Consider the following 47,346-nt stretch of genomic DNA (forward strand, 5'->3'; position numbering starts at 1 on the left):
GCCTGTCGCCCCTGGGCAAGGCGCTTCCGCTTTTCTGATTTATCTCAGTTGGAGCGCTCCACAAGGAAGGCTTCGGCAGCATAAGCATCGCACGAAGAAAAAGCGTTAGCTTTTTCGAGGAGGCCATACGCCGCTGAACAGGGCGCTTCCGCTTTTCTAATCATAATGGACAAATAAATGTACATAAAATGATAGTGCATAATTAGGATTGATTTGAATTAAGGAGGAGCTGAATGACAAAACTTAACTCGTCCACACGTTTGAAGGTCAAAAGGGATTCATTTTATCTGCCAGATTCAAAGGGTGGTGTGTATTTTAGAAATAACTTAAGTTCATTCCGAATGGAAGGAAATACGATTTACCAATGGATTGAAAAATTAGTACCGATGTTTAACGGGGAGCAATCATTGGGAGATTTAACCGAGGGATTAACGGCGCCGTATCGCAACAGGGTATATGAGATTGGAGAAACGTTGTACAAGAATGGCTTTGTTCGAGATGTTAGCCAAGATAGGACACATGATTTAAACCCAAAAGTCCTAGAAAAGTATGCTTCACAAATTGAATTTATCGAGAATTTTGTAGATTCTGGTGCGTACCGTTTTCAAGAATACCGTCAAGCTAAAGTTCTGGCTATCGGCTCTGGATCCTTTATGGTTTCATTGGCTGCCGCATTAATTGAATCGGGACTTCCCAAATTCCATTTCATGTTGACCGATTCAGTAGCTACAAATCAATTGCGGATAAATGAGTTAGTACGCAATGCCTACAATGCTGACTCTGAAGTGGAGGTTGAGCAGGTACCATTTGAAAAAAGAGATGGAAGGAGTTTTTGGCAAGAAGCTTTGCATCCATATGATTGGATTCTATATGTCTCTCAGGATGGAAATGTAAAAGAACTTAGGGATCTAAATATGATTTGCAAAGAGCAGAGGAAGGTATTTCTACCCGCTATATGTTTAGACCAAGTGGGGCTTGCTGGTCCATTGGTTCATCCGGAATCAGAGGGATGCTGGGAGTCAGCATGGCGCCGAACCCATCAATCTTCATTGCAATTAGATCGGCTGCCGCAATCTTTCTCTACAACTGCCGGAGCCATTCTCGCTAATGTCACCGTATTCGAATTTTTCAAAAAGGCTACAGGAATTGCAGGGTTAAATCAGAGTAACCAAATTTACAAATTTGATCTTGAAACGTTGGAAGGAGACTGGATTTCATTCATCACACATCCATTGGTTACAAATAAAAGTGTCTCTTCTGGACTGGTGGAAGATCTTGATGTAAGGATAAAGCAAGAAAAGAGTAAAAACGAACCTTCGAATAATCTTTTGGAATATTTCAGTCTATTAACTTCGGAAGAAACAGGGATATTCCATACCTGGGAGGAGCGAAACTTGAAACAGCTTCCTCTTTCGCAGTGCTATGTTCAAGCGGTTAATCCAGTGTCAGAGGGACCAGCAGACCTCCTGTCAGAGGTTGTCTGTTCGGGTTTTACACATGAGGAGGCAAAGAGGGAAGCGGGACTGACTGGTATTGAAATGTATGTTTCACAAATGATTAAGGGATGTAGTGACCAAAAAGATAAAGCTGGTGAAAACATACCAGGGGGTTTGATCGGCATTGGTGCAGGGGAAACAATTGAAGAGGCAGTTTGTCGCGGCTTGCAAGCCTATTTAGAGAAAGAATTGAGAAATAAAAAGGACGATCTACTGAATCCTATTTTTCGCGTCCAACTGGAAGAAATTGAAGATCAACGCTGCAGCTTTTATTTAAATGCCCTGACTACCTTAAATGGTGCACCGACCATCGGTTTAGAAAATGAAATACTAGGCTTCCCCGTAATATGGGTAAAGTCGCAGGGGCGTCGGTACACTAGTACAGGTTTAAATATAACGTTGGCTTTACGGAGTGCATTACAACAAGCGCTTTTGGATAAACAAAATCAGGTGCATGCAACCGAAAGGATATCGGAGTCAGCTGTTTTTTTGAAGGAAAAGGAATTTAAACTCGGAATCCCTTCTTGTGAAGAAATAACACAATTGGATCTATTACAATCTTCCATTCAGGTCTTGAACCAAAACAGCAAACGATTATTCGTTTATGATCTTGCGTTTGAACCTTTTTTAAAAGAGGAATTGGCAGGGGTGTATGGTGTGCAGGTTCGAGAGGAGGAATCCTAATGGCCTCCCATATTCTCATTGACGGAGAGGGTTTATTAGCGGATTATGTCTTTGATCAATTATCCGGCAATTATCTCGTAAGGCGTCAAAGCCTATTAGAAGAGGTTCACGAAGAAACAGAATTAGCTCTGGTGTTGCACGATGCCTGGCATCCAGTCATTCATCAAAAAGCGGAAGAAAAATACAGGAACACTGGTATCCCGTGGCTTCGAGGTTTCGTTTCATTTGGGGAGGGAATCATTGGTCCTTTAGTTCGCCCGGATACACCGGGATGTTCTTGCTGCGCTGACATACGGCGCCTGATAGCTGGATCCGATCGGAAAGAAATGTGGCAGCTACAGCTAAGGATGGCAGCAGGAGAAGGTGTCATGCAGGATGCATGGGCATCACGAACGGGACTATCTCAAATGGCAGCATTGATATGTAACGAAGTTCAAAGAGTTCTTCAAGGAGAACCCAGCAATTTAGAAGAAAGAGTGTTCATTATGAACCTAAGAACGTTAACCAATTCTAGTCACCTTTTCTTACCTAATCCCTTGTGCCCGATTTGCAGTCCATTACCTGATGATACTCCAGAATTAGCTCAAATTAGGTTAGAATCTAGTCCTAAATTCAATGGAAGTGGTTATCGCAGCCGTTCGATGGATGAATTTAAAACAGTACTAGTCAAAGACTATCTGGATTATCATACTGGTGTCATGAATGGAAAAGTGCAAGATTTCACGCTACCATTTGCTGATGTTATAGTGAACATGCCGTTATTTGAAGCAGACGAGGGAGTCGCTGGCCGGTCTAATTCTTATGAAATGAGTGAGTTGACTGCCATTTTAGAAGGGTTGGAACGATATTGCGGGGTCGAGCCTCGAGGCAAAAGGACGGTAGTTCGTGATAGTTATCATAATGTAAAGCAAAATGCACTAAATCCTGCAAGAGTAGGGTTGCATGAAAAGGAACAATATACAAAGCCGCATTTTCCGTTTAAACCGTTTCATCCTGATGACCCAATGAATTGGGTCTGGGGCTATTCGTTTTTACAAGAACGTCCAATACTTGTTCCGGAGTTACTCGCCTATTACAGTTTGGGGTATGGGGAGGGCTTTGTTTATGAAACCTCCAATGGATGTGCCTTAGGGGGGAGTTTAGAAGAAGCTATTTTCCATGCCATTATGGAGGTTGTCGAGCGAGATTCATTCTTGCTAACTTGGTATGCAAAACTCCCCCTTCCGCGTCTTGACCTTAGTTCGGCAAACGATAAAGAATTACAGCTGATGGTCGACCGTATGCGTGAGGTGGCGGGATATGACCTTCATTTTTTCAATTCGACGATGGAACATACGATTCCAAGCGTGTGGGCAGTGGCAAAAAACAGAAGATCCAAGGGTCTAAATCTCATTTGTGCAGCGGGAGCTAACCCGGATCCTGTAAGGGCAGTAAAAAGTGCAATTTACGAGCTTGCGGGAATGATAGTTAGGCATGACGAAATATTAGAAGCTAACCAGCAGAAATATCAACATATGTTGCAGAATCCGTTCGCAGTCCGTACCATGGAGGATCATGGTTTGCTCTACGGGCTGCGAGAAGCAGAGGAACGGCTGACTTTTTTATTGGATGATCAACGTCCATTACGTACGTTTGCAGAAGAATTCCAGGAGGCCCCTGAAAATACTGATTTGAAGGAAGATCTTCAGGATATTCTTCAGAAGTTCCGCGAGTTAGATCTGGAGGCCATTGTGGTGGACCAAACGACACCGATAACCAAACGGAATGGATTATTCTGTGTGAAAGTATTGATCCCTGGTATGTTACCGATGACATTCGGACATCACCTGACCCGTGTGAAAGGGCTAGAGAGGGTCCTTAGTGTGCCAATGAAACTTGGATTTATGAAACAGCCATTATCGTATGAACAGCTTAATCCCTATCCTCACCCATTCCCATAATTGAAAAGTAGGAGGTTTAAGATTGGAGCTAGAAACATTTGTACATCATCTTCACTTTGATACGGAAAAAGTTGCTCCGCCAGATTGGCAAGTGGACTGGGAGGATGCACCACTTCCCTATAAACTGTACCGCGGCTTACCAGAAATTCCACTGAGTGCAGATGTACCGTTAACACTAAAGCGGCGGGAAGCTAAGGCAGAACCTAGTCTGCAGGAGCTAGGTCATTTCTTATGGTATGTATACGGCCTTACTCAATACGCTCAATCCGCTTTAATCGAGGACAACAAGGAAAAGGCTGCTGTGAGGTATGCCCAGTTATTACGCAGATTTGTACCCTCTGGAGGGGCGTTATATCCCAATGAAATATATGTGTATGTAAAGTTGGAGGACGCACCAATGGGAATTTACCATTATGATGCGGCTCACCATCGCCTCCTCTTGCTAAGAGAAGGAAATTACGATTCCTACTTATCAAGAAGTCTTGGGAATAGCTGTGATCTTTCTGACTGTTTCTGTACTGTTTTTGTCTCGACACTTTTTTGGAAAAATTTTTATAAATACAATAATTTTTCCTACAGGCTCCAAGGGCTAGATGCAGGTGTGTTAATTGGGCAATCTTTAGAAGTGGCCAATACGATGGGGGTTTCATCTCGAGTATGCTACCAATTTCTTGATAGGTCTATTAATCATTTGCTTGGGCTTTCTAGTCAGGATGAAAGTGTATATGCGGTTATTCCATTATCGGTTAATCCATCTAACATTAGTGTTGACGACGATTATAATAGAGGGGAAATTGTTTCTGACACTGAATTGTGTCGGGAAGTGCCACTATTGGAGCATGCTTCCTATAACCGTTCAAAGAGGGTTATTGATTATCCGATGCTGAGGAAATTTAATGAAGCATCAATGTTTGAAACAACAGAGTCGTTTGTGAAGATAAAGAAAGATAGTAGTGTGAAACTTTCCTTAGATTCGGAAATGCTCTTACTTCCCTTTGCTGAGCGTTTTTCGTACGATCTTGCATCCGTTTGCAGGGAGCGGCGTTCTCCTGATATGGATTTTATGATAGGTGAAGTCAGTCAAACGCAACTATCCACTTTGTTAAATGAGACATTTTCCTTACCGTATCAGAATGATCTTGACGACAGACATGGGAATGATGAGACTCGAGTTTCTTTATACGGCAGTTTTTATAACGTGGAGGGAGTTCCAAATGGTGCTTACGCTTATGACAAAAGCGCTCATGCACTTCGGCGAATAACACAGGGGGATTTTCGGGAGTTTTTACAATATGGATTAACAATGCCCAATGTAAATTTGTTTCAAGTTCCGCTCTGTCTGCATGTTGTTGGAGACAAGGAACACCTCAAAAAGGAATTGGGATATAGAGGATACCGCATTCAACAAATGGAAGCGGGCATACTCGTGCAACGATTGCTCTTGGTAACGTGTGCCTTAGGAATGGGAGGGCACCCACTATTAGGATTTGACGCGAATCAATGTGATGAACTTTACGGGATTGATTCGAAAGGAAAAACAAGCCTAATCCAAATCCCGGTCGGTCCATACCGTCCCCGTGCCTGGTTAAAAGGAAGGTTGCTTAGCTAGGAGAGACAAGTGTAACGTATGGTAAAAATGCCACATCCTATTTAATACAAAATTCTACTAAGCAGAGTAAAAATAAAAAACCCTAGAAGCGTTGATATAACGCAGTTTCTAGGGTTTTTGTGCTTGCTATTTAATAAGCAAATCAATTAACGTGAGTAGTACTCAACGATAAATGTTTCGTTAATTTCAGCAGCAAGTTCAGAACGCTCAGGTAAACGAGTGAATGTACCTTCTAATTTGTCAGCGTCAAAAGTAACATAATCTGGAATATAGTTAGTTACTTCGATTGCTTCTTTAATCACATCAAAGTTACGTGATTTTTCACGAACGCTGATTGTTTGACCAGGAGCTACACGGTATGATGGAATATCTACGCGAGAACCATTAACTAAAATGTGTCCGTGGTTAACTAATTGACGAGCTCCACGACGAGTGCGAGCAAGACCTAAACGGTAAACTAGGTTATCAAGACGTGATTCAAGAAGAATCATGAAGTTTTCACCGTGAACGCCGCTCATTTTGCCTGCTTTAACAAAAAGGTTGCGGAATTGACGCTCATTTACTCCGTACATATGACGAAGTTTTTGCTTTTCTTGTAATTGTAATCCGTATTCAGAAAGCTTTTTACGTTGGTTTGGACCATGTTGTCCAGGAGCGTAAGGACGCTTTTCTACTTCTTTACCTGTGCCGCTTAGAGAGATTCCAAGACGACGGGATAATTTCCAGCTTGGGCCGGTATAACGAGCCATGAATGACTCCTCCTTCGTGTTTTTATTTTGGTAAAATAAAAACCGTTATGAGACTCTTTAGTAGCCATTTTGTTTTCATGCACCTTCGCCCTAGCAGCAGAGGGTTACAAGATGCACCATCAAATTAAAGCAAGATGCTTTAATGAGGAACAAACTGAGACGATTAAAGTGTTCACATAGGCTGCAATATTTTACACAAAGAGTATTATATAATTTTTATACCTATTAAGTCAAGTATATTTAAGGTATCTATCATCGTTATCCATTTGATTAATAAATCACTTAGAAAGATTAACAAATTTTTAAAAAAACACTTCAAAAGTACTATGGTTTTATCTATAATTAGGATATGATGTATAAATTTGGAATGAATGTTAGGTGTGGATAAAATGGATGATCTTGAAGGAGATTTCCTATTGGAAGTAAATAAATATAAGAGATTATTTCATATAACAAATAAATTTCATTCTTCATTGGATGTGGATATACTAATTGGTGAATTATTTATAACTCTTCAAGAGGTATATCCTAACTTTTCCTATTATTTACTCTTGTCACAGGATACTCATAGCCATAGCGACCTGCCGATAATTGATCTTGAGTATGATGGTGAAAATATTGCAGCCATTAATGCCTATGTGCTGGGGATTGTTCAATTTGAATATTCTATTGTCGAAAAGCATGTGATTCTCTATGCCCCGTTAAAGGGAAGGCAGGGAATTTATGGAGTATTGCAGGTAATCGCACCGAATACGGCTGAATTTCCCGATACGGAAGTAGAATTTATTACTTTATTGGCGGGATGTGCAGGCAGCGCGCTGGAAAATGCTCAACTTTATCAGCAATCAAGAAGGGCAATTGCTGATTTGGAATTAATTAACGAAACCTCTCATCGGTTAAATTCCAACCTGCGTTTAGCTGAAACCATGACATTCATGTCTGAACAAATCATTTCTTCTTTTGAAGCCGAAGAGGTTGGCTTTTTCCTATTTTCCCAAGATCAAGAAAACATTAAAGTACTCCCAGGTTCTACTACATATTTTTTTACTAAACAGGCACGAATCTATATCGACTACATAAAAGAAAAAATACAAAAAGGAAACGAACCGTTATTTATTGGAGATATAACCCTCCCTTCTTTTAAAAATATTAAAAATTTCCATTCCATAATCGCCATTCCGATAATACAAAGTGAGAATTTAAAGGGCTTTTCGATTATCATGCATCAAACCCCTTATTTCTTCTCATTTGAAACATTTAAGCTGCTTCAATCGCTTTTACATCATTCATCGTTAGCATTAACTAACTCCATGCTAAGAGAGGAGTTAGAAAAATTGGTTATCACTGATCATCTAACTAAGCTCCATTCCCGCAAGTTTTTAGATGAAAAAATTCAGAACTCTATGAAAAAGGATGAGGAAGGAACGTTTATTCTCATTGATATCGATAATTTTAAAGAAATCAATGATACCTATGGGCACCAAATAGGAGATGAACTGCTTATTCAGGTTGCCAATTTAATTAAAGGGAACATCCGTGGAAATGATGTGGGCGCCCGGTGGGGCGGAGAAGAACTGGCTATTTATCTTCCATTGGTGCCTTTAGATGTTGGTACAACCATAGCTGAAAGATTAGTGGAAAAAGTATCTACAAGCTCTAGCCCGCATATTACCGTGTCATGTGGTGTTTCCTATTGGAATAAAGAACGACTAGATTCTTATAAATATTTATTTAAACGAGCAGATGAAGCGCTCTATCTCGCAAAAGGGACAGGAAAGAACAAGGTTGTTACCCAAGAAGATAATATTAAGGTAAGTTAGCCACTTGAAAAATATAAAGAAAACTCGCCAGTCGACACTTCACACTGGCGAGTTTTCTTTATAGCTGTTCTATAAGTATAGCGGCAAATTCTTCGAGCTTCTGTTGATCCAATTCATCAAAGCGGTTTGTTTCAGGTGAATCAATATCTAATACCCCGAGTAATTGGCCGTCTTTCACGAGAGGAATGACTATTTCTGACTGGGAGGCGGCGTCACAAGCGATGTGTCCAGGGAACTGATTAACATCAAGCACACGTACAGTTTCTTGTTTCAAAGCTGCTGTGCCACACACACCCTTACCAACAGGAATACGGACACAGGCAGGAAGCCCTTGAAATGGTCCAAGCACAAGTTCACCATTGGTATCGATTAAATAAAATCCAACCCAGTTGATGCGGTCAAGAAATTGATTTAACAGGGCAGCGGCATTACTTAGATTCGCAATATGGTTTTTCTCATCATGTATCAGGGCATGCAATTGTTTTTTGACTAATTCATAATTTTTTTCCCCGTTCCCAGTGTACATTTCGACGTTAAACATGTTAATACCCCTTTATTTCTTAAATTTTATATTTTATTTTATCAAAAATTGAAGAAAATGAGCATACTTTGTCGATATTTTCATAAAGGAATCAATGGTAACACAAAGAATCATTATGTAAGGGGGATTACGGGATTTATCTGAAGGGGGAGAATCAATGAAGAATAATGCAAAAGAAGCAATTGTTAAGGCCGCGATTTCATTGTTTCATGCAAATGGGTATTCGGGAACGTCTATCAGAGATATTGCCAGTTTAGCAAAAGTCAATACAGCAACCATTGCCTACCATTTTAATAATAAAACAGGTCTGTTAGAATATTGTTTTATGTATTTTTTTGAAAAGTACATCGGCAAGATGGAGGAAATTTACGCATCGATTGATCGTGGGGCAAAAGATTGCTTAAAGCGAATTGTAGCCAATTTGCTTCATTATCAATGTGAAAATAATCAGCTAACCAGTTTTGTGTATCGAGAAATGTCAGTGGACTCCCAGGTTGTTAGGGAAATCATGTCGACGTATTCTCTGAAAGAAAAATACTATTTTCAAAAAATATTTGAACGAGGCTTCGAATGGAATGAATTCCGTCCCCATTCGATTCCCTACTTAATCGTACAGCTAAAAGGTCTCTTGATGATGCCGTTTATGAATACTCATTATATGAGAGAAGTCTTGTACGTCTTCCCAAATGAGCCATTTTTCGAACAAAAATATTTAAAGGATATCCATTTTTGGATTGATAAAACACTTTGTACAGATATACCAATTAATAAGGGAGCAATAATAAAATAGCGACTAATCGCTATTTTTTTTTTGAGCTACACCACCTTATTAGGTGGATATCTTACTCATTACCTAGCTTTTTTCATGAATGGGCTAGGACTTGAAACCTATGTTTATTTTATTTTACAAAAAAATTGAAAATAATAGTCAAAAATTGTCGTTTACATGGTATCATAATAGCATTGAATGGAACTTAAGAATTTTTTTATAAATAGATGAGCGGATTGTATTAAAGGAATCAATGTTGTTGGAAATAGGGGGCTTAGATGTGATATATTTCATTGGATTTTTCATCCTTTTACTTGCGTTATTTGTAATCGGATATTTTATAAAGAAAAAATATTTTAAAGAAATGGATCGATTGGAAGCGTGGAAAATCGATTTAATGAACCGGCCAGTACTGGATGAAATGTCAAAGGTGAAGCAATTAAATATGACAGGACAAACGGAAGAGCTTTTTGAACGTTGGCGGAATCAATGGGACGAAGTTGTTACGGTACAGCTGCCTGATTTAGAAGAAATGCTTTTTGATGCAGAAGAGTACATAGATCGGTATCGATTCAAAAAAGCTAAAGGTGTCCAACAGGCAATTCAAAGTAAACTACAGGAAACAGAGGATCAGATAAAGAAGATATTGGAAGAGTTACATGAACTTGTTGGCAGTGAGGAAAAAAATAGGGTTGAAATTGAGGACCTAAAAGACCTATATCGGGAATCGAAAAAGATTTTGCTTGCACACCGTCACAGCTTTGGTAATGCCGAAAAACACTTGGAAGTGCAGCTTAATGATGTGGCACAAAAATTTCAAGATTTTGATGAAAAAACAGAGCTGGGCAACTACCTTGAAGCCCGTGAAGTGGTTTTAGTGATTCATAGTCAGCTTGGAATGATAAAAAACCATATGGATTTAATTCCCCAGCTTTTGATTGAATGCCAATCGCTTCTGCCGAATCAGCTTTCTGAGTGTTTGGATGGACACAGTGAAATGACTGAGCAGGAATATTATTTGGATCATATTAATGTCAAAAAGGAAATAATGCGCTTGGAAGAAAAGCTTGCTGAGAATTTGGTTCTGATTGAAACAACGGAAATTGATAAAGCAGAAGAAGGAATTAAAGAAGTAAAGGATAGAATGGATATCCTTTTTGATCTTATGGAGAAAGAAGTTCACGCCAAACATTTTGTTTTAAGGAATGAAAAGGAAGCGATTGAACTCCTTACTTCTGTTCAAGAAGAGAATAAGAAACTTTCTGATGAAATAATTCATGTTCAGCAAAGCTATCAGTTGTCTGAAAGTGATTTTGAAACACAACGGAATCTGGAAAAGGAACTTGCAATTGTATATAAACATTATGAAATTCTCGTTGAAAAATTAAAGCTGAATGAAACTGCCCAAACAGTCCTTAGTGAAGAATTGAGTGGAATTAAAGAACAACTGGATATCATCCATGAGGGGCAGCAAGATTTTGCTCAAAAACTTCAAGCACTTAGAAAAGATGAATTAGAGGCAAGAGAAAAGATTAAGGAGCTTACAAAAAGGGTTGGGGATATGGTTCGCCTTGTGTCTAAAAGCAATGTTCCAGGCCTGCCAGCGGATTATCAGTATTTATGTGAGGACACAAACGAAAGTATTCAAAATGTTAGATATCAGCTTGAAGAAAAGCCTTTAAATGTATCTGCTTTGAATCAGTACTTAGAAATTGCTGAATTAACTGTTGAAAAATTGGTTAATTCAACGATTGAGATGATTGAGAATGTCTCGCTTGCCGAGAAGGCAATTCAGTATGGAAATCGTTATCGAAGCCAGTATCAGTCAGTTTCAAAAGGATTATCTGAGGCGGAAATGGCTTTTAGACAATATGATTATCAAGAGGCTTTAGAACAAGTAGCAGCATCACTTGAGGCAATTGATCCAGATGCTTTGAAGAAAATTAAAGCTTCTGTTGAAACTGAATAACATTTAAAATTCATATGTCTTATTTTATGGAGAAGTAAGACAATCAATAAAGAAACCGGTTCAGCCATAAAAGGACGAATCGGTTTTTTCTTTTTCAAAAGTTTGGTTTATGATAAGATTTACTTTGCGTGGAAAAGGGGCGGAGCGCTACCAAAACGAATCAGTTTATCCAATGCAGTGAAAAACAAACAATTTTCACGCCGAATGGAGAGAAGATAAGATAAGCTCTGTTCACACCGCCTTTTGCAAGTTAGACTGAATTTTTGAAAGAAGTGTATTTCCATAATAGATGGTGGCAGGTAACGCCATTTGTGTTTTGGAGGAGAAAAAATGATTTATTTTGATAATAGTGCTACGACTAAACCCTATAAAGAAGTAATTGATTCTTTTGTAACCGTTTCTAGTGAATATTTTGGCAACCCATCCTCACTACATAGTATCGGTGGACAAGCTGAAAAACTCCTATTACAGGCAAGAGAACAAGTGGCTAAGCTTTTAACAGTCAAACCATCTGAAATTTATTTTACTTCCGGCGGCACGGAAGGTAATAATTTAGCGATTAAAGGCGCTGCTTCATTAAATGGGAATAGAGGCCGGCATTTGATTACCACAAGTGTTGAGCATCCCTCAGTTAGGGCTGCCATGGAGCAGCTTGAACAGAAAGGGTATGAAGTAACCTATTTGCCAGTTGATAAGCAGGGAAAAGTCTGTGTTGCTGATATCGAAAAAGCGATTCGAAAAGATACCATCTTCATTTCAATCATGCATGTGAACAATGAAGTGGGTACGGTTCAGCCGATTGAAGAAATCGGTCAAATGTTAAAAAAACATCCAACCATTTTATTTCATGTCGATGCAGTTCAAAGTGTAGGAAAAATCCCCCTTTCCATACACGAAAATCGAATAGATTTTTGTTCCATTTCAGGGCACAAATTTCACGGTTTAAAGGGTACGGGCGCACTCTTTATTCGGGAAGGGGCAAGACTTGCTCCGTTATTTTCCGGAGGTAGTCAAGAGCGGAAGATTCGCAGCGGTACTGAAAATGTGGCGGGTGCAGTTGCGATGGCAAAAGCGCTTAGAATGACGATGGAGAAAAGGGCAGCTGGTATCGAGAGAATGAAGAAAATTCAGAGCATGTTAAGAACAGGGCTAAATCGGATCGAAGGAATTATAGTAAATACTCCTATAGAAAATGCAGCACCACATATTCTAAATTTTTCACTCTGCGAGCTGAAATCTGAAGTGTTTATCCATGCCCTTGAGCAGCAAGGAATTTTTGTCTCGACAACTAGTGCTTGTTCTTCAAAAAGGAAATCACCAAGTAAAACGCTCATTGAAATGGGCGTTCCTGAAGACCTAGCCGAAAGTGCCGTCAGAATAAGCCTTTCGTTTAATAATACCGAAGAAGAGGCGATGACAGCTATCAGAGCAATTGAAAAAGCAGCAAACCAACTACGAAAGGTTTTGGAATAAATGAATTATGATCGAATACTAATACGCTATGGTGAAATATCAACAAAAGGTAGAAATCGGAACAAATTTGTTGAAAAGTTAAGGAAAAGTGTAAGAAGTGCTCTTGCCCCCTTTCCAAAAATAAAAGTGGAAGCAAGCCGAGACCGGATGTATGTATTATTAAATGGTGAAAATGGAATAGAAATCATCGGAAAATTAAAGAATATATTTGGGATTCAATCCTTCAGTCCGGCAATAAAGGTAGACAGAGATGTAGAAGTGTTAAAGCAGACCTCTCTTGAATTGGTTCACTCTCTATATAGGGAAGGTCAAACCTTTAAAATTACACCAAAAAGGTCTGATAAAACATTTGAGCTGAACACAGATGGGATCAATCAAACGATTGGCGGACATTTGCTAAAGAATATTCCTGGACTCAAAGTGGATGTGAGAAATCCCGATATCAATTTGCGAATTGAAGTCAGAAAAGAAGCTATTTATTTATCATGTGAAACGATTCAGGGTGCTGGCGGTCTTCCTATAGGATCAAGCGGCAAAGCAATGCTCATGCTTTCTGGCGGCATTGATAGTCCGGTGGCAGGATATTTAGCAATGAAGCGAGGCTTAGAAATTGAAGCCGTTCATTTTTTCAGCCCACCGTTTACTAGTGAAAGATCAAAGGAAAAAGTCATTGATTTATCAAAAAAGCTGGCTGAGATTTACGGGGCTATAACGTTACACATTGTACCGTTTACGGATATTCAGCAAGCGATTCGCGAACAAATACCTGAAAATTATTCGATGACAACAACGAGAAGAATGATGCTGCGAATTACCGATGAAATTAGGAAAAACCATGAAGGTCTTGCTATTGTTACCGGAGAAAGCCTCGGGCAGGTGGCAAGCCAAACGATTGAAAGTATGTTTGCGATTAATGAAGTGACGAATACGCCTGTGTTACGCCCTTTGATTACGATGGATAAAACGGATATAATTAAAATTGCCCAAGAAATTGATACACTTGAAATATCAAACAGACCTTTTGAGGATTGCTGTACCATCTTTGTGCCTTCCTCGCCAAAAACGAAACCGAAGCGAGAAAAGGTTCAGCACTATGAAAGCTTTTTTGATTTTGAACCGATGCTTCATGAAGCTGTTCAAGAGACTGAAACGATTGTCATTAAACCTGACAACGAAAAAGACTCAGATTTTAACGTGTTATTCTAAAAAAGCAAATTTTGAATTTTTTGTGAACAATTACCAGTTGTGAAATAGAATGAACCTTGTGTGTTCTACACATTCTATACTCACAAGGAGGTGATATCACATGGCAAACAACACTTCAAATCAATTACTAGTTCCTGGTGTAGAGCAAGCTCTTTCCCAAATGAAATACGAAATTGCGACTGAATTTGGTGTAAATCTTGGGGCTGACACTACTTCACGTGCTAACGGTTCTGTTGGTGGTGAAATCACAAAGCGTTTAGTTCAAATGGCTGAATCTCAATTAGGCGGCGGATTTTCTCGTTAATAAAAAATGAATAAAAATGGCTACAGAGAGCGGGAAACAATTCCTGCTCTCTTTTTGTTGTACAGAAATAATATCTAGATGAATAATAATTTCAAATTTTACAATAATTTTGTATAATGTAGTTTGTGGGATGTACGAAAAATTTACGAGGGGGGAATAGTATGAATCGGGAAGATTTAATTGCACCAGAAAAGTATAATCTTGTTTCTGAAGTAGAGCGCTTTGCAAAGAATCCGAAAAATGTTGCATTAAAATGGGAAAGTGAATCTGGAGAAACAAACCAAGTTACATATGAGAATTTATTGAGACAAGTTAACCAAGCTGGGAATGTTTTTTTGCAACATGGTTTGAAAAAAGGTGACGTCGTTCTTGTTATTGTGCCGCGATTGATTGAGGCATATGTTGTGTATTTGGCAGCCTTAAAAGCAGGAATGATTGTGATTCCGAGTTCAGAAATGTTGAGGGAAAAGGATTTGCAATACCGTATTACACACGGTGATGTGAAAGCCGTCGTAAGTTTTTATCCTTATGTTGACCAATTTAAAAATTTTACAGAAAACCAACTACTGGCAAAGTTTTCGATTGGGGGCGAAGAGGAAGGCTGGATCCATCTTGATGCTGAAATGCAAAAAGCAGCAGAAGAATTTGCGATTGCTGATACCCTTAGAGATGATATGGCGTTTTTATCGTATACATCTGGAACGACAGGAAACCCAAAAGGTGTTGTCCACACACATGGATGGGCCTTTGCCCATTTAAAAACAGCTGCCGCAAAATGGCTGTGTATTGAGGCAGGTGATACGGTTTGGGCAACGGCAAGTCCAGGCTGGCAAAAATGGATTTGGAGCCCATTCTTATCCGTTCTTGGTTCAGGGGGAACTGGACTTGTGTACAACGGAAAATTTGAACCCAAAAAGTATTTAAGTCTGCTTCAAAAATATGATGTTAACGTCCTCTGCTGTACACCTACCGAATACCGGCTAATGGCAAAGGTCGACAACTTGAGTGATTATCATTTACCCAAGCTCCATAGTGCAGTATCAGCTGGAGAACCGTTAAATCGGGAGGTTATTGATACCTTTAGGAAATATTTTTCCATTGATGTCCGTGATGGCTATGGTCAAACAGAGAATACATTACTTGTGGGTGTAACAAAAGGGATGGAATTGAAATCTGGTTCAATGGGCAAACCGACACCAGGAAATAGAGTCGAAATCATTAACGAAGAAGGAGAGGTTTGCGCAGTCGGTGAAGTGGGCGATATTGCTGTACATGTGGAAACACCTGCCTTATTCAAAAATTACTATAAAGATCCAGAAAGAACAGCGATGCAGTTCCGCGGTGATTATTATATAACCGGCGATAAAGCCAAAATGGACGAGGAAGGGTATTTCTGGTTCGAGGGCCGTGGGGATGATATTATTATCAGTTCAGGCTATACTATTGGACCTTTTGAAGTAGAGGATGCCCTTGTGAAGCATCCATTTGTTAAGGAATGTGCGGTAGTAGCAAGCCCCGATGAAATTCGTGGCTTTATTGTAAAAGCGTTTGTCGTCTTAAAAGAGGCTGTAGATTCTAATGACTCTGAATTAACGAAAAACCTGCAGGAGCATGTCAAGACACTGACGGCACCATATAAGTATCCGAGAAAAATAGAGTATTTGAGTGAACTTCCAAAAACTACCTCAGGGAAAATTCGCCGGATAGAACTTCGTCAAAAGGAAATGGAATCAGCCAAACAAGTTTAATTTTGTGGGTTATGATTAAGGCAGGCGGTGAATTACCGTCTGCTTCTTCACTTTAAGATGCCGGAGGAATGAAAAATGGGAAAATTGTGGTTTGGCGGCACCATTTATACACTTGAAAAGGAAGGGGCAATGGTTGAGGCTATTTATACTGAAGGGAATCGAATAATGAAAACAGGAGAAATAGCAGAGATAGAAGAAATTTTTAACGAAAGAATATGTGAACGGGTGGATCTGATGGGCGGAACGATGTTTCCCGGTTTTGTAGACAGCCATCTTCATTTAATTGGCCATGGTGAAACGTTAGTCCAGCTTGACCTTTCAGAGCTGAATTCAAAAGACGAGGTCCTTGCTGTTGTTCAAGAGTATGCTAAACAGCTTAACAAGGAAGAATGGATTATTGGTGAGGGTTGGAATGAAAACCGCTGGCCACGGACTGAAATGATTCACCGGAAAGAATTAGACGAAATTTCTCCTGATAATCCCGTGATGTTAAAACGGATTTGCCGCCATGCCATGATCGTAAACACAAAGGCGCTAGAATTGGCTGGAGTAACTGAAGAAACAGTTAGTCCTCCTGGAGGTGTCATGGAAAAGGATGTGGAGGGGCGTTTAACAGGCCTGATAAAAGACAAGGCTCAGGATTTTATTCTCGCTGCTATTCCCGTTGTTTCTGAAGATTATTTACAAGAAGCAATGAGAGCAGCCATAAAAGATTTATATCAGCTGGGCATCACAGGTGTCCACACTGAGGATTTAAACTATTATGCTGGCTTCGATCGTACCTTTAGGACGTTTAAAAAAGTAATTGAGGAGGAAGGGCTAAAGCTACGTGCCCATCTGCTTGTTCACCATGAGGTTGTGGAGGACATGGCACATGCTGGAGCGAGCTTTTTATCTGGTTCCGAATGGATTGAGTTTGGTGCGATGAAAATTTTTGCTGATGGTGCCCTAGGAGGCAGGACTGCGCTTCTAAGCCGTCCGTACCATGATGCTCCGGAGGCAAATGGAGTAGCTATTTTTAGTCAGAAGGAATTAAATGAACTAGTCGCCAAAGCACGGAAACACAACCTCCCTGTTGCCGTCCATGCAATCGGTGACTTAGCCTTTGAGTATGTATTAAATGCGATAGAGGAACACCCGCTGGTAGGTCCTGGGCGTGACCGGTTGATTCATGCTCAGATTTTACGACAAGACCTAATTGAGCGTGCAAAAAGGCTTCCGGTTATTCTCGATATTCAGCCAGTATTTTTAGCATCGGATTTTCCTTGGGTTATCGACCGCGTCGGCAGTGACAGAATGGAATATTGCTATGCATGGAAAACATTAATAAACGAAGGGCTTATCTGTGCCGGTGGCTCTGATGCCCCGATTGAATTACCTAACCCAATGTTTGGCATCCATGCTGCCGTAACAAGGACAAATAGAAAAGATTCAAAAAGGATTGTCTATGGTGAAGAACAGGCTTTAAGTGTTTATGAGGCGATCAATTTATTTACCAAGGGTAGTGCGTATGCTGCTTGTCATGAAGTGGATCGCGGCATGATTAAGGAAGGTTTTTTAGCTGATTTTACCGTACTAGATGAGGATATTTTTAATCTACATCCATCAAGAATTTCCACTGTTAATGCTGTGATGACGGTTATTGGCGGAGATATTGTCTATACAAAGGAGTAGGCTGGAAGTAAAAAAATCCCCAATTCACGCAGTTTCACGTTATAATAAGGATTATTTCGAAACTAGAAAGAATAGGGGCTCGAGGAAAGATGAAAAAAAGTGAAACACAACTAGGGGCTATCCATGCAGGCTTTTCCTATTTCCTATGGGGATTATTGCCAATCTATTGGAAGCTATTAAACAATGTTGAGGCAAAGGAAATTCTCGCGAACCGAATTTTTTGGTCGTTTATTTTTATGGTGATTATTCTTATTTTTACTAAAAAATGGGATTTATTTTTACGAACGATTAAAGGCTTTGCTCAAAATAAAAAACAAATGTATGCCCTGACACTTGCGGCAATCCTTATTAGCATGAATTGGTTTACCTATATTTGGGCGGTAAATAACGGACATATAATTGATACGAGTCTTGGCTATTATATTAATCCACTTGTCAGTATCTTATTAGGAATGATTGTCCTAAAGGAGAAATTATCCTTTTACCAATACGTTTCCTTCGTTTTAGCCGCTATCGGAGTATTGATAATTACTTTTTCTCATGGTAAGTTTCCTTGGATCTCCATTGTTTTGGCACTTTCCTTTGGTTTATATGGGTTGGTTAAAAAGATGATAAATGTAGATTCCGCTGTTGGCTTAACATTAGAAACACTTGTAGTGATGCCCATCGCAGCGATCTATATGCTGTTCCTATTCTTTAACAGCTCTAGCTCTTTTTTATCTGCTAGTGTAGGAACTGATTGGCTATTAATTGGCGCAGGCGTCGCGACCGCTGTGCCGCTGCTGTATTTTGCAAAAGGAGCACAAAAAATTTCGCTCTCCTTACTTGGCTTCCTGCAATATATCGCCCCAACCTTAACCTTGATTTTAGGCATATTTGTTTATCATGAACATTTTTCAAACGTGCAGTTGTTATCATTTATATTCATTTGGTCGGCACTAACGATATATTCTCTTTCAAAAACTCGGCTTTTGTCTGACAAGGGTATAAAATGGCGAAAAGAAAAACGCGCAACCTTATAATAAAAAACCTTATCCGGTGGGATAGGGTTTTTTGTTAAAAGATAAAAGCATAAAATTTTCGACTTTGAGAATTGTCCAGCTCCAGCGCCCTAGCGACTAGGGCGCTTCTGCTTTTCTTATAAAAATGTTCTCTTTACTTTATCCCAGAAGGAGTTGTCTTTTAATTTTAAGGTTTTAATTTTTTTATCTCTTATTTTTATTTGAATTTTATCCACACTACGGATACTTAATGCTTCGTTATCCATACCCATCGTTGGGTGATCATTGTTTTCCGATATGACCTTAAGTGTAAGTGTCCGTTCACTGCCGACAATAAAGGATGTTCCGAGTGTCCGGTAACGGTTCGTGTTGACGGATGCCACTTCGCTTACCTGCATGCAGGAGAGCAGTGGGTCTACAACCGAGCCATTTACCGATTTATTATAAGCAGTACTTCCAGTCGGCGTAGCAATGATAAGACCGTCGCCGCGGAATGTTTCAATATGGAGCTGGTCAATAAACACATCAATCACAAGGGTTTTAATAATGGAAGACCGAATACTGAATTCATTTAGACATGGAAAGGTGCCCTGACCATCAACAGAAACTTCAATCGTCGGATACCGTCTGACCTTTATGTGTTCATTCGATGTAATGGCTTCAATCATTTTTGAAGTATCACTGAGTCGAAAATCACAATACATGCTTAAGCTATTTTTCGTTGAAATCCCCATGTAAAGGCAATCATCTCGAAATCCAGTCATTCTAACAGCCTGGAGAAATGTGCCATCATCTCCAATACTGGCAATGATATTAGCTTTCCGGAAGTCAGAAACAAGGGTAAAACCGTAGCGTTCTGCCAATTCAAAAAGAGGAGCAGCCTTTGCCAGCATGTCCGCATCACGCTTATGATAAAAATAAATATTTCGTCTCACTTCCATATTATGTACCCCCTGTAAAATGATAAATAAAATGTCATTATTTTATCCATATCAAAAAAACTTTGATAAAATAGTGATAGTTTGAAATTAGTTTAGCATTTTTTAGAGACAATATGAAATTAAGAATGTTCAATTTAGACTTAAAAAAAGGGGGACTACATATGAATGGAAAACGTTGGGCTGCTCTTGGTATTGCAGGAGCATTATTTTTTGTTTCGATTTTAATTAATGTTTTATCGGCTGTAGCCTTTAAAGGAATTGAAACGGATTTCACCAACCTCATGAATACATCAGAGCATCCTTTTACAGAAGAAGTGGTCAAAAATGGGAGCGAATTAAAGAAAATAGTGATTCTCGATGTTGATGGTGTCATCCAGGACACTGGTGATTCAGGCTCCATTTTGAAAAACTCTGGTTATAATCATCAGGATTTCATGAAAAAACTTAACAATATTAAAGACGATGATACTGTTAAGGGTGTAATCATCAGAGTCAATTCTCCAGGAGGCGGAGTGGTTGAAAGTGCAGAAATTCATGAAAAGTTAAAGGAAATCCAAAAAGATAGTAAAAAGCCAGTCTACATCTCCATGGGCTCTATGGCTGCTTCAGGAGGATATTATATTTCAACTGCAGCGAAAAAAATCTTTGCCAGCCCTGAAACATTAACAGGGTCTCTTGGAGTCATTATGGAAGGATATAATTACAAAGGATTGGCAGATAAATATGGTGTTGACTTTGTGACGATTAAAAGTGGACCGTATAAAGACATCATGAGCCCAACGAGGAAAATGACGGATGAAGAACGACAAATACTACAAAAGATGATCGATAACTCGTATGAAGGATTTGTGAAAGTGATTTCAGAAGGCCGACACTTGAGTATGGACCAAGTGAAAAAAATAGCTGATGGCCGAGTTTATGATGGCCGGCAAGCGAAGGAAATTAAACTTATTGATGATTTTGGTTACCTAGATGATGTCATTGTAAAAATGAAACAAGACGAGAAGCTAAAGGGTGCAAAGGTGGTTCGTTATTCGGAGGATTTTGGTTTTGGCTCATTATTTAAATTGCAGACAAATAAATGGCTAGGTGAAAATGCTGAAATAGCTGGACTTATGAAAATCCTTTCCAAGCCCAATTCGCCGCGTCTGATGTATTTATATGCGGAATAAGGGGGGAATTGCAAATGGAATCGAATGATTATCAAAACGGATTGAATGAGACAAAGGAATCATCCCCCAATCTGATGCTTAATCGAGATGAGAAGAAAACTGCTGATGTTGATTCTGACAGTGAACATCAAAAGCAGGAACCTATTCTGCCGGTTTGGCCTGTTCGGTATGCTGGTTTTTGGATGCGTTTTTGGGCTTATCTTCTTGATTTAATTGTTATTGGCAGTATTGAACGGATATTAATAAAGCCGTTATTTCGAATACTCGATATTTCATTAACAGAGTTTAACATGTTTGCCCCTATTTCCATCGCGTCAGCGCTCATTTTTTATTTATATTTTGTTCTGATGACCAAATACTTTAATCAAACTCTTGGAAAAATGGTATTTGGTTTAAAAGTAGTTGATTTGAATCATGACAAACTAACATGGGGAACTTGTTTATTTCGTGAATGGATCGGCCGGTTTATTTCGGCAACGGTCATTGTCGGCTATATCATCGTCGCCTTTTTACCAAAAAAGCAGGGATTGCATGACATCTTCAGCGATACAACCGTCATCCATATAGAACGATAATCAATAACCTATCAACGATAAAAGTTGGTAGGTTTATTTTTTTCTTTAAAAAGGAATACTAGAAGGCTGAAAGGTTGTGAACATAATTGTTTTGGCTGCTACTTTCCTTGTCTATCCTCTTGTTGTTTTTCATTATCATTATTCTTACTAAACTAACGATTCTTGTAAATTATGATCATTATAACGATAACGATGACTTAAAGGTTGAGTTTCGAGTATGGGCTGGCTTAATCAAATACACAATAAATGTTCCGTTGATCAAAATTGATGATGATTCCCCGAGCATCGTTGTGAAAAGTCATACAAATATGGGGGATGCTGCCTCTGGAGATTCCAAACAAAAAGTTAACCAAATCACTAAAAATAATGTAATAACCAATTTAAATAATGCAAAGGAATTACTGACACGCGTGTTTAATTTGCATGTAATTATCAGGAAATTTTTTCAAAAGGTAACGATAAAAAAATTAGAATGGCAATCACTCATCGGAGTTGGTGATGCAGCCTATACAGGTATGGCAACAGGGGCATTCTGGGCGATTAAAGGTAGCATTGTCGGACTACTTAGCCATTATTTAAATCTTAAAGTAATGCCAGAAATTTCGATTACCCCTCACTTTCAAGCGGCAGTTATACAGACTCAGTTAAAATGTATTTTTCAGTTTCGAATCGGGCATGCTATTTTAGCAGGATTAAAACTGATTAAATTCTGGAAGAGTGGAAGTCCGCTTTTCAAAAAGGAAACAAATTTTTCTAATGAAAAAACGAAATCCATTTGAATGAGGAGGAAACTGCTATGTCTGATCACCCAATTCAAGGTTTGATGACCACCGCTATGGAAAGCTTGAAAGAGATGATTGATGTAAATACCATCATTGGAGACCCGGTTGAAACTCCAGATGGAAGTGTCATTTTGACAGTATCTAAGGTTGGATTTGGTTTTGCCGCCGGGGGAAGTGAGTTTAAACTTGATAGCTCCCAAGGACAGAGTCAAAGTCAGGGAGGGCAAGGACAAGGACAAGGACAGAGTCAAAGTCAGGGAGGACAAGGGCAAGGACAGAGTCAAAGTCAACCAAAGCTTCCATTTGGCGGAGGGAGTGGAGGCGGTGTATCTATCACTCCAATCGCTTTTTTAATTGTTAACTCTCAAGGTGTCAAAATGCTTCATTTAGATGAAAGTACTCATTTGTATGAGAAAATTCTAGAGCTTGCCCCACAAGCAGTTGATAAAATACAGCAAATGTTCTCGAAAAAAGCCGAGGGCAAACACCAGCAGTCGAAAGTTGATTTTGATATATAATTAAACTGTTAATCTTCCGCCAATTGGAGGATTAACTTTTTTCATGTAGCAATTTTGGAGTTCAAATAATTGCATAAAGCGATATGAAAAGATATATTTACACTGTACATATTTGAAGTGCAGCGGGTTCTGGACTTAGGAATGCTGTAGTTCAATACGACAAAGGAGGATGTTAGAATGGCAAATGTTACATTTAAAGGAAATGCGATTACACTACTTGGTAACGAAGTAAAGGTAGGAGACAAGGCTCCAAATTTCACTGTCCTTGCCAATGACTTATCAGAAGTAACATTGAACGATACAAAGGGACAAGTACGTTTAATCACTTCTGTCCCATCATTAGATACGGGAGTCTGTGATACGGAAACTCGCCGCTTTAATGAGGAAGCGAATTCTCTTGGAAGCGTGAAAATCTTAACTGTAAGCTGTGATCTTCCATTTGCACAAAAACGATGGTGTGCAGCAAGCGGCATTGAAAACGTGCAAACATTATCTGATCATCGTAACCTTTCATTTGGAGAAGCATATGGGGTTGCTATCCAAGAATTAAGGCTTTTAGCTCGTGCCGTATTTGTGGTTGATTCGAACGATATGGTCACATATGTGGAGTATGTTAGTGAAGCAACAAACCACCCGAACTATGAAGCTGCATTAGAAGCGGCTAGAGCTGCGAAGTAATCTTATAGCTAACCAGGCCTCGTCCAAAGGGCGGGGTCTTTTAATATCCTTATTTTCCAGCTTTTGCTTTACTTTAAGGTTGTAAAAAATATATTATCGTTTAAAATGATTAAAGAATTAAATGATGGGAGGAGAATCATGAAAATTTCTCCAGTTGAACAATTATTTACGCTATTTAATGAAACGGCGCTTATTTTACAAGAGGAAATATCCTGTAGCTATCTTGAAGCCCTTGCAGAAACAGGAGAGAATTTATTTCAAGGATCAATCCTTCAAGCAGAGTTAAGTGAGTTAACGGTAAAAAGACTGAAAAAACAATACCAAGAAATTCAGTTGGAAAAGTATTCGAATGAGGAAATTCGTAAGGCACTTCAGCTGGTCATTTTAAAAGGAATGAAGGAAAATGTTCAGCCTAATCATCAAATGACTCCGGATTCTGTCGGGATGCTTGTTGGTTATTTAGTAGAAAAATTTATGAAACAGCCATCCTTCCGCTTGCTTGATCCAGCAGTGGGAACGGGGAACCTATTAACAACGGTGTTAAATCATTTACATAAAAAGGTATCATCAATCGGAGTTGAAATTGACGACATTCTGATTAAACTTGCTTATATAAATGCAAATTTACAAGAGCATCCTGTCCAGCTATTTAACCAGGACAGTCTCGAGCCACTATTTATCGACCCAGTCGATGCAGTTATTGCTGATTTACCGGTTGGCTTTTATCCCAATGACGTTAGAGCAGCGGATTATCAATTAAAAGCCAATGTCGGACATTCCTTTGCCCATCATTTATTTATTGAACAAAGTGTCCGCCATATCTTGCCAGGAGGATACCTATTCTTCCTTGTCCCAAGCAGTTTATTTGAAAGTGAGCAAGCCTTACTGCTGCATGAATTTATCAAGGAACATGTGATAGTTCAGGGGCTACTGCAATTACCGGAAAGTATGTTTAAAAATAAAGCCTCAGCGAAGAGTATTTTTGTTTTGCAGAAAAAAGGAGATGCGATACTGCCGCCAAAGCAAGCATTGCTCGTAAATTTGCCTAATTTATCAAATGTAGTTGAGATGGATAAAATTTTATTAAAAATGGACAAGTGGTTTCAGGAAAATAAAGGGTAAAGCTGGTGAAATACTCCAGTTTTACCTTTTATTTAGTTTTATCTTAAATATCAAATATTTTAAATATAATTACATTTCCTCTGAAAGCGCTCCCGCTGTAAATATACCTTGAAATGTCGTATATACAATGATTTAATGAGAAATTGAGGGAAATAAACAAGCTCGGATTGCACAAAATAGAGTTGTACTAAACAGATTCCGAATTGATTCGATATTGTTATATAAAAGGAGCGTTAGCAAAAATGTCAAAAATTATTGCAATTAATGCGGGAAGTTCTTCCTTGAAGTTTCAATTGTTTGAAATGCCAAGCGAAGAAGTCATAACAAAAGGGATAATCGAAAGAATTGGTATGAAGGATTCCATCTTTACAATTACAGTAAATGGAGAAAAGATTCAGGAAACTCTTGATATTCCTGATCACGATATTGCTGTGAAAATGCTTTTGGAAAAGCTTACTGGATTAGGGATTATTAAATCGCTTGATGAGATTAATGGAACTGGCCACCGGATTGTGCATGGTGGAGAGTCATTTGAGGATTCAGCTATCGTTACAGATGAAGTTTTAGCAAAAATTGAGGAGTTAGCGGAGTTAGCACCGCTTCATAATGCAGCAAATGCAACAGGAATTAAAGCATTCAGACATGTTCTTCCTAATGTTCCAGCAGTAGCCGTATTTGATACTGCCTTCCACCAAACCATGCCTGAAAGTTCATACCTATATAGTCTTCCATTTGAATACTATAAAAAATATGGTATTCGTAAATATGGTTTCCATGGAACCAGTCATAAATATGTATCACAGCGTGCTGCTGAACTTTTAGGGCGTCCACTAGAACAACTTCGGTTAATTTCTTGTCATTTAGGAAATGGAGCAAGTATCGCTGCCATACAAGGCGGTAAATCTATTGATACTTCTATGGGTTTTACACCGCTTGCAGGTGTAACAATGGGGACACGTTCTGGAAATATTGACCCTGCGCTAATTCCATATATTATGGAAAAAACAAATCAAACTGCTGATGAAGTATTAGATGTTTTAAATAAAAAGAGTGGAATGTTAGCCGTTTCTGGTTTCTCAAGCGACCTAAGAGATATTGAAATCTCGGCAAAACAAGGAAACGAACGGGCCAAGCTTGCGTTGGATGTATTCTCTAATCGTATTCATAAATATATCGGATCTTATGCGGCCCGCATGAATGGTGTAGATGCGATTATTTTTACTGCCGGTATCGGAGAAAATAGTGACTCGATTCGAGCAAGTGTATTAAATGGTCTTGAATTTATGGGTGTTTATTGGGATCCGGCTCTTAATCAGGTACGAGGTGAGGAAGCATTTATCAACTATCCGCACTCACCAGTAAAAGTAATTATTATACCAACTAATGAAGAAGTCATGATTGCCCGCGACGTTGTTCGTTTGGCTAGTACTCATTAATACACAAAAAGCAAAAGCTGATCGCCTTTAGGTTAGATAAGGTAAACATTTGATAACAAAAAGAACCGCACATATTAGATATGTATAATATGTGCGGTTCTTTAATAGACTTGTTATTCAACTAAGCACCACCCATGATGTTGAAAACAAAATTATAATCTTGAATGGACTTAGGTAGCAATTGCCTGGTCCATTTTAATTTTTTCTAATGGGGGCAACCGTCAGGAAAATAGGCTTAGCGTTATAAATCCGCATTTTCCTGACGGTTCCCGTAATGTAAAAAAACATGTTGAAGTTTTTTTTGAGAATTAGACAATTCACTCTGGAACTCTCTTCATAAAATAAAATCACTAATCACTAGCCTTTATGGTTGCATTTGAAGGTGTGAAATAGCCATCGTTAGTATCGATAATCACGTTTCTAAACTGAGTAGTTAATTCAATATATTGAACGACTTTGTTATTATGAAGAAATACAACTAAATATATATCATCTCTAAAATCTATAGAACTTGGATCCTTATAATTGAAACCTAGTTTCTCGTTTATCGCTTTTTGTGGGGTGTAAGGGCTAAATACGTATGCTTTCTCCCAATCAAAGTCTGTTAAAGAGTTTAAGTCGACGCCTTCCATCCTTTTTTCGTTAAGAGCCGAACTAAAAGATTTTTCTAGTTCCCTATTGTGATTTCCGCTCGCTGATGAACAACCTGCTAGAATAATAAAGCAGAAAACCATCAATATATATTTTTTCAAAAAATCACTCCTCAATTTATAAGTTAATTGGAAAATACTGATACTGATAGCCTAAGCTTATCATAAGTGTATTTGTTAAGAACAAGCAATTATCAACACATTGTTGTGATTGTTTTACAAATAATTGTTTTATATGTTTTCAGAGACCTTCCAAGCCAGACATATCAAGGGTTTTGGTAGTTAATAACGGAGTAATAACACCAAATAAAGAAGGAAATGCAGTTATTACTGCAAAAGTTAATCTATACGGTACCATAATACAATCCAATAACAACCCAGTTGTAGTAGATTATACAGCACCTGTTACTTCCGTAAGGTAATTGGAAACGGGTCGAATGATTGGTATAATTCGAATGTTTCTGTTACTTTAACTTCAAATGATAACTTGTCGGGCGTTGACAGGACAGAATACAGAATAAGCAAAAGCGGAGATTGGCTTCCTTATAATAAGCCAATTGACATTAATCAAGAGGGAGTTTATACGCTTGAATATCGCTCGATTGACAGAGCAGGTAATATAGAAGAGACAAAACAGAAGATTATAAAAATTGATAAAACAATAATTATCCATCCTTTTTTGATTACATTAGATAATTTTTAATTTATAGTGAAAACGTAGAACAGAGAATATAATGTTCCATTCAGGCGGATTATTATCTCCTTAAAGAGAAGGCCGCATCCTAAATTTGGTGGCCGGAGTCATATAATGACCCGGCCTCTCGTTTTATAGCTTTTAAATAGAGAAAAAAATATATTGATGATTGGTGCCCGCACACTCGTGACTTTGGACGTGGGAGGTTCAAAAGTGATCTTTCAATAGGTTAGTTTATTATCCCCTTCTTCGTAATTTCTACTTGAATCACAGGAGCAAAATGCACTTTTTGATAATTACTATCCCAGCCTTCCTTCTGTGTCTTCCAAATGCGGGGATGGAACGCCATGAGTTGTCTGCCGATACCTAATCCATCGCAGCGTGCTTTTTGCATATTTTTAAGTGTATCTTTTGCCAAGTCAGTCATCTCTTTAGAAAGATACTGGTTTAATTGTGTAACCATTTTTTTATCATATAAGCGATCTTTCGGATATTCAATAATATTCACTTTCCATTTTAAATCCAGCTTAACCGTAATTTGATTGCCCGATTGAATCAATACTTTCATTTTTTGCTCTGATTTGTCTACATTAAAGGTCATAAAGTCATAATTGTTTTGATGACCATTCCGGATATTTATTTTTCTGGTGAATCTCGTCACTTTCCCTTTTTGGTCTTTCAACAATAAATACATTATCGATTCATCCGGGCTCAGTATGCCTGTAAATTGATGGTTATGAAACATGGCAATACTGGAAACATCCACACGTCCTCTTTTTTCCACAAGGTATGGAAGAACAAAATCTTCTCCAGGATCCATCATAATAGGGTAAATCTTTTCAGCGGTCACCTTAGGAACTGTTGTAGTCTCTTCTTTGCTCTTGATTAATTCATCAATTTCTTCTGCAATCAAGACATTCCCAACTTTTTTAAGAGAAAATATATCTGCCGCCTTCCCTTTCGTCACTCCCATCCTGGCGTTTAAGGCACTTTTGGGATCGCGGTAAAAAATATCGAGGATCGGATAAATATCTTGTTTTGCCATTTCTTCTCCAATGAGTATAATCCGATTTTTATAAGCACGAAGATGCCGTGATATCTGATCGTCTGCATGATCCCGGGCTTCCCTTGTCGTATTGCCCACTGTGAAAATAATATCGTTTTTAGGACTCTGTTGTTCGCTAGCAGGCACGTCCCGTATGACAAAGGTGGATTGAAGCTTTCCATTCGGCGCGAGATCAAACCCTTCTCCATAAATCAATCGAGCATTCTTTAAAAGATCTTGGTCCCAACATCCAGTCATGAATAGAAGGATGAAAATAACAGTGCATAAGCAGAAAATCCTTTTCATCTTGTTTACGTCCTCCTTTTTCTAATCAAGTACGTAAAACAAAGCAGGATCAAAGGAAGCCCAACCACAAAAGTATAATGACCAATCTTAAGCATTCGATCGAAGAAATCGCTGATTGATGGATCTTGAGCCATCATGGCCAGAATAAAGAGTAAGAACATGGCATAGGGGACAGCCTTTTTATGTTCGCCCCGGTGAAAAAAGCGCCCCAAACCAACCGTTGCCATGTATATCCAAGCGACCATGGCAGTGCTAACAACAAAGACCCATACCGATAAAAAAATCAAATCGATCCGTTGAATGAGCGGAAAAGAAAAACCTTTCAGCATGTAAAGGAGAGGTTCCGAAACCTCGGGCATGACAGCCGGGCTGAAAATGATTAAACAGGTAAACACTTCAAATGCGTAAAAAAGTGTAATCACCATATTCCCTAAAGAAGCTGCCTTTAATTTTCCTCCGCTTTTCCCTTCAATAAATGGGTAAATCACCAATATAATTTCATACCCAACTAAAGGAAACAATGCTTCAGTCGCTCCTTTGACGATTTTCCCCCATCCTGCTTCAGTTATAGGAAAAATATAACTGAAGTTCACATTGACATAACCCATCAAGGTTAATACCACCATCACAATAATTGTTAACGAAGAAATGACAAACAGTCGGGCAATCACTCGAAGGTTTTCCATAGCCAAATACATACAGGTGAGAAGAGTGAGAATTAATAATGCCCATCTAGGCGTTCCTTGCAGTACCCACCTTTCTACGACATCGGCAAATTTTGCTAGAACCGTTCCTGCAGAAAGCAGAAAATAGCCAATATAAGCAAAGCAAAGCAGATTACCAAGAAATTTCCCGGTAATCTTCGGTAAGAAACTGTATATCGTATCGGAAGGAAATTGTTTGCAAAGAGCCCACAGAATCAAAATAATGACTTGTATAGCCAATCCGGCGATTAAAACAGAAATCCACCCTCCCCCCTTGGCGCTTGCTTGCACTTTATTAGGAAGCGATAAAATTCCAACCCCCACTTGGGACTGTACAACAACAAACATGAACTGCCCTTGGCTAATTCTACTCTTTTCCGGGATCATCCTGTTCCCACTCCCTTGAATTTCTTTCTTGATTAAGCCTTTTTGGATGCGGATCATGGGGGCGTTGATTCAAACTCCAGATTGGAAAACGTAAAAATGTATCCTTCAAATCTTTCATTCGAAGAGGCATGATTGGCGCAAAATAAGCTGTACCAAAGGACTCTAATTTACATAAGTGAATTAAGATGAATAGCATGCCAAACATAATCCCGATCAAACCGAACATCGCAGAAAGGATCATGAGCGGGAAGCCCAAAAGACGTGTTGATAAACTTATTTCATTAGATGGTGCGACAAAAGAAGAAATAGCCGTTAAGGCGATGACGATAACCATGGGATAGGAAATCAATCCAGCTCGCACGACCGATTCACCGATGACCAAGCCGCCAACAATGCCGATGGTTTGACCTACTCGGCTCGGCAAACGAACTCCTGCTTCACGTAGTATTTCTAAAGTAATCTGCATAATTAAAGCCTCCACAATAGGTGGAAATGGAACCCTGTCTATACTGCTTTTTACTGAAAGAATCAAATTTTCCGGAAGAATTTCAGGGTGGAAGCCAATAATCGCAATATATAAAGCAGGTATTATAGATGCGATAATAAAACTCATCAACCGAAGCAATCGAATAAACGATCCGACCATCCACTTTCGGTGATAATCATCCGGGCTTTGATAAAAGGAAAAGAAAGTCACCGGTAAAATCAGTGCAGATGGGTCTCCATCAGATAAAATAGTTACACGGCCTTCCATGAGATGAGCTACCACCCGATCCGGTCTTTCCGTAAATAAGATTTGCGGAAATAGAGAATATGGGTTATCTTCAATTAATTCGGCAATGAATCCGGGCGAGAAAATGGTATCCATCGCAATGGAATTAATTCTATGATCCACTTCTTTAACCAGATCCGGATTCGCCAGGTCCTGCATATAGAGAAGAGCTATTTTTGTATTGGTTGCTTTTCCAATCTGGTAATAACGAACGACCAGATTCGGATTCATAAGGCGTTTTCGAACAAGATAAAGATTCGTCATGAGGTGCTCTATAAAACCATCATGAGCACCGCGAATAACCGCTTCGTTCTCTGACTCCACGATACTTCGTTTATTAACTGCAGCTACATCGACAACATAAACCTCTACTGTACCTTCGAATAACAATACGCATTTTCCTTGGATTAAGGCATGGGGAACCTCGCACAGATCCGATTTTTTCGTAATCTCCACAGAAGTAATGACTTTATCCACGTTTCCTTCTCTTTTTTCTTCTATAGGCTGGATGATTTCATTTTGAATTCTTTGTTGATCAGTTAAGGATTCAAAAAAGACAATGAGACCCTCCAAGTGATTAAACCTAATGCTCCGCCATTTCAGATCACTTGAATGAAACAACTGATTTTTAATGAATTCAATATTTTTATCTAAAGAAGAAAAAACATTCATTTTCATGTGTGGTCTTTTTTCTGTCTGTTTGTTCGAAAATATTTTTCTTAAAAGATATCTCATTATACTCCACCCAGGTTCAATCCAATTTTTATTAATTTAACCGTTATTATGAGCATTATTCCCTGGATACTGCTAATTAAATTGGCAAACCTATTCAGTGACCGCTATTGAACGTGTGCTATGTATTACCACTGCTTGTTTGTCACTAAAACACCTGGTGAAGTATCTTCAATTTCATTGTGAAATATTTCAGAATGTGAAGGATAGGGTTTGCAATAGTGGTTAAAAATAAATGGGACTTATCATTACCTAGGAGTTGAACAGAATGAATGTATGGGAGCAAGTATATAATCCCGTGAGTAACATTTGGTTTTCAGCTATTATCGCATCCATTCCAATAATCTTTTTTATTGTAATGCTGACAGTTTTTAAATTAAAAGGCTATATTGCAGGACTCTCCAGCATAATTGTAGCAGGTGTTGTTGCAGTCTTAATCTACAAAATGCCTGCTATTTTAGTTTTGATGTCTGCCATTTTTGGAGTTTTATCCGGTATATGGCCCGTAGCATCGATTGTATTTGCTGCCATTTTCCTTTATAAAATCACAGTAAAAACAGGCAAATTTGCAATTATAGAAAATAGTATATCCTTTATTACAGCCGATCAAAGATTGCAAGTTCTCATTGTAGCATTCTCATTCGGTGCATTTTTGGAAGGAGCTGCAGGATTTGGAGCACCAGTTGCGATAACAGCAGCCATTTTAGTTGGACTTGGATTCAGTCCGATATATGCAGCCAGCCTTTGTTTGATTGCAAACATTGCCGGTGGTGCATATGGAGCAATGGGCATTCCTGTAACTGTTCCCGCATTACTTACAGGTTTAGATAGTCTTGCTGTTGGAAGATATACAGCATTTGTCCTTCCAATAGTAAGTGTTCTAGTAGCATTCTTACTAATATTTATCATTGATGGGATGAAAGGGATTAGACAAACGTTCCCAGCAGTGTTAGTCAGCGGAGTTTCATTTGGATTTACTCAGGCAATTGTTCTATATTTCTTAGGTGCTGAACTTGCAGACATCTTTGCTGCAATTGTTAGCCTATTGGCACTATCAGTGTTTTTACAAATATGGAAACCAAAAGAGATATTCCGTATAAGTAATGAGAACCAAGTAGATAAACAGGTTAAGTATTCTTTAGGAAAAATTGCATATGCTTGGCTGCCATTTGTATTTCTAACTATATGTGTTACTTTGTTTAATTTATCATTTTTTAAAAATTTATTTATCCCCGGCGGTCCTTTAGAAAAGTTAGTGTTATTGCTGCCAATTCCGGGATTAAACAACGTAGTCATAAAGCATGCACCAATAGTACCGCAAGATACACCATATGCGGCAGTATTTAAATTAGATTTATTTTCATCTACTACAACAGCAATTGTCCTGACGATCATTGTCGCAAGCATTCTCTTTCGCTGCAGCAGTAAGCTGCTGTGGGATGTTTCAAAAGAAACGGCAAAAGAATTATTATCACCAGTTCTAACCATTTGTAGTGTACTTGCCTTTGCTTACATTTGTACTTACTCTGGTATGTCATCGACACTTGGTTTAGCATTTGCTTCCACAGGCGCAGTTTTTCCATTATTCTCCCCAGTGTTAGGTTGGCTGGGAGTTTTTTTAACAGGCTCTGTTGTAAACAGCGGTTCCTTATTTGCTCCACTTCAATCTGTCACCGCTTCTCAAATTGGCATTTCACCTGAATCGATGGTTGCGGTCAATGTAATGGGCGGCACCATGGCTAAAATGATTTCACCTCAATCTATCGCTGTTGCTGCTGCAGCAGTTGGATTAGCAGGAAAAGAGAGTGATTTATTTAAAGTGACAATTAAATATAGCTTAAGTTTACTTGTTGTAATTGGAATAATCAGCTGGTTACTATTTTAATTTTTTTCATTCGAAGGGAGATCGTTTATCATGGATAAAGAAAAAGTAAATCGAGTTGTACTAGTTGGAACAGGTGCTGTAGGTTGCAGTTATGTATATTCATTGATCAACCAGGGGGTTGTTGAGGAAATAGTCTTAATTGATGTAAATGAAAAAAAATCCGAAGGCGAGGCAATGGATCTTAGTCACGGCATGCCGTTCGCTCCTTCACCAGTAAACGTTTGGAGCGGTTCATATCAAGACTGTGGAAGTGCTGACATAGTTGTCATCTCTGCGGGATTGGCACAAAAGCCAGGTGAAACCCGATTGCAATTAGTTGAAAAAAACACGAAAATATTTAAGCAAATAATAAAAAGTATTATGGAAAGTGGATTTAATGGAATATTCTTAGTGGCAACAAATCCAGTGGATATCTTAACCTATGTGACTTGGAAAGAATCAGGACTACCAAAAGAACGTGTAATCGGTTCTGGAACGGTATTAGACTCTGCACGTCTAAGGTTTGCTCTAGGGAAATATTTCAACATAGATACAAGAAATGTTCATGCGGCTATCATTGGTGAACATGGAGATACAGAACTCCCAGTTTGGAGTCATGCAATGATTGGAATTGAGCATCTTGATACTGTTTTGGAACGGAAGGGAGATCTCAAAAAAGAATGTTTAGAAGAAATTTTTGTAAACGTCCGTGATGCTGCCTATCATATCATTGAGCGAAAAGGGGCTACATACTATGGAATAGGTATGTCCCTTGTTAGGATTACAAAAGCAATCCTTAATAATGAAAATAGCATCCTGACAGTATCTTCCTATCTAAATGGAGAATACGGACAAAATGATGTTTATATTGGAGTACCAGCTGTAATTAATCGTGCCGGTATCCGAGAAGTAATCGAAATTGAGCTGAATGAAAAGGAAAAAGAACAATTTAATCATTCCGTTTCATTACTTAAAGAAACAATGAGGTCTTTCATTTAATAAATGAAAGTACATATCCAGCTTATCAAGTTAAGATATTTACGATAACAATCAATACATTAAGCTCATTTAAGTATGGTACGGTGAACCTTATCATAAGTAGATGCGGTTTTTTTCACTAATGATCCTGAATCATAGCATATCTCCAGGTTACATGGCCGGAGCTTGAATGCGGGCCTCATTCGGATAGGGCAAGAGCCAAAAAGAGAAATCCAGTGGCTTTTGCCTTTTTATCGTTCTATTCTCTGTGATATACTGGAAATAGAAGCGATGTTTAGAGGAGGATCCAGATGCCATTGACCAACCGTGAAACAAAAGCCTTGCATGGGATACGGGATTGGGAAAGGAACTTGCTAAATTATGAGGCGAATGACTTTCAATTGACATATGAAAAATATTTGGAACTTTCTTTCTCATTATTACCTAACAAGGTTCAAAGGCAATTTTTTTCTGTCATTGACAGCTGGCTATTTCATTTACATAGTTTAATCCAAGGCTCGCAGCTGCAAATGGACGCAAAAGAAAGAATTTTAGCATCTGGGAGAATTTTTAAGCAAGATTTAGAAAAAATAGTAGAATTAAAGCAACTGGACATTGACCAGTTACAATACATAGCACAGCAGCAAATCGCAAGACATCGGCTTTATTCCTTTGCCCAAGGTGGTTTAGCGGGTACAGGGGAAATGCTTCTTTTAGGTACCGATATTCCGGCAATGGCAGTCATTAATTTAAGAGTTGTTCAATTAATCGCGATGACCTACGGTTTTGAGGTTAATACCCCACATGAAATGATGACATCTCTAAAAGTATTCCATACCGCGACATTGCCGCCACGAATTCAAAAAGAGGGCTGGGCTTCCTTAATGGATGAGCTGGAGTCGAACGATTATTATTATTTTTACGAAGGCAATGAGGAAATTATGGATATCACCTGGCTAGAGCAGCCTGTCCAGCAACTTTTAAAAGCGATGGTCATTGCATTGTTTCGGAAAAAAGTTATTCAAGGACTTCCGCTAGTCAGTATGGCCATTGGTGCCGGTGCAAATTATCAATTAACGAGAAAAGTTACGGATTTTGCCCATAAATATTACCAACTTCGCTATCTTAAAGAAAAAGAGGAGTTTTAATGATGAGCACACAAGAACATAAACTGGAAGCACCTAAAACGGTCAATTGCAAGATAATTACAGTCAGTGATACGAGAGATCAGGATACAGACAAAAGCGGCAAGTTAATGATGGAACTGCTTGAACAAGCAGGGCACAATATAGCTGATTATGTCATTGTAAAGGATGTATCTGAACATATTCAAACTGAAATTTTAAAAGGCTGCGACCGAGACGATATTGATGTCATTCTAACAAATGGCGGCACTGGAATTGCCAAGCGAGATGTAACGATTGAAACCATACAAGGTCTACTTGAAAAAGAAATCGTCGGGTTTGGAGAATTGTTCAGGCTATTAAGCTATCAAGAGGATATCGGTTCTGCAGCAATTCTCTCGAGGGCAATTGCCGGTGTCGTCAAAAATAAAGCAGTATTCTCTACCCCTGGTTCCTCCGGCGCTGTAAAGCTTGCGATGAATAAATTAATCTTGCCTGAAATTGGCCATGTAGTGAGAGAAATTAAAAAAGACTTATAAAGAAATCAAACTGACTGGCGAGTTGTAAGCCGAAGACAGATTAGTAGTTCAAGGAAAAGCACAACTTTTCATCTGCGAAGCAAATTCTTATACGAAGTCTTACTTTAGTGCCTATATGCATTCGGAATATATGGATATAAATGGTGATTAGCCTAAAAATAAAGCTCCCTTAGAATCTAAGGGAGTATTTTTATTGATGTATTCTTTCTGAAAGTGTCTGGTTCGCCCGATACCAAAGCCAAAGGTCATTGATAATAGAGGCTAGCTCTGCTATTTCCGAGTTTAGTCGACAGGAATGAGGGAAATCACCTTCATCTGAAAGCTGTGCTTGTTTATGATTAATCTCGTTTTCGAGTTCTGAAATTCTATCTGGAATAGAGCCGCGAATTTGTTCCCACTGGAAGAGAATTTCTGCCTGGGTTTCTTTACTGAATTGATCCCAATCTACTGGTAAATCGGGTAGAAGAATACCAAGACGGTGGTGAAAAGAAAAATGATCTTTCATATAGGTGCCTCCAAGCTGTGTTATTGATATTATTTTACTACACATCAGTAGACCATTCACGATAAAACAATTTTAATTTTTTGGAAAAGAGGCGGAGCGTCATAAAAATGAATCAGGGCATCCAGTCTAATTGAAAAATATGTAGTTTTTACTCTAACTGAGGTGAAACCTATCTCTGCTCACTCCGCCGTTATTATTTGGTGAACCGCTCATTTTCAATCCTTTTTCATGTTTGGGTTAGGAGTTGAAACTCATTATTGTTAATGTGAAAAATAAAAGGCACGGGGCAAATGGCCCCGTGCTTAAGCATTATCTATTATTATTCGACATCTTTTTCTGTCCGAACGACAAGAACATCACATGGAGCATAGCGAGTGATGTGTTCAGATACACTGCCAATAAAAATTCTTTCCACCATATTCATTCCTGTAGCACCGCAGATAATTAAATCCACATTATGCTTTTTAGCCAAATCTCTTGGAATTCTTACTTTTGGAGAGCCAAAATCAATTTCATAATGGACTTTTGGCAGACCAGCTTCCACAGCTAGTTTTTGATAGTTGTCAAGCATATCTTTTGCCAGCTTTTCTGCTCTTTCACCAATGACAGTATCATAGGCCTCGACTAAGGCAAATGACCTTGTATCAATGACATGGACTAATATTAATGTTGCGCTGTTTCTTTTGGCAATCTCAATCCCTTTTTTGAAAGCCCAGTCTGCCTCTTTTGATCCATCAACAGCAACTAAAATAGTATGATATTTAAGTCCCATGATTATCATCTCCTTATCTTGATTATACAATAATTTACAACGAATAACTGTTGCAATTTTTCGAACAATAATGAAGTAACTTACATTGGAAAGGAGATTGGTGATATGGAAAAACGGGACCCGAAGAATAAATATTCATTTGAGTTTGATGAGCAGGGTACGAAAGAAGTTAACGAGCAGATAATGAATTCCTATAATAGTGGCTTCATTGGGGAAGGAACAGCTCTTGCTGACAATGATGATTTTGCTACAACCGAGAGCTTGGAAAAATGAATATGAAAGGTAAAAGGGTGTCCATTAGGGGACAGCCTTTTTTGTATTGGGATTAAAATTTTTAGACATTTGCCTTGGAAATTTCATTCGTGGAGGGCGTTTACCCAAGATTATGCAAGCAACTTTGCATATTCTTTAGTGTGTTAAGTATTAAATGAGGAGGAGAATAATGAATACAGAATTGTATGGAATGCCTAATACCATGGATGAGAGGATTCATGGTGGGTTCGGAGGATTCGGTCATGGTTTTGGAGGATTCGGGAGACCAGGTTTCGGGTTTGGAAGACCAGGTTTTGGGTTTGGTCGTCCGGGATTTGGATTTGGCCGACCAGGATTTGGCTTTGGTCGTCCAGGATTCGGCTTTGGCCGTCCATTTGGTTTCGGATTTGGATTTCCGTTTTTGGGTGGATTAGCAGCTGGGGCATTATTATCAGCACCATATGGATACGGATATGGATATGGATATCCATATCCATACACGGATCCATATTACGGGTACCCATATCCTTATTATTAGTAAAACATCCTAAAAAGAGCTTTGCCTTCAATGGCAAAGCTCTTATTATGTTATTGATGTAGAATCAATAATATTTGTTACTGCCATATTTGTTTAACATAGGTAACAAACTATTAAGAAGGTCAGATCATTCCAACAATTGGTTCAAAGAGGTATTCAAAGATTTTCTTTGAGTTCAAAAATGTTATTGACTTTCATTCTCAATGAACATATAATCTCTCTAGGAGATAATTGATAATGATTTTCATTATCGAATTGATATCATAAAATTGCTATTTTTTAAATAGTAAAACATACATAAGGAGGAAAACATGAGGAGCAGGTTATTTACTACTCTGTTGATTTTACTTACAGCATTTATAATCCTTCCAATTAACAGTTTTGCTGCTAGTGCAACGGATGATATGAAACGAGCAAATACTATCATAAACCAGAGTATTCAATCTCTGGATAATGGAGATATGAATGTATCCTCCGAACAATTTAAGAAATTCACATCCACCTGGCTCTCAATTGAAGATGGAGTAAAAAAGAAATCTAAGCAGGCGTATCATGATATTGAAGATAATATGGGGCAAGTGCAATTTGCTTTAGCTCAACAACCAATCAATCAAGAAAAAGTGAAAAATGCACTTTTAGCTTTAAAAAAGACAAATGAAGAATTTATAGCAGGTAAATTTGCTTCTTCGGATAAAAGTGATAATACCTCTACTCAAAAGGGTGATGTGGCTGAACTAATAACTTTGCTAAATCAGTCCCTATCAAAAATAAAGGACAATGATATTCATGGTGCAAAAGCTGATATAGAAAAATTTCGCCAATCATGGTTGAACGTCGAGGGTATTGTCCTTACTCAGTCTTCCAAAATATACAGTGATGCAGAAAGGGATATGGTTTCGTCATACGCCATGTTATCTTCTAAGCCAGCTGATGTTGAAGGAGCTAAAAAAACAATTGAAAGTATGCGAGATTATTTATCACCACTAGTAAGCAAAACAAGTTATAACATGATGGATGCCATTACAATTCTTCTTCGTGAAGGATTAGAAGGATTGCTTGTAGTGGTTGCCTTGCTTGGGTTTTTAAGAAAGGCAGGTCATGAAGAGAAAAGTAAATGGATTTGGATAGGTGTAGGTGCAGGGATAGGAGTAAGTATCATTCTTGGTACCCTTGTCAACTTATTATTTTCAGCAGGAGCATTTGGCAGTAACAATTTCTTAATTGCAGGCTGGACTGGGATTTTTGCAGCAGTAATGCTTCTATACATGAGTTATTGGCTTCATAGTAAATCAAGTATTTCAGAATGGCAGAGATACATCCGTACACAAAGTTCAAAAGCATTGGATACAGGTAGCCTCTTATCCTTAGCACTTTTATCTTTCCTCGCTGTTTTTCGCGAAGGGACAGAAACAGTTTTATTCTTTATTGGAATGGCTTCCTCGATAAAAATGACATCCCTTTTATTGGGTATTGCTATTGGACTGCTCATACTTGTGGTCTTATCGTACCTCATTCTTAAGGTAGGATTAAAAATTCCAATGCGTCCATTCTTCCTAGTATCAAGTATTTTAATGTTTTACTTATGCTTTAAGTTTACAGGGATGGGGATTCATGGATTACAGCTAGCTGGATTACTACCAGCAACTCAAGCACCAATTGCAACTATTGACTTTTTCGCTATTTATTCAACTTGGGAGAGTTTTATTCCACAAATGATCTTGTTAGTTGTTGCGGTAACTGCTGCAATAATAAATAAAAGAAAAGATAACAAAGTAAAGGGACAAACAGGGGGAAACGTAAATGAAATCGCGTAAATTAATCGTTCCAATTTTAATCGCATCTTCTTTAACATTGGCTGCATGTGGCGGAGCTAAAGATGACAAGAATTCTGCAGAGACAAAGGCAACTGTTTCAATAAGTGACGGTGCGAAGGAAATGAAACAAACCATCACTGATTTGAGAGATCAATTAAATGCAAACGATGCTGCAAAAGTTAAAGAAAGTGGAGTAAAACTCGAAGAATCTTGGCAAAAATTTGAAGACGATGTTAAAGATAAGAATGCTGATTTATATGAAAAAGTGGAAACTCCACTACACACAATTGAAGCAGGTGCAAAATCAAATCCACTTGATGCACAAACATTAAATAAATCAGCTGATGAACTTGATTCGGTTTTGTCAGACGTTGAAAAAATAAAATAATAAAAAAGCGGTAACCCCTTAAAGGTTACCGCTTTTTCTTCTTAATAAAGAGAAATCTAGTTAATATTATGCTACTTGGTATACTCGATAATAATTAAATAAAAAAGTTTGGGTATCTCAGCTTTTTTTGATAAAATGAAAGAGCTTTCAGAGAATGGTAAGTTGTTACATCATTACTTTGAAAAAAGAATATATTAATATCGACTTAGAATATTTTACTATTGATGTTATTAAATGGGGGTAAGCACATGCGGATTGGAGTACCTAAAGAAATAAAAAATAATGAAAACCGTGTAGCGATGACACCAGCTGGAGTAGTTAACCTTGTGAAATTTGGCCATGTGGTTTTTATTGAAAAAGGAGCAGGACATGGTTCTGGTTTTACAGATGAGGATTATGGAGCTGCAGGTGCGAAGCTGGTTGATTCAGCTAGTGAAGCTTGGTCCATGGATATGGTCATGAAGGTTAAAGAGCCTCTTCCAAGTGAATATCAATACTTTCGTGAAGGTTTAATTCTATTTACATATTTACATTTAGCACCTGAACCAGAATTAACGAAGGCGTTGATTGATAATAAAGTTGTAGGGATTGCCTACGAAACGGTACAATTAGCGAACCGAAGCCTGCCGTTATTGACACCGATGAGTGAGGTTGCTGGAAGAATGGCAGCACAAATTGGTGCTCAATTTCTGGAAAAAGTCCACGGTGGTATGGGAATCCTACTTTCTGGTGTTCCTGGTGTGCAAAGAGGTACAGTTACTATTATTGGCGGTGGCGTTGCCGGCACAAATGCGGCTAAGATGGCGATTGGTCTAGGGGCAAAAGTGACGATTATTGACTTAAATCCAGACCGTCTTCGTCAATTAGATGATATTTTCGGTTCTGATGTGACGACATTGATGTCCAACCCTTTTAATATTGCTGAAGCTGTAAAGGAATCGGATTTAGTTATTGGCGCTGTATTAATTCCGGGAGCGAAGGCACCGAAGCTTGTTAGCGAAGAAATGATCCAATCAATGAAGCCTGGCAGTGTGGTTGTTGATATTGCTATCGATCAGGGTGGTATTTTTGAAACAACAGACCGGATTACCACACATGATAACCCAACATATGTGAAGCATGGTGTTGTTCATTACGCTGTAGCGAATATGCCAGGTGCGGTACCGAGAACGTCGACATTTGCGTTAACAAACGTGACCGTTCCGTATGCCGTTCAAATTGCCAATAAGGGTTATCAAAAAGCGTGTTTAGAAAATGAAGCCTTGTTAAAAGGAATCAATACGCTCGACGGTTTTGTGACCTATCAAGCTGTCGCCGAAGCACACGGTCTTGAATTCTCTGATACAAAAACATTGCTTGAAAAATAATAACGAGGGGAGAGGGAGTGGTTAATGTCCTTCTTCTTTTTTTGACATTAGAAAACCAGCTTCCCTTAAAGAAGCTGGTTTAAAAATCATATATAGCCGCATTTGCCGTAGAAATATAAGAAAGTTTTAAACCACCACTCCTCAAAGTGGGTGTTCTCAGAAACTTTTCTGCATGTCCTCCATGTCCTATAGACAGAGGCCTGTCATTCCAGCTTCGATGGTTAAACTCCCTATTACAGCTTAAAGGTTAAAACTTTATTATGATTACGTACAACGCAGCTTGTATTTGTATAGTACATCAATTCCTAAAAGAGTTCAATGTAAAAGAAATCCATTTCCTTATTTGATGATCTGCAGTTCTTTCGGGAATTTTGTTAAAATCTTAGCTCCATCAGCAGTAATATAAATATCATCCTCAATCCGTACACCCGCTACCTCAGGTACATAAATTCCTGGTTCAATTGTATATACCATTCCTTCTTCAATAACCAGCTGGTTGGTTTCAGTCATCGATGGATATTCATGGACGCCTATTCCAAGTCCATGACCTAAACGGTGTGGAAAATATTCGCCATATCCTGCTTCCATGATAATCCTGCGGGCAGTGAGGTCCACTTCAGCAGCAGTAACACCTGGTTTACTAGCCTCAATGGCTGCTAATTGAGCTTTTAAAACCGTATCGTAAATTTCCTTTTGCTTGTCATTAATGTCACCAAAAGCAACCGTTCTTGTGATATCCGAGCAATATCGGTCCACCACAACACCCAAATCGAATAACACAAGATCGCCTTTTTGAATTTTCGTTTGCCCAGGGTTGCCATGTGGAGACGCGGCGTTTGCTCCTGTCAAAACCATTGTTGAAAATGACATTTCAGTAACGCCCTTTTGCTTTAGGGCGAACTCTAAAGCATTTAGGACTTCGAGCTCTGTTTTGCCTTCCTTGATTTCATTTGCTCCAAATTCAACGGCATAATCAGCAAGGGCACAGGCCTCTTCAATGATTTTCAATTCTTTGGCATCTTTAATCATGCGAAGCAATCGCAATTTTTCTTCTGCTGAAACAAATGCTGCTTTCGGGAATAATCTTGAAAGCTGTTCGTATCGTTCTACATTCATATGTTCTTTTTCGATAGCGGCTTTAGATACTCCATTAATTCTTTTATTTATTGAATTTAGAATCATTTCCCATGGGTTGTCGATGTCGCTATAGCCAATAATTTCATGATGCCAACCTGAACGTTTAGCATCATGCACCTCCATTGATGGGCATACTAGAAACGGCTCTTCCTCTTGAAAAACGGCAAGTGAGAGCAATCTTTCATGTGGATCGGAATAAAAGCCACTTAAATAAAATACATTTTCTGAAGAGGTTAGAAAACTAATTTCTACTCCATTTTCCTTCATCCAAGTTTGAAGTTTTTCTATTCGTTGATTCATTTTTAGGGGTCCCCCTTTAAAAATTAATATCCAATTTGAGAGTATCAATATTAAAAGTAAATGTAAACTCTCTGAGCTCATCATGCACTAAAACAAGTGAGTTATGGGAATAAAGGTAGAAGGATTTCGATAACTTTTATGGAACTACATAAGATAATACTTTTAGAGGAGTTGGAATGATGAGAATTTCTTACCATGGACATTCAGTTGTACAAATTCATACTAATGGTAAAACAATTATGATTGATCCTTTTATCACCGGTAATCAATTAACAGACTTAAAGGTTGATGACGTAAAACCTGATGCAATCATCCTCTCGCATGGACATAATGACCATGTCGGGGATACTGTCGAGCTAGCTAAGAAGAATAATGCCCTTGTTATTGCAAATGCGGAAATTTCCGATTTTCTTAGCTGGCAAGGAGTTAATACTCACGCAATGCATATAGGCGGTGCTTACCAATTTGAATTCGGAAAAGTTAAGCTGACACAAGCCTTCCATGGCTCAAGCTTTACAACTGAAAATAATGAAATTATTTATTGCGGTATGCCGGCAGGAATCTTGTTTATGAACGAAGGAAAAACCGTTTATCATGCTGGTGACACAGCTCTATTCTCGGACATGAAACTCATTGGTGAGCGTCATCCGATTGATGTAGCCTTCTTGCCAATTGGTGATAATTTTACAATGGGACCTGAAGATGCTGCCTATGCGGCAAAACTGTTAAACGCAAAGACGATTGTACCGATGCACTTCAATACCTTCCCACCAATTAAACAGGATCCATACCAATTTATAGAAATGCTTGAAGCTAAAAATGGGAAAGTGTTAGCACCAGGCGAAGTAATCGAAATTTAATATGTTCTTAGGTATTCACATACTTTTTTTCCTCTAAAGCGCATAAAGATGGAACAAGCAGTCTTTTAAAGGAGGAAAAAAATTGAAAAAGAACAGATATTTACTTTGTCTATTGCTCTGTGGCTTTATGCTTTATTTTGCTGTACCAAGATTATCAATCAACGCTGATAGGGTACAGGGGATATTTTCTATAGCATGGCTTTCATTCGCACTGATAGTCATCGCAGGAAATCTTACAGGGCTGCTTTATAGTCCGAAAAATCAAGTACAAAGACATCAGTTACAGCGCTCAAAAAAGAAATCCCGCTCATTTTAATGAAAATAAGATGATAATGTAAGAAACCGCATTGAATCAAGGCCTATTAAACTCTATAATGAAATTTAGACAAATCTGGTTAATCAATGACTGGATGAATTGGAATTCGAAAATAAAGGGTGAAGGTCTTGGCTACTAAGCATGAACAAATTTTGCAATACATTGATGGACTTCCAATCGGGGAAAAAATATCAGTGCGGCAAATCGCCAAGGCGATGTCTGTAAGTGAAGGTACAGCCTATCGAGCGATTAAAGAAGCCGAAAATAAAGGATATGTCAGTACGATTGAACGAGTTGGTACAATTAGAATCGAACGGAAGAAGAAAGAAAATATTGAAAAGCTTACTTTTGCCGAAGTCGTAAACATTGTCGATGGTCAGGTATTAGGCGGAAGAACAGGCTTGCATAAAACCCTTAATAAATTTGTTATTGGGGCCATGAAATTAGAGGCAATGATGCGCTATACGGAAGCAGGGAACCTATTAATTGTCGGGAACCGCACCCAAGCACATGAACTTGCTCTCAAGGCGGGAGCTGCTGTTCTCATAACCGGAGGCTTCGATTCCGAGGATCTTGTGAAAAAGCTGGCAGATAAATTAGAATTACCTGTTATTTCTACCAGCTATGATACCTTTACGGTAGCTACGATGATAAACCGGGCCATTTATGACCAGTTAATAAAAAAAGAGATTATTTTAGTCGAAGATATCTTAACACCTCTCGAGGATACTTTTTATTTGCAGACGACCGATAGGGTATCAAAATGGCATGAATTTAATCAAAAAACAACCCACAGCCGTTATCCTGTCGTCGATCAAAACATGAAGATTCAAGGGATGGTTACGAGTAAGGACATTTTAGGGCGGGATTATGAAACGGCCATCGACAAGATTATGACCAAACATCCGATGACGGTGAATGGGAAGACAAGTGTTGCATCAACAGCACATACAATGGTCTGGGAAGGAATTGAGGTACTCCCAGTTGCCGATGATTCTAACCGTCTTGAAGGAATAATCAGCAGACAGGATGTTTTAAAGGCATTGCAAATGAACCAACGACAGCCTCAGGTTGGCGAAACCATTGATGACATCGTAACTAATCAAATGGTGCTATTGCAGGGCAAAGCAAAAGGGGAAGAGGTTTACTCTTGTGAAGTCACTCCGCAAATGACCAACCATCTTGGGACTATTTCATATGGTGTATTTACAACCGTTGTCTCAGATGCGGCAAACAGAGTATTGCGAAGCTATAAAAAAGGTGACCTTGTTGTGGAAAATATGACCATTTACTTCATTAAACCGGTTCAAATGGAGAGCACATTAGAAATTTATCCGAAAATACTAGAGGTAGGGCGAAAGTTTGGCAAGGTAGATGTGGAAGTTTTCAATGATGGAGTATTGGTCGGGAAAGCAATGATGATGTGCCAGTTGATTGACAGGAATTAAGTAAACTAATAGGGAATTTGTAAAATCCGATAAGAAAGCCGCTTCCCTCCATGAGAAGCGGCTCGAATTTATTTTTGGGTCTCAAGGTTTTTGGCTTCCTCGATGGCAAAAGGTAGATAATGTTTATATTTTTTGAAGCCAATCCAGCTGAATATTGCGCCATAAATAATAAAAAGTGCTGAAACAATATATGTTACTGTTGATTCAGAAATGAAAAGTAGATGATTAACCCCAAATAAAAAGACAAACAGGCCTAGAGCAATATTTGATTTAGCTGAGAGCCATTTCTTTTCAACTAAACGGTTGCTTCGGAAGTATTTTGTTTTATAAAATAAATAGAAAGCAAATAATAAGCCAATTAAAACTACAAGTACAAGCATGATATGTTCCTCCAGGTTTCAAAAATCTTCTATTTTTACCTAGCTTCAGTGCCAAGGGGTTCTATGGTCTACAGCCAATCGCTTTGGAAAGCAAAAAGCGCCTTTTGTCATTGTTTGTTTGCTGGTCGCCCTTGGACAAGTCAATTACGCTTATAATATTGTACCTGTAATTTTAAAAAAATGCCACATTCGGTGCTAAAAGGAGATCCTATGAAAGAGAAAATTTTAGAAACAATTGAACAATATGATACCATTATCGTCCATCGTCACGTCCGTCCTGACCCGGATGCCTATGGTTCACAAGGTGGATTGGCAGCAATTTTACAAGTGTCCTATCCGAATAAAAAAATCTATGCAGTCGGGCTGGAAGAACCGACCCTTCATTTCATGCGTAGGCTTGATGTCATTGAGGATGAAATCTATAAAGGTGCCTTGGTGATAGTATGTGATACGGCTAATGCTGAAAGAATATGTGACGCTAGGTACTCACTAGGTGATAAGCTAATCAAAATTGATCATCATCCAAATGAGGACCCTTACGGGGATTTACTATGGGTCGATACAACGGCAAGTTCTTGCAGCGAAATGATTTATGAATTTTACTTGTTTGGAAAAGAAAAAGGCTTGAAAATGAATGATGAAGCAGCAAGACTGCTATTCGCCGGTATTGTTGGCGATACAGGAAGATTTCTGTTTCCAAGCACGACAGAAAAAACATTCACCTACGCGGGGGACTTGATTCATTACAACTTCTCACGTACCGACCTATTTGACAAAATGTACGAACTCGATGCTAATATCATTAAATTAAACGGTTATATTTTACAAAATTTCGAGTTTCAGCAAAACGGAGTGGCCTCTGTTAGGCTGACAAAAGAATTATTAGCAGAATACAGTGCAAAGCCGGCAGAAGCTTCCTTACTTGTTGGATCATTAGGAAATGTAAAGGGTATAAAAGCATGGGTCTTTTTTATCGAGGAAGGTGATCAAATAAGAGTCCGTCTCCGTTCAAAGGGACCCGTAATAAATGGCGTTGCAAGAAAGTATAGAGGTGGAGGGCACCCCCTCGCAGCAGGTGCCTCGATTTTTTCTTGGGACGAAGTGGATGAAGTCTTAAAGGAACTAGGCGAGGCGTGCGAAAACCATTCAAAATAGTATTTTTATTCTCCGAATTAAGAGAAACGTCCCACCTACGGGACGTTTCTTTAATGTCTAGCTCCATAAGGAGTGCTTCGGCAGCATTGGCATCGTACGAAGGAAAAGCGTT

Annotated in this window: 44 protein-coding genes and 1 other RNA gene; 33 read left to right on the forward strand and 12 right to left on the reverse strand. The window is 38.6% G+C overall.

Annotated elements, in window-relative coordinates; genetic code table 11:
• Positions 1-233: 233 nt before the first annotated feature.
• The 3 genes from RTR43_RS04480 to RTR43_RS04490 are packed head-to-tail and all read left to right on the forward strand — an operon-like array spanning position 234 to position 5,729.
• Positions 234-2,180 (forward strand): putative thiazole-containing bacteriocin maturation protein, encoded by a 1,947-nt coding sequence (locus RTR43_RS04480; protein ID WP_312469974.1) that lies wholly within the window; start codon positions 234-236, stop codon positions 2,178-2,180.
• Positions 2,180-4,120, forward strand: coding sequence for a TOMM precursor leader peptide-binding protein (locus RTR43_RS04485; RefSeq protein ID WP_312469975.1), 1,941 nt, complete (start codon positions 2,180-2,182; stop codon positions 4,118-4,120). The genes RTR43_RS04480 and RTR43_RS04485 overlap by 1 nt, the downstream gene beginning before the upstream one ends.
• Before the next feature lie 22 nt (positions 4,121-4,142).
• Complete coding sequence (locus RTR43_RS04490; RefSeq protein WP_312469977.1) at positions 4,143-5,729, forward strand: SagB family peptide dehydrogenase; 1,587 nt, start codon at positions 4,143-4,145, stop codon at positions 5,727-5,729.
• Positions 5,730-5,875: 146 nt separating this feature from the next.
• On the opposite strand, the gene rpsD is transcribed toward RTR43_RS04490, so the two are convergent.
• A complete protein-coding gene (gene rpsD, locus RTR43_RS04495) occupies positions 5,876-6,478 on the reverse strand; it encodes a 30S ribosomal protein S4 (RefSeq protein WP_312469979.1) in 603 nt (200 codons plus the stop codon).
• 389 nt (positions 6,479-6,867) lie between these two features.
• Here rpsD and RTR43_RS04500 point away from each other — a divergent pair, with 389 nt between their 5' ends.
• Positions 6,868-8,298: a sensor domain-containing diguanylate cyclase gene (locus RTR43_RS04500; protein WP_312469981.1), complete on the forward strand. Its 1,431-nt coding sequence runs from the start codon at positions 6,868-6,870 to the stop codon at positions 8,296-8,298.
• Positions 8,299-8,356: 58 nt separating this feature from the next.
• Here RTR43_RS04500 and RTR43_RS04505 read toward each other — a convergent pair whose 3' ends face one another.
• Positions 8,357-8,839, reverse strand: a complete 483-nt coding sequence (locus RTR43_RS04505) for a GAF domain-containing protein (RefSeq protein WP_312469983.1) — start codon at positions 8,837-8,839, stop codon at positions 8,357-8,359.
• Between the two features lie 157 nt (positions 8,840-8,996).
• On the opposite strand from RTR43_RS04505, the gene refZ reads away from it, so the two are divergent.
• The 8 genes from refZ to rarD all read left to right on the forward strand — a co-directional run bounded on the left by refZ (position 8,997) and on the right by rarD (position 19,004).
• Complete coding sequence (gene refZ, locus RTR43_RS04510; protein ID WP_312469985.1) at positions 8,997-9,629, forward strand: forespore capture DNA-binding protein RefZ; 633 nt, start codon at positions 8,997-8,999, stop codon at positions 9,627-9,629.
• A gap of 259 nt (positions 9,630-9,888) precedes the next feature.
• Positions 9,889-11,577 carry a septation ring formation regulator EzrA gene (gene ezrA / locus RTR43_RS04515; protein ID WP_312469986.1) on the forward strand — a complete coding sequence of 563 codons (1,689 nt, stop codon included), beginning with the start codon at positions 9,889-9,891 and terminating at the stop codon, positions 11,575-11,577.
• Positions 11,578-11,907: 330 nt separating this feature from the next.
• Positions 11,908-13,050, forward strand: coding sequence for a cysteine desulfurase family protein (locus tag RTR43_RS04520; RefSeq protein ID WP_312469988.1), 1,143 nt, complete (start codon positions 11,908-11,910; stop codon positions 13,048-13,050).
• Positions 13,051-14,256, forward strand: coding sequence for a tRNA uracil 4-sulfurtransferase ThiI (gene thiI, locus RTR43_RS04525; protein WP_312469989.1), 1,206 nt, complete (start codon positions 13,051-13,053; stop codon positions 14,254-14,256).
• A gap of 100 nt (positions 14,257-14,356) precedes the next feature.
• A complete protein-coding gene (locus RTR43_RS04530; RefSeq protein ID WP_248737200.1) occupies positions 14,357-14,560 on the forward strand; it encodes an alpha/beta-type small acid-soluble spore protein in 204 nt (67 codons plus the stop codon).
• A 161-nt stretch (positions 14,561-14,721) separates the two neighbouring features.
• A complete protein-coding gene (gene mbcS / locus RTR43_RS04535) occupies positions 14,722-16,308 on the forward strand; it encodes an acyl-CoA synthetase MbcS (RefSeq protein ID WP_312469990.1) in 1,587 nt (528 codons plus the stop codon).
• A 75-nt stretch (positions 16,309-16,383) separates the two neighbouring features.
• On the forward strand, positions 16,384-17,982 hold the full coding sequence (locus tag RTR43_RS04540) for an amidohydrolase (RefSeq protein WP_312469991.1): 1,599 nt from the start codon (positions 16,384-16,386) through the stop codon (positions 17,980-17,982).
• An 89-nt stretch (positions 17,983-18,071) separates the two neighbouring features.
• Entirely contained in the window at positions 18,072-19,004 is a 933-nt protein-coding gene (rarD, locus tag RTR43_RS04545) for an EamA family transporter RarD (protein ID WP_312469993.1), read from the forward strand.
• A 116-nt stretch (positions 19,005-19,120) separates the two neighbouring features.
• Here the strand turns inward: rarD and RTR43_RS04550 are convergent, their stop codons facing one another.
• Entirely contained in the window at positions 19,121-19,924 is an 804-nt protein-coding gene (locus tag RTR43_RS04550; RefSeq protein ID WP_312469994.1) for an NAD kinase, read from the reverse strand.
• Positions 19,925-20,085: 161 nt separating this feature from the next.
• Between RTR43_RS04550 and sppA the strand changes: the two genes are divergently transcribed.
• The 7 genes from sppA (at position 20,086) to RTR43_RS04585 (ending at position 26,207) form a co-directional block, all read left to right on the forward strand.
• Positions 20,086-21,096 carry a signal peptide peptidase SppA gene (gene sppA, locus RTR43_RS04555; RefSeq protein WP_312469995.1) on the forward strand — a complete coding sequence of 337 codons (1,011 nt, stop codon included), beginning with the start codon at positions 20,086-20,088 and terminating at the stop codon, positions 21,094-21,096.
• Positions 21,097-21,110: 14 nt separating this feature from the next.
• On the forward strand, positions 21,111-21,671 hold the full coding sequence (locus RTR43_RS04560) for an RDD family protein (RefSeq protein ID WP_312469996.1): 561 nt from the start codon (positions 21,111-21,113) through the stop codon (positions 21,669-21,671).
• Between the two features lie 86 nt (positions 21,672-21,757).
• Positions 21,758-22,450 (forward strand): DUF2953 domain-containing protein, encoded by a 693-nt coding sequence (locus RTR43_RS04565; RefSeq protein ID WP_312469997.1) that lies wholly within the window; start codon positions 21,758-21,760, stop codon positions 22,448-22,450.
• Positions 22,451-22,467: 17 nt separating this feature from the next.
• Positions 22,468-22,971, forward strand: coding sequence for a spore germination protein GerW family protein (locus RTR43_RS04570; RefSeq protein ID WP_312469998.1), 504 nt, complete (start codon positions 22,468-22,470; stop codon positions 22,969-22,971).
• 177 nt (positions 22,972-23,148) lie between these two features.
• Positions 23,149-23,649 (forward strand): thiol peroxidase, encoded by a 501-nt coding sequence (tpx, locus tag RTR43_RS04575; RefSeq protein ID WP_312469999.1) that lies wholly within the window; start codon positions 23,149-23,151, stop codon positions 23,647-23,649.
• Between the two features lie 138 nt (positions 23,650-23,787).
• A complete protein-coding gene (locus RTR43_RS04580; RefSeq protein WP_312470001.1) occupies positions 23,788-24,771 on the forward strand; it encodes a class I SAM-dependent methyltransferase in 984 nt (327 codons plus the stop codon).
• Positions 24,772-25,013: 242 nt separating this feature from the next.
• Positions 25,014-26,207, forward strand: a complete 1,194-nt coding sequence (locus RTR43_RS04585) for an acetate kinase (protein WP_312470002.1) — start codon at positions 25,014-25,016, stop codon at positions 26,205-26,207.
• A gap of 350 nt (positions 26,208-26,557) precedes the next feature.
• Here the strand turns inward: RTR43_RS04585 and RTR43_RS04590 are convergent, their stop codons facing one another.
• Entirely contained in the window at positions 26,558-26,959 is a 402-nt protein-coding gene (locus RTR43_RS04590) for an outer membrane protein assembly factor BamD (protein ID WP_312470003.1), read from the reverse strand.
• A gap of 319 nt (positions 26,960-27,278) precedes the next feature.
• Here RTR43_RS04590 and RTR43_RS25605 point away from each other — a divergent pair, with 319 nt between their 5' ends.
• Positions 27,279-27,560, forward strand: a complete 282-nt coding sequence (locus RTR43_RS25605; protein ID WP_396954533.1) for an OmpL47-type beta-barrel domain-containing protein — start codon at positions 27,279-27,281, stop codon at positions 27,558-27,560.
• A 220-nt stretch (positions 27,561-27,780) separates the two neighbouring features.
• Here RTR43_RS25605 and RTR43_RS04595 read toward each other — a convergent pair whose 3' ends face one another.
• From RTR43_RS04595 to RTR43_RS04605, 3 genes are read right to left on the reverse strand one after another with little or no spacing between them, the layout of a single operon-like run.
• The gene (locus RTR43_RS04595) at positions 27,781-28,902 is read right to left on the reverse strand and encodes a Ger(x)C family spore germination protein (protein WP_312470004.1); all 1,122 of its coding nucleotides are present in this window, start codon (positions 28,900-28,902) and stop codon (positions 27,781-27,783) included.
• Positions 28,903-28,907: 5 nt separating this feature from the next.
• Positions 28,908-29,993 carry a GerAB/ArcD/ProY family transporter gene (locus tag RTR43_RS04600; RefSeq protein ID WP_312470005.1) on the reverse strand — a complete coding sequence of 362 codons (1,086 nt, stop codon included), beginning with the start codon at positions 29,991-29,993 and terminating at the stop codon, positions 28,908-28,910.
• Positions 29,974-31,500, reverse strand: a complete 1,527-nt coding sequence (locus tag RTR43_RS04605; RefSeq protein ID WP_312470006.1) for a spore germination protein — start codon at positions 31,498-31,500, stop codon at positions 29,974-29,976. Before RTR43_RS04605 ends, RTR43_RS04600 begins: the two co-directional genes overlap by 20 nt.
• A 265-nt stretch (positions 31,501-31,765) precedes the next feature.
• Between RTR43_RS04605 and RTR43_RS04610 the strand changes: the two genes are divergently transcribed.
• From RTR43_RS04610 to RTR43_RS04625, 4 genes are all read left to right on the forward strand, one after another.
• A complete protein-coding gene (locus tag RTR43_RS04610) occupies positions 31,766-33,382 on the forward strand; it encodes a lactate permease LctP family transporter (protein ID WP_312470008.1) in 1,617 nt (538 codons plus the stop codon).
• Between the two features lie 30 nt (positions 33,383-33,412).
• The gene (locus RTR43_RS04615) at positions 33,413-34,360 is read left to right on the forward strand and encodes an L-lactate dehydrogenase (protein WP_312470009.1); all 948 of its coding nucleotides are present in this window, start codon (positions 33,413-33,415) and stop codon (positions 34,358-34,360) included.
• 290 nt (positions 34,361-34,650) lie between these two features.
• Positions 34,651-35,487, forward strand: coding sequence for an EcsC family protein (locus RTR43_RS04620; protein WP_312470010.1), 837 nt, complete (start codon positions 34,651-34,653; stop codon positions 35,485-35,487).
• 2 nt (positions 35,488-35,489) lie between these two features.
• The gene (locus RTR43_RS04625; protein WP_312470030.1) at positions 35,490-36,002 is read left to right on the forward strand and encodes a MogA/MoaB family molybdenum cofactor biosynthesis protein; all 513 of its coding nucleotides are present in this window, start codon (positions 35,490-35,492) and stop codon (positions 36,000-36,002) included.
• Between the two features lie 190 nt (positions 36,003-36,192).
• Here the strand turns inward: RTR43_RS04625 and RTR43_RS04630 are convergent, their stop codons facing one another.
• Positions 36,193-36,507, reverse strand: coding sequence for a hypothetical protein (locus tag RTR43_RS04630; RefSeq protein WP_312470011.1), 315 nt, complete (start codon positions 36,505-36,507; stop codon positions 36,193-36,195).
• Positions 36,508-36,826: 319 nt separating this feature from the next.
• Positions 36,827-37,279, reverse strand: a complete 453-nt coding sequence (locus tag RTR43_RS04635; protein ID WP_312470012.1) for a universal stress protein — start codon at positions 37,277-37,279, stop codon at positions 36,827-36,829.
• A gap of 105 nt (positions 37,280-37,384) precedes the next feature.
• Here RTR43_RS04635 and RTR43_RS04640 point away from each other — a divergent pair, with 105 nt between their 5' ends.
• From RTR43_RS04640 to ald, 5 genes are all read left to right on the forward strand, one after another.
• Positions 37,385-37,552: a hypothetical protein gene (locus RTR43_RS04640; RefSeq protein ID WP_312470013.1), complete on the forward strand. Its 168-nt coding sequence runs from the start codon at positions 37,385-37,387 to the stop codon at positions 37,550-37,552.
• Positions 37,553-37,754: 202 nt separating this feature from the next.
• A complete protein-coding gene (locus RTR43_RS04645) occupies positions 37,755-38,069 on the forward strand; it encodes a hypothetical protein (protein WP_312470031.1) in 315 nt (104 codons plus the stop codon).
• 311 nt (positions 38,070-38,380) lie between these two features.
• Positions 38,381-39,883 (forward strand): FTR1 family iron permease, encoded by a 1,503-nt coding sequence (locus tag RTR43_RS04650; RefSeq protein ID WP_312470015.1) that lies wholly within the window; start codon positions 38,381-38,383, stop codon positions 39,881-39,883.
• Positions 39,870-40,271, forward strand: a complete 402-nt coding sequence (locus RTR43_RS04655; RefSeq protein ID WP_312470016.1) for a hypothetical protein — start codon at positions 39,870-39,872, stop codon at positions 40,269-40,271. Before RTR43_RS04650 ends, RTR43_RS04655 begins: the two co-directional genes overlap by 14 nt.
• A 248-nt stretch (positions 40,272-40,519) precedes the next feature.
• Positions 40,520-41,638, forward strand: coding sequence for an alanine dehydrogenase (gene ald / locus RTR43_RS04660; RefSeq protein WP_312470017.1), 1,119 nt, complete (start codon positions 40,520-40,522; stop codon positions 41,636-41,638).
• Positions 41,639-41,727: 89 nt separating this feature from the next.
• Here the strand turns inward: ald and ssrS are convergent.
• Both ssrS and RTR43_RS04670 read right to left on the reverse strand, forming a co-directional pair.
• Positions 41,728-41,923, reverse strand: a non-coding RNA gene (gene ssrS / locus RTR43_RS04665) — 6S RNA.
• A gap of 54 nt (positions 41,924-41,977) precedes the next feature.
• Complete coding sequence (locus RTR43_RS04670; protein WP_312470018.1) at positions 41,978-43,075, reverse strand: M24 family metallopeptidase; 1,098 nt, start codon at positions 43,073-43,075, stop codon at positions 41,978-41,980.
• Positions 43,076-43,254: 179 nt separating this feature from the next.
• On the opposite strand from RTR43_RS04670, the gene RTR43_RS04675 reads away from it, so the two are divergent.
• The 3 genes from RTR43_RS04675 to RTR43_RS04685 all read left to right on the forward strand — a co-directional run bounded on the left by RTR43_RS04675 (position 43,255) and on the right by RTR43_RS04685 (position 45,699).
• Positions 43,255-43,935: a metal-dependent hydrolase gene (locus RTR43_RS04675; protein WP_312470032.1), complete on the forward strand. Its 681-nt coding sequence runs from the start codon at positions 43,255-43,257 to the stop codon at positions 43,933-43,935.
• A gap of 82 nt (positions 43,936-44,017) precedes the next feature.
• Positions 44,018-44,251, forward strand: a complete 234-nt coding sequence (locus tag RTR43_RS04680; RefSeq protein ID WP_312470019.1) for a hypothetical protein — start codon at positions 44,018-44,020, stop codon at positions 44,249-44,251.
• A gap of 128 nt (positions 44,252-44,379) precedes the next feature.
• Positions 44,380-45,699, forward strand: a complete 1,320-nt coding sequence (locus RTR43_RS04685; protein ID WP_312470020.1) for a DRTGG domain-containing protein — start codon at positions 44,380-44,382, stop codon at positions 45,697-45,699.
• 68 nt (positions 45,700-45,767) lie between these two features.
• Here the strand turns inward: RTR43_RS04685 and RTR43_RS04690 are convergent, their stop codons facing one another.
• The gene (locus tag RTR43_RS04690; RefSeq protein WP_248736353.1) at positions 45,768-46,079 is read right to left on the reverse strand and encodes a YtpI family protein; all 312 of its coding nucleotides are present in this window, start codon (positions 46,077-46,079) and stop codon (positions 45,768-45,770) included.
• A gap of 210 nt (positions 46,080-46,289) precedes the next feature.
• Here RTR43_RS04690 and RTR43_RS04695 point away from each other — a divergent pair, with 210 nt between their 5' ends.
• Positions 46,290-47,234 (forward strand): DHH family phosphoesterase, encoded by a 945-nt coding sequence (locus RTR43_RS04695; protein WP_312470023.1) that lies wholly within the window; start codon positions 46,290-46,292, stop codon positions 47,232-47,234.
• Positions 47,235-47,346 lie beyond the last annotated feature (112 nt).

This window comes from Neobacillus sp., from assembly GCF_031988165.1.
Classification (GTDB): domain Bacteria; phylum Bacillota; class Bacilli; order Bacillales; family Cytobacillaceae; genus Neobacillus; species Neobacillus rhizosphaerae.

Excerpts from the sequence above, each read along its gene's own strand:
- RTR43_RS04480 (WP_312469974.1), top strand. The coding sequence starts at position 234 with ATGACAAAACTTAACTCGTCCACACGTTTGAAGGTCAAAAGGGATTCA.
- RTR43_RS04485 (WP_312469975.1), top strand. The coding sequence starts at position 2,180 with ATGGCCTCCCATATTCTCATTGACGGAGAGGGTTTATTAGCGGATTAT.
- rpsD (WP_312469979.1), bottom strand. The coding sequence starts at position 6,478 with ATGGCTCGTTATACCGGCCCAAGCTGGAAATTATCCCGTCGTCTTGGA.
- RTR43_RS04500 (WP_312469981.1), top strand. The coding sequence starts at position 6,868 with ATGGATGATCTTGAAGGAGATTTCCTATTGGAAGTAAATAAATATAAG.
- RTR43_RS04505 (WP_312469983.1), bottom strand. The coding sequence starts at position 8,839 with ATGTTTAACGTCGAAATGTACACTGGGAACGGGGAAAAAAATTATGAA.
- refZ (WP_312469985.1), top strand. The coding sequence starts at position 8,997 with ATGAAGAATAATGCAAAAGAAGCAATTGTTAAGGCCGCGATTTCATTG.
- RTR43_RS04520 (WP_312469988.1), top strand. The coding sequence starts at position 11,908 with ATGATTTATTTTGATAATAGTGCTACGACTAAACCCTATAAAGAAGTA.
- thiI (WP_312469989.1), top strand. The coding sequence starts at position 13,051 with ATGAATTATGATCGAATACTAATACGCTATGGTGAAATATCAACAAAA.
- RTR43_RS04530 (WP_248737200.1), top strand. The coding sequence starts at position 14,357 with ATGGCAAACAACACTTCAAATCAATTACTAGTTCCTGGTGTAGAGCAA.
- mbcS (WP_312469990.1), top strand. The coding sequence starts at position 14,722 with ATGAATCGGGAAGATTTAATTGCACCAGAAAAGTATAATCTTGTTTCT.
- RTR43_RS04540 (WP_312469991.1), top strand. The coding sequence starts at position 16,384 with ATGGGAAAATTGTGGTTTGGCGGCACCATTTATACACTTGAAAAGGAA.
- rarD (WP_312469993.1), top strand. The coding sequence starts at position 18,072 with ATGAAAAAAAGTGAAACACAACTAGGGGCTATCCATGCAGGCTTTTCC.
- RTR43_RS04550 (WP_312469994.1), bottom strand. The coding sequence starts at position 19,924 with ATGGAAGTGAGACGAAATATTTATTTTTATCATAAGCGTGATGCGGAC.
- sppA (WP_312469995.1), top strand. The coding sequence starts at position 20,086 with ATGAATGGAAAACGTTGGGCTGCTCTTGGTATTGCAGGAGCATTATTT.
- RTR43_RS04560 (WP_312469996.1), top strand. The coding sequence starts at position 21,111 with ATGGAATCGAATGATTATCAAAACGGATTGAATGAGACAAAGGAATCA.
- RTR43_RS04570 (WP_312469998.1), top strand. The coding sequence starts at position 22,468 with ATGTCTGATCACCCAATTCAAGGTTTGATGACCACCGCTATGGAAAGC.
- tpx (WP_312469999.1), top strand. The coding sequence starts at position 23,149 with ATGGCAAATGTTACATTTAAAGGAAATGCGATTACACTACTTGGTAAC.
- RTR43_RS04580 (WP_312470001.1), top strand. The coding sequence starts at position 23,788 with ATGAAAATTTCTCCAGTTGAACAATTATTTACGCTATTTAATGAAACG.
- RTR43_RS04585 (WP_312470002.1), top strand. The coding sequence starts at position 25,014 with ATGTCAAAAATTATTGCAATTAATGCGGGAAGTTCTTCCTTGAAGTTT.
- RTR43_RS04595 (WP_312470004.1), bottom strand. The coding sequence starts at position 28,902 with ATGAAAAGGATTTTCTGCTTATGCACTGTTATTTTCATCCTTCTATTC.
- RTR43_RS04600 (WP_312470005.1), bottom strand. The coding sequence starts at position 29,993 with ATGATCCCGGAAAAGAGTAGAATTAGCCAAGGGCAGTTCATGTTTGTT.
- RTR43_RS04605 (WP_312470006.1), bottom strand. The coding sequence starts at position 31,500 with ATGAGATATCTTTTAAGAAAAATATTTTCGAACAAACAGACAGAAAAA.
- RTR43_RS04610 (WP_312470008.1), top strand. The coding sequence starts at position 31,766 with ATGAATGTATGGGAGCAAGTATATAATCCCGTGAGTAACATTTGGTTT.
- RTR43_RS04615 (WP_312470009.1), top strand. The coding sequence starts at position 33,413 with ATGGATAAAGAAAAAGTAAATCGAGTTGTACTAGTTGGAACAGGTGCT.
- RTR43_RS04620 (WP_312470010.1), top strand. The coding sequence starts at position 34,651 with ATGCCATTGACCAACCGTGAAACAAAAGCCTTGCATGGGATACGGGAT.
- RTR43_RS04625 (WP_312470030.1), top strand. The coding sequence starts at position 35,490 with ATGAGCACACAAGAACATAAACTGGAAGCACCTAAAACGGTCAATTGC.
- RTR43_RS04630 (WP_312470011.1), bottom strand. The coding sequence starts at position 36,507 with ATGAAAGATCATTTTTCTTTTCACCACCGTCTTGGTATTCTTCTACCC.
- RTR43_RS04635 (WP_312470012.1), bottom strand. The coding sequence starts at position 37,279 with ATGGGACTTAAATATCATACTATTTTAGTTGCTGTTGATGGATCAAAA.
- RTR43_RS04640 (WP_312470013.1), top strand. The coding sequence starts at position 37,385 with ATGGAAAAACGGGACCCGAAGAATAAATATTCATTTGAGTTTGATGAG.
- RTR43_RS04645 (WP_312470031.1), top strand. The coding sequence starts at position 37,755 with ATGGATGAGAGGATTCATGGTGGGTTCGGAGGATTCGGTCATGGTTTT.
- RTR43_RS04650 (WP_312470015.1), top strand. The coding sequence starts at position 38,381 with ATGAGGAGCAGGTTATTTACTACTCTGTTGATTTTACTTACAGCATTT.
- RTR43_RS04655 (WP_312470016.1), top strand. The coding sequence starts at position 39,870 with ATGAAATCGCGTAAATTAATCGTTCCAATTTTAATCGCATCTTCTTTA.
- ald (WP_312470017.1), top strand. The coding sequence starts at position 40,520 with ATGCGGATTGGAGTACCTAAAGAAATAAAAAATAATGAAAACCGTGTA.
- RTR43_RS04670 (WP_312470018.1), bottom strand. The coding sequence starts at position 43,075 with ATGAATCAACGAATAGAAAAACTTCAAACTTGGATGAAGGAAAATGGA.
- RTR43_RS04675 (WP_312470032.1), top strand. The coding sequence starts at position 43,255 with ATGAGAATTTCTTACCATGGACATTCAGTTGTACAAATTCATACTAAT.
- RTR43_RS04690 (WP_248736353.1), bottom strand. The coding sequence starts at position 46,079 with ATGCTTGTACTTGTAGTTTTAATTGGCTTATTATTTGCTTTCTATTTA.
- RTR43_RS04695 (WP_312470023.1), top strand. The coding sequence starts at position 46,290 with ATGAAAGAGAAAATTTTAGAAACAATTGAACAATATGATACCATTATC.